Annotated in this window: 35 protein-coding genes (1 of these 35 running past the window's edge); 19 read left to right on the forward strand and 16 right to left on the reverse strand. The window is 58.2% G+C overall.

Annotated elements, in window-relative coordinates; genetic code table 11:
- Window positions 1-167: 167 nt before the first annotated feature.
- From GM668_RS22815 to GM668_RS22850, 8 genes are all read right to left on the reverse strand, one after another.
- Window positions 168-407 carry a hypothetical protein gene (locus tag GM668_RS22815; protein ID WP_155441271.1) on the reverse strand — a complete coding sequence of 80 codons (240 nt, stop codon included), beginning with the start codon at window positions 405-407 and terminating at the stop codon, window positions 168-170.
- Window positions 408-432: 25 nt separating this feature from the next.
- Window positions 433-1,023: a hypothetical protein gene (locus GM668_RS22820; RefSeq protein WP_155441272.1), complete on the reverse strand. Its 591-nt coding sequence runs from the start codon at window positions 1,021-1,023 to the stop codon at window positions 433-435.
- A 1,073-nt stretch (window positions 1,024-2,096) separates the two neighbouring features.
- Window positions 2,097-2,519, reverse strand: a complete 423-nt coding sequence (locus GM668_RS22825; RefSeq protein ID WP_155441273.1) for a hypothetical protein — start codon at window positions 2,517-2,519, stop codon at window positions 2,097-2,099.
- Entirely contained in the window at window positions 2,510-3,127 is a 618-nt protein-coding gene (locus GM668_RS31800) for an RHS repeat-associated core domain-containing protein (protein WP_371868768.1), read from the reverse strand. Before GM668_RS31800 ends, GM668_RS22825 begins: the two co-directional genes overlap by 10 nt.
- 73 nt (window positions 3,128-3,200) lie before the next feature.
- Window positions 3,201-3,596, reverse strand: coding sequence for a DUF7684 family protein (locus tag GM668_RS22835; RefSeq protein WP_155441275.1), 396 nt, complete (start codon window positions 3,594-3,596; stop codon window positions 3,201-3,203).
- Window position 3,597: 1 nt separating this feature from the next.
- On the reverse strand, window positions 3,598-7,032 hold the full coding sequence (locus GM668_RS31630; protein ID WP_170305778.1) for an RHS repeat-associated core domain-containing protein: 3,435 nt from the start codon (window positions 7,030-7,032) through the stop codon (window positions 3,598-3,600).
- A 273-nt stretch (window positions 7,033-7,305) separates the two neighbouring features.
- Window positions 7,306-7,734 (reverse strand): DUF6531 domain-containing protein, encoded by a 429-nt coding sequence (locus GM668_RS22845; RefSeq protein WP_155441277.1) that lies wholly within the window; start codon window positions 7,732-7,734, stop codon window positions 7,306-7,308.
- A gap of 118 nt (window positions 7,735-7,852) precedes the next feature.
- Window positions 7,853-8,578, reverse strand: coding sequence for a 16S rRNA (uracil(1498)-N(3))-methyltransferase (locus GM668_RS22850; RefSeq protein ID WP_155441278.1), 726 nt, complete (start codon window positions 8,576-8,578; stop codon window positions 7,853-7,855).
- Window positions 8,579-8,722: 144 nt separating this feature from the next.
- Between GM668_RS22850 and tkt the strand changes: the two genes are divergently transcribed.
- Window positions 8,723-10,720 (forward strand): transketolase, encoded by a 1,998-nt coding sequence (tkt, locus tag GM668_RS22855; RefSeq protein ID WP_155441279.1) that lies wholly within the window; start codon window positions 8,723-8,725, stop codon window positions 10,718-10,720.
- Window positions 10,721-10,751: 31 nt separating this feature from the next.
- Window positions 10,752-11,762, forward strand: a complete 1,011-nt coding sequence (gap, locus tag GM668_RS22860) for a type I glyceraldehyde-3-phosphate dehydrogenase (protein ID WP_154379776.1) — start codon at window positions 10,752-10,754, stop codon at window positions 11,760-11,762.
- A gap of 83 nt (window positions 11,763-11,845) precedes the next feature.
- Here gap and GM668_RS22865 read toward each other — a convergent pair whose 3' ends face one another.
- The 5 genes from GM668_RS22865 to glnE form a co-directional block, all read right to left on the reverse strand.
- Window positions 11,846-12,301: a cache domain-containing protein gene (locus tag GM668_RS22865; protein ID WP_155441280.1), complete on the reverse strand. Its 456-nt coding sequence runs from the start codon at window positions 12,299-12,301 to the stop codon at window positions 11,846-11,848.
- 370 nt (window positions 12,302-12,671) lie between these two features.
- The gene (locus tag GM668_RS22870; protein ID WP_155441281.1) at window positions 12,672-13,094 is read right to left on the reverse strand and encodes a hypothetical protein; all 423 of its coding nucleotides are present in this window, start codon (window positions 13,092-13,094) and stop codon (window positions 12,672-12,674) included.
- A 10-nt stretch (window positions 13,095-13,104) separates the two neighbouring features.
- Window positions 13,105-17,196: an RHS repeat-associated core domain-containing protein gene (locus GM668_RS22875; protein WP_170305779.1), complete on the reverse strand. Its 4,092-nt coding sequence runs from the start codon at window positions 17,194-17,196 to the stop codon at window positions 13,105-13,107.
- 265 nt (window positions 17,197-17,461) lie between these two features.
- Window positions 17,462-20,401: a TonB-dependent receptor plug domain-containing protein gene (locus GM668_RS22880; RefSeq protein ID WP_155441283.1), complete on the reverse strand. Its 2,940-nt coding sequence runs from the start codon at window positions 20,399-20,401 to the stop codon at window positions 17,462-17,464.
- Between the two features lie 597 nt (window positions 20,402-20,998).
- A complete protein-coding gene (glnE, locus tag GM668_RS22885; RefSeq protein WP_155441284.1) occupies window positions 20,999-23,713 on the reverse strand; it encodes a bifunctional [glutamate--ammonia ligase]-adenylyl-L-tyrosine phosphorylase/[glutamate--ammonia-ligase] adenylyltransferase in 2,715 nt (904 codons plus the stop codon).
- A gap of 240 nt (window positions 23,714-23,953) precedes the next feature.
- Between glnE and GM668_RS22890 the strand changes: the two genes are divergently transcribed.
- The 6 genes from GM668_RS22890 (at window position 23,954) to aroG (ending at window position 35,603) form a co-directional block, all read left to right on the forward strand.
- Window positions 23,954-28,084 (forward strand): YhdP family protein, encoded by a 4,131-nt coding sequence (locus tag GM668_RS22890; RefSeq protein WP_155441285.1) that lies wholly within the window; start codon window positions 23,954-23,956, stop codon window positions 28,082-28,084.
- Complete coding sequence (locus GM668_RS22895) at window positions 28,081-28,878, forward strand: carbon-nitrogen hydrolase family protein (protein WP_155441286.1); 798 nt, start codon at window positions 28,081-28,083, stop codon at window positions 28,876-28,878. Before GM668_RS22890 ends, GM668_RS22895 begins: the two co-directional genes overlap by 4 nt.
- Before the next feature lie 59 nt (window positions 28,879-28,937).
- Window positions 28,938-30,398 (forward strand): metalloprotease TldD, encoded by a 1,461-nt coding sequence (tldD, locus tag GM668_RS22900; protein ID WP_155441287.1) that lies wholly within the window; start codon window positions 28,938-28,940, stop codon window positions 30,396-30,398.
- A gap of 110 nt (window positions 30,399-30,508) precedes the next feature.
- Entirely contained in the window at window positions 30,509-30,949 is a 441-nt protein-coding gene (locus tag GM668_RS22905) for a hypothetical protein (protein WP_155441288.1), read from the forward strand.
- Window positions 30,950-31,381: 432 nt separating this feature from the next.
- Window positions 31,382-34,222 (forward strand): TonB-dependent receptor domain-containing protein, encoded by a 2,841-nt coding sequence (locus GM668_RS22910; protein WP_155441289.1) that lies wholly within the window; start codon window positions 31,382-31,384, stop codon window positions 34,220-34,222.
- Window positions 34,223-34,541: 319 nt separating this feature from the next.
- Entirely contained in the window at window positions 34,542-35,603 is a 1,062-nt protein-coding gene (aroG, locus tag GM668_RS22915) for a 3-deoxy-7-phosphoheptulonate synthase AroG (RefSeq protein ID WP_155441290.1), read from the forward strand.
- 103 nt (window positions 35,604-35,706) lie between these two features.
- Here the strand turns inward: aroG and GM668_RS22920 are convergent, their stop codons facing one another.
- Window positions 35,707-38,493 carry a TonB-dependent receptor gene (locus tag GM668_RS22920; protein WP_155441291.1) on the reverse strand — a complete coding sequence of 929 codons (2,787 nt, stop codon included), beginning with the start codon at window positions 38,491-38,493 and terminating at the stop codon, window positions 35,707-35,709.
- 67 nt (window positions 38,494-38,560) lie between these two features.
- On the opposite strand from GM668_RS22920, the gene GM668_RS22925 reads away from it, so the two are divergent.
- Window positions 38,561-38,836 (forward strand): hypothetical protein, encoded by a 276-nt coding sequence (locus GM668_RS22925; protein ID WP_155441292.1) that lies wholly within the window; start codon window positions 38,561-38,563, stop codon window positions 38,834-38,836.
- 127 nt (window positions 38,837-38,963) lie between these two features.
- Here the strand turns inward: GM668_RS22925 and GM668_RS22930 are convergent, their stop codons facing one another.
- Both GM668_RS22930 and GM668_RS22935 read right to left on the reverse strand, forming a co-directional pair.
- Window positions 38,964-41,630 (reverse strand): TonB-dependent receptor plug domain-containing protein, encoded by a 2,667-nt coding sequence (locus GM668_RS22930; RefSeq protein WP_308506840.1) that lies wholly within the window; start codon window positions 41,628-41,630, stop codon window positions 38,964-38,966.
- Between the two features lie 487 nt (window positions 41,631-42,117).
- The gene (locus GM668_RS22935; RefSeq protein WP_211923441.1) at window positions 42,118-44,859 is read right to left on the reverse strand and encodes a TonB-dependent receptor; all 2,742 of its coding nucleotides are present in this window, start codon (window positions 44,857-44,859) and stop codon (window positions 42,118-42,120) included.
- Between the two features lie 377 nt (window positions 44,860-45,236).
- On the opposite strand from GM668_RS22935, the gene GM668_RS22940 reads away from it, so the two are divergent.
- From GM668_RS22940 to infB, 10 genes are all read left to right on the forward strand, one after another.
- On the forward strand, window positions 45,237-46,175 hold the full coding sequence (locus GM668_RS22940; RefSeq protein ID WP_155441293.1) for an ABC transporter permease: 939 nt from the start codon (window positions 45,237-45,239) through the stop codon (window positions 46,173-46,175).
- A gap of 10 nt (window positions 46,176-46,185) precedes the next feature.
- Window positions 46,186-47,175 (forward strand): ABC transporter permease, encoded by a 990-nt coding sequence (locus GM668_RS22945; RefSeq protein WP_155441294.1) that lies wholly within the window; start codon window positions 46,186-46,188, stop codon window positions 47,173-47,175.
- A gap of 233 nt (window positions 47,176-47,408) precedes the next feature.
- Window positions 47,409-49,082, forward strand: coding sequence for an ABC transporter ATP-binding protein (locus GM668_RS22950; protein WP_155441295.1), 1,674 nt, complete (start codon window positions 47,409-47,411; stop codon window positions 49,080-49,082).
- A gap of 27 nt (window positions 49,083-49,109) precedes the next feature.
- Window positions 49,110-50,087, forward strand: a complete 978-nt coding sequence (locus GM668_RS22955) for a VTT domain-containing protein (RefSeq protein ID WP_155441296.1) — start codon at window positions 49,110-49,112, stop codon at window positions 50,085-50,087.
- 222 nt (window positions 50,088-50,309) lie between these two features.
- Entirely contained in the window at window positions 50,310-51,344 is a 1,035-nt protein-coding gene (locus GM668_RS22960) for a glucokinase (RefSeq protein ID WP_155441297.1), read from the forward strand.
- 201 nt (window positions 51,345-51,545) lie between these two features.
- Window positions 51,546-52,304 carry an SMC-Scp complex subunit ScpB gene (gene scpB / locus GM668_RS22965; RefSeq protein WP_155441298.1) on the forward strand — a complete coding sequence of 253 codons (759 nt, stop codon included), beginning with the start codon at window positions 51,546-51,548 and terminating at the stop codon, window positions 52,302-52,304.
- Window positions 52,291-54,294 carry a pseudouridine synthase gene (locus tag GM668_RS22970; RefSeq protein WP_155441299.1) on the forward strand — a complete coding sequence of 668 codons (2,004 nt, stop codon included), beginning with the start codon at window positions 52,291-52,293 and terminating at the stop codon, window positions 54,292-54,294. The genes scpB and GM668_RS22970 overlap by 14 nt, the downstream gene beginning before the upstream one ends.
- A gap of 308 nt (window positions 54,295-54,602) precedes the next feature.
- The gene (gene rimP / locus GM668_RS22975) at window positions 54,603-55,091 is read left to right on the forward strand and encodes a ribosome maturation factor RimP (protein ID WP_155441300.1); all 489 of its coding nucleotides are present in this window, start codon (window positions 54,603-54,605) and stop codon (window positions 55,089-55,091) included.
- Complete coding sequence (gene nusA / locus GM668_RS22980) at window positions 55,088-56,653, forward strand: transcription termination factor NusA (protein ID WP_155441301.1); 1,566 nt, start codon at window positions 55,088-55,090, stop codon at window positions 56,651-56,653. Before rimP ends, nusA begins: the two co-directional genes overlap by 4 nt.
- Before the next feature lie 46 nt (window positions 56,654-56,699).
- Window positions 56,700-57,671, forward strand: partial view of a translation initiation factor IF-2 gene (gene infB, locus GM668_RS22985; protein WP_155441302.1) — the start only. 1,956 nt of this gene lie beyond the right edge of the window; 972 of the gene's 2,928 nt are visible here — the first part of the coding sequence; its start codon is at window positions 56,700-56,702; its stop codon lies off the right edge, out of view.

Here is a 57,671-nt window from a genome sequence, read left to right on the forward strand (position 1 = left end):
GGGGGACAGCTATCGGTTACGAAGGATGAAGAAAGCGGGATTTCTGGAGAAGCCCGCCAAGGTAGTGGCTCAGAATTCGGCCGCGTAAAGGCCCGCAAAGTGGCTCAGATTTACTCCGCGCTTGACACGGTCCCTCATTAACTCAAGATGACTGTTTCCATTGGACTTCATATCGATACGTTTGCTGCGAGCGCAAGAACCGTGGCACCGTAGACATGAGTAATTACTAGTAGCACCTGCTGCCCTGTAGCGATCCGGTTCATGGCCGATTGAATTACGGGCTCAAATGCAGCGGAATGGGCCTGCACGCCGGAAGCAGCGAGCATCTCGACAGCCCATCGCACATCGCCCTCGCTGTTTATGCTGTCATAAACTTCAACACGTTCAACGGTGTTTTGCTCGCGCATTTCATGAATAAGCCCGGAACATTATTCACGCATCGCTGAACGAAATCCTGAACGGACGATATATCGTGCTTCCTCCGTTTTCCGATGTGCCGCCTCTATTTCCCCGCCTTCTCGCAATAAACCCAGTAGCTGTTCGCACGAACTCATCAAAATTCAATTCCCAAAATGGTCTAAGTGACACTTCGCCAAGCGATACTCCAATTACTGCGAGCTCGGAATATCCCGGTGTTTGCGAACGCTCGTTGTAATGGTCATCCAGGCTCTGCACGATCCTTTCACAAGCCATCACAAGCGATTCGCCCTCCCTCGGCTGAAACGTTGTTACCCCCGATTCGTCGAGCACTCCAGCTTTTCGAATTTTCTCGACAGCGGCCCGATTCTGCGGGCTATCAATAATCCACACAGGCATACGCTCCAGCTGGGTCATACATTCGTTCCCAAACATTGGCTCAAGTACCAAAGCCACCCGGCTTTTTCTTTCATCAATTGACATGATTTGACCGATCCACCAAATCGAAAAAACTATGGCCCCACCCTCGGTGCCAAGGAGAGACAGGAACGCCAGACCCGCGCTTGCCATTATCCCAATTATGGCCTTGCGGAACACCTTGCCCATGATCGTGGTCGTAATCAATATCCCACTCAGGTTGACCATCAGGGCCGTAGTGACGACTCTGCCCACTACCAGGACAGGATATATAGCTTGTAACGGCTTGTCGTGCGGCCGCCCCTGTCCCAACATACATCCTACGAGTACTTGTTCATTCTGTTTGCAGCCCACTCAGGTACAAAAAACTCTCCCCATCGTAAGCGCCAATTAGAACAAATATGGCGGCTTGAATGAGCTCAGCGACAGTGCAAGGATTCTTAGGCGCATCAAGTACAAACGCAAGAAAATGCCAGCTCACTAAGCTATATCGAATTAACTCAGTTACACGGCTTACATCTAAACCGTCCGAAAAGACCAGGTAAATCGCTTCATCAACGCTTTGTACGGGGGGTAAATGCGTCAGCCGCCGGTCTTACGATCTATGAAGTCCCAATGTGGCCCCACTGGATTCGGTCGCGGTGGAACAGGATTTTTCACCTTCACCAGATGGCTTATCTAAGCTGCCCGAATTTCGAGTCGGATTGATCAAACCACACCAAATGGCCCTGGAAGGTTCCAGCCCGAGATGTTGACCGAGCATAACCTGATTGCAGGCCGAGCGAATCAACATAGGAGAGCGGGTTTCCGCCGAATAACCATAGATATTGGTGCCACCGCTAAGGCCCAGCGGATCACTTTGAATGTACCGCCAGCCTGACGGGCTTCTCCGTAAATTTGCTTACTTTCCTACTCTAATCAATCACTTGCAGCAGCTAAATTCAGATGTCGCCCGCGCATTGTGGCAAATTCCCTCACAAAACCATCTCACCCGGCAACGGGTGAGATGGTTTTTTCGATTCGGCTATCCTGCAAGCTCAGTCGGATTGGCAAAAAAGATAATTAATGAATGGGGCGTCAACCTCTTTCAAAAATCCATATTTTAATGAGTAATTAATGCCATACCGTCCTTCAGTTTTCATAAGGACGTGCGCAAGGGGAGATGATCTTTTTTTTGATATTCCCATAAAAATATTCACCTCGCTATCCTTTGCTTCTCTTAAGTTCTATAATTATTTCAATTTTACAAAAAATTCAGTAGGTCATAAATTTTTTACTCCGTCCACCTTGAAATCTCCTAACACGCATGACCATGGTTTCCAATTGCAAAAGAATACAATGATATGCCTTTCCCTAGCCAGGTTTCCGTTTTCTCTATCTAAATCATTGTAGACTTGCAGTTTTGATCCAATCACTAAATTAACCCCATTTCTACTTAAAACTAATGATTTTTTATCGCCCGTAACTCGATCAACTCGACCATAAGAAACGGCATATGATAATAGGAAATTTCCACACGCAACAAATATCATAATTAAGCCAGTAATGAGCATCGCTAATTTAAATATCATGTTTCCATTTTCACTCAAATCTAATGATATGGATATTGCATAAAGGCTAAAAAATAACGACAAGATGCCAAAGGAGAAATATATTTTTGGGCGAAATGAGGCATTCATTTGCATTCACACTTTGTCTGAGGCGGGTTAGATTTTGTTCCAATCGCGCTAGAGGCCATCGATGCGCCTCCTCCAGGGATGCCGGCGATAGCACGCTGCACTACTTGTGTAGCAAACGAACCCGAAAAAGATGTTCCCCAAGCACCAGGTGACATAACTCCGCCTACCGCCCCACCCACAGCAGATCCGGCAACCGATCCCACATTTAAGCCAGGGAAGCAGGGATCGCCAATGTTCTGAGCTTGACCAACGAGATTCCCTATAGAGCCTGCGGCAACTCTAATTGCAACGTTACCTATCACTGAACCTGTGAGCCAAGCTCCGCTTCCTCCAACGAGGGCTCCAGTAGTTGCACCAATGATCGCTCCGCGAAAGACGTTGCCTCCTGTAGCATTGGCGCCAAATGCACCCCCTATACCTCCTATGATCGCACCGGCAACTGCCCCCGGGATTCCAAATTCTCCGGTTGGATCAACCATGCTGAGCGGGTTTCCGTCAACGTATACATAGGTGTTTAAGCCGCTCTTCAGGCCAATCGGATCACTTTGGATATAACGTCCCAGCGATCCATCATAATACCGATGCCAGTTATACCAAAGCCCAGTTCCGTCCACCTCGTGGCGTAAACTGCGCAATTTGCGCTGCTCGGCCTCGATCTCGACCAAGTGGAAGGACCACTTTCGCTACCTAACCGATTAGCCCGCCCAAGCAAGATTCAATCTCAACATGATCCGCCACCATAGCAATTAATGGGAGTTGAGCCCCTGCTGCAGCAAAAAGAAAATATTCGCATGCCTCCACGATCTCGTGATGGTACGTGGTGACGACGTCAAACTTCTCCTGATCTTCAATGAACTCATCAATCCGATCATGAAGTTCTTCGGCGAGAGCACCTACGCAGCAGAATTCAGCACATCCTTTATCCAGAAGGCCGGGAGCTAAAATTTTGCTGGAGAGTAACTCATCGTCGTTACATGCAGGCAACAAAACAACAAATTCCTTGCCAAGTGACAAAGGCAGCTCCCCAACCAAATCCATAATATAGACTTGACGCCCACGGAAGTTATATTTCTTTGAACGCATATCAGTTCCCACCCCGAATCTTATCAATGTTGTCCCTAAATTTTTGAATTTCTGCCTCAAGATGGCGAATTCGTCGTCCTTGTGCGTTTTCAATCACATCTCTCGGAAGATTCTCCATTCCGGGCCGCACAGTTGGGTTTTCCTTAAATGCATTGAGCTTCTCCTCATGCTCACGAATCAGTCGTTCATAAGATTTTATTGATTTCTCGGCTTCAGCAGATAGCTTGCGAGTTGAACCGGGAACGGCATCTGGTTGCCCCTTTCCCTGGCACGCTTTAGCAACCGAATACGCCGCTCGAACGATCGGAATAAATACACATTCGACACATACCGGTTCAAGCCCTGGCTCTTCTGGCGCTAACCCAAATCGGTCAATAATTGAAATTGGGTTTCCACCAACATATGTGTAGGCATTCATTCCACCCGCGAGCCCAATCGGATCACTTTGGATATACCGCCCAAGGGATCCATCGTAATACCGATGCCAGTTATACCAAAGTCCAGTTTCGCCATCATAGTACTGTCCGGGGGATCCAATGTTCAATCCACCAATGGCGTCCGTGCTCACCTTGCGATCAAATGCCGCGTTATCAGCACGCCAGACCGCAGCACCAGTACTGTTGGTCAACGATACCGGTCGCCCCAGCCTGTCATTGTGACTGGCATAGAATTTACCCCCGCGCTCGATACCCAGCAATTCACCGTCCAGCCAAACGTAGTTAGTACGCTGCGTAGCGCCGATTTCGATTAACAGTTCACCATTCGGGCCGTAGACGTATTTGGTTGTATTCCCGCCAGCTTGTTTTTGCACGCGCTGATTGAAAGCATTGTTGCTGTAAATCCCAAGCACAGTGCTTCCATTGCTGACCTTCGATAAGCGATGGAAACTGTCGTACTCATACGTGCGTGTGCCCGCCGTGCCGGTTTCCTGGTAGAGGTTGCCGATCGCATCGTACTGGAACGCGCGCGATTTCCCACTGCCTTGCCAGCCATCGAGCCGGTTGCTGGTCGCAGACGTCGTGAACTGATACTGCACCCCAAGGCGCTGGTGGGTCATCCGGTTGCCGTTATCATCCCACGTATAGTGCTGCGTATCGGCAGCGGGGCCGGAGGTCGCAACCCGGTCTACCGGGTCGTAGGCCAAGGATTCATTCAGCGATGGATAAGCGTAGTCAGTAATGCCGGACGTGGTATCCGTATTGTTGTAGCTGTAGCGCTGGTTCAACGCTGTTTTGCTGGCCAGCCGTTCAATGCGGCCATCCGCATCGAAAATGATCGACCGTGGAATGCCGTTGCCGAAAGTCCAGGCATAACGTACGCCGGTTGCGGGCTGATACAGGAATTGCGAGGCCGCAGTGGGCCATACGCTTGTCCGTACGGTGCTTAATTGGCCGTAAGTATTGTAGTCATACCCAACTGACAGGCCGGAATAACCCATCCCCGTCATGCGTCCGGCAACGTCATAAGCCCAGGTGATCGGATAGGTCACGCCGCCTATCGTGGTGTCTTTGGCCTCCAGTTCTCCAGCCGGGTTATACCTGAGGGCGGTTTTGCCAGTCGCATCAACGATGCTGGTCAAAAAGCCTTTGCCATAAGTGCCTTCGTCATAATTGAACGTCTCGGTCTGGCCGTTGCGTGAGCGGGAACGCATCCGGTCCAGCGCATCGTACGTGTACGTGGTTGCATTGCCGAGTTTGGTTTCGCTGATCAGGCGGCCTGCGCTGTCGTAGTCATACGTGACGGTGCCACCATCCTGGCTGACGATGGTTTTTACTTCGCCCAGGCCCGTGTACGTGTAATCGGTGCGGATATTGCGCGGATCGTAGACGTACTGCAGGCGGCCCTCAGGGTCGTATTCCCAACGTGTGATGCCGCCATCGTAGGCGGTGCGTTTGATAAGCCGGTCCTGTGCGTCATACTCGAAGTAAGTCGTGCGGGACGCGGCGTCCGTCTGGCTGGTCAAATTGCCGTTGTTGTCGTAACGCAGTTCTAAGCGCTGTCCGTTATTGCCAGTGATGGTATAGGGCCGGCCAAGCGAATCAAACTTGGTGGTGCTGACAAACTGGCCTGCCAATGCCGGAGTTGGCACGTCGCCAGTGCCTGGCGAGTAACGGTTGGAACTCCAGCGCATCGTGTTGGTGGCGACATCGTATGCAATGGTCGTGAATTGGTTTGCCGCATCGCCAGTTTTGTTGAGCCGGCCGCTTTCGTTATACCGGTAGCGGTCAATGCGGCCTGAAGCATAGGTAACGTCGGTGACTTGGTGGTTGTTGTTGTAGTCAAATTTCGTTACGCGATTACCGCTGGGCAGGCGCAATGTATGCTGCGTCATATTGCCCTTGGCGTCGTACAGGTAATCCTCGTTGATGCCGTTGAGATTAGTCAGGCGTCCCGGGCGGCCCATGCCATCGTAAAGCGACCAGCTTTCGCTCTGACCCAGGAAATTGGTGTGGGATACCAAGTTGCCGCTGGTGTCGAAAACCATCGTACTTGTCACGTCGCCGGATGGAAGTTTGCGCGTTACGGTACGCGTTGCGAGTGTATTGTTGGGGTGGACGGTATAGCCGTAGAGCCACTGCCGCCTGGCGCCGGTCTTGAGGTCGTCCCAGGTTTCTGATGCCAGTTGCGTACCTTGGTACGTGTACGTAACGCGTTTGTACACGCCACCATATGTCCCGCGGTATTCAGTGGAGCCAATGTTGTCGCCCTGCCATTGGTGCGCTACCGTCAACTCGTCATTGGTGCCTGCCGCTGTGGTATAGGACAGCAGCCTGCCCGCGCTATCGAAGCTGTAATCTGTACGGTTGCCATTCCAGTCTTCTTCAAAATCGATGTAGCCGTTTGCATCGTATGCGGTTTGCGCGCTGGCGGCGCCGCAAGTGGCCGTGGCCTGGCGCGAAACGGACGTTACCTTCAGGGTGCCTTGAACGTTGGCAAACGTGTATTGCGTTGTTTGGCCGCGTGCATCGGTAACATTGGTTGTTAACGTGCCGTAGCTGAACGTTTCGTTTTCTTCTCCACTGGCCAGCCCGCTGGTTTTTACGCGGCGATCCGGATAGTAGCTATAAGTGCTGTAGCGCACGCCATTAATCTTGATTCCCGTTAAAAGCGTGGCGTCGGTGGTTTCATACAGATATTCGCGAATATCGGGGACCGCACCAGGGGAGGTGACTTTCGACAGCATGCCGTTGGCGTTGTAGGCATAGTTCCAAAGGTTTCCTCCGGAGTCACGGACTGTGCTGACCCTCCCATTTGTTCCATACGTGAATTGGACGGTTTTTCCCGTCGGGCTGGTAACGGTGCCGAGTTTTCCATTCACATACGTAAAGCTGGTCGTCGCGTCTAATGGATCGGTAATCGCTTGAAGGTCGCCACCGCCACTGTAGACGTACGTGAAGTTTCCTCGCACCAGTTCCCAATTGGTGCCGGGATTCATGATGATGTATCCCGCGTCGACTGCAGCGTCAGAGCTGCCCCTTACGCTGTAGAGGTAGTAGCTGTGATCGGTGGTTGCAGGGGGCGGCGTCGTGCTTGTATTGGTGCCGGAGGGAGTGGTAACGCCGTCGGCGCCGGCTGTCGGGACCAGTTGATAAACGAAGCGGGCGCCGTCTGGCTGCGTCAATGTGGCCGTACGCGGGACACAGGTCATGTCCGGGTAGCAGTATTGCCCAGAGATAGCCAGCTTAGGGTAGTCGTAGCTGGATAGCCATTACGGTCCAAATAACGTGCCGGACGCGTTCATGCTGCGGTAGTTGCGATTCAAGCCCAGGCCGTAAGTTCCACCGGCCTGGAAATCCACTTCCGGCAGCAGTTTTTCGCCCGTGGCAATGACAACAGGGTGCGACGTGACGGGAGACGCCTTCGTTGCTGAACCGCAGCTGGTGTCGGTATTGCCGCTGGTCGGTGCTGCTGCAACCTGGCCTTTGGCTGGGCCACTGCCGCCGCGGCTTGCCTCCGGTCTGAACGGGGGAAAAGAGAAAGCTGAACTTGGTGAGTGTGCTTCTGGTAGCGGACGCTTGCCGACCAGCTCTTGCGTTACCGGAGATGCAGGATTGAGAACTTGCTCCTCTCCCCAGGCACGCACGGCAGTAACAGATAGCAACGCTGCCAGCGCTGCCATCGAATAAAACGATTTCATCTCACTTCCTCTTTAAAAGCAATATTAAAAAAATACTAACTTTTTAAAGTGAAACAGAAATCGTGCTGTTGGGGCGCATAATTGACTATGCTGCCCCGCAAGTGTCACCGCCCGTGAATTACATCCCGCCCCAGATTGCGTTCAACGCTGACACGGCCGCCAGCGCCGCCGTCTCCGTCCGCAATACCCGCGGCCCGATCGACAACGCCAGCGCGCCATGCGCCAGCGCCGCATTTTCCTCTTCATCGGAAAACCCGCCCTCCGGCCCCACCATGATGGTCAGCGCCTGCGGCGGCTGATGCCGCGCCCAGTCGGCCAGCGATTGCGTGGCGCGGGGGGAGAGCAGCACGCGGCGGTGCAAATCCTGCTGGCTGATCCAGTCGCGGAAATCCGCCACCGGCGCCAGGTGCGCCAGCCGGTTGCGGCCGCACTGCTCGCTGGCGGACACAATGATGCCTTGCCAATGCGATAATTTTTTCTCCGCGCGGTCGCCAGCCAGTTTCACGACACAGCGCCGCGCCGCCAGCGGCTGAACGGCGGACACGCCCAGTTCCACGCCTTTTTCAATGATCCAGTCCATTTTCGACGCTTCCGGCAACGCTTGCGCCAGGGTGATGGAATAGGGCAGTTCCGTGTCCTGCGGCGTGTAGGCTTTGATGGTGGCGCTGGCGCGGCGCTTTTCCACGGCATCCAGTACCGCCGTGTATTCGCCGCCATCGCCATTGAACAAGGTCACCGTATCGCCGGGCGCCAGGCGCACCACGTTGACATGGTGGGCGACCGTGTCGGGCAAGTCGAGATGCAGGCCGATGGCCAGGGCGTCAGGGCAGTAAAAACGGGGCATAGCTTAGCTCGGCATTAACGATTGAACGCGCAATTTTAAGCCTCGGCCCCCGCCTCTGGTAAAATACTTGGTTATTGCCCGCTGGCTTGCAGTTTTAGCCAGACATCGTTGCACAGATTTCCAACCTTCCGCACTCATTCACAAATGACGACTACGCTCCCTACCACTCAGATGGCCAATGCGATCCGCGCACTGGCAATGGACGCTGTACAAAAAGCTAATTCCGGTCACCCAGGCATGCCAATGGGCATGGCTGAAATTGCAGTGGCCCTGTGGAGCGGCCACCACCGTCATAACCCAAGCAATCCAAAGTGGGTCAACCGCGACCGCTTCCTGCTGTCGAACGGCCACGGCTCGATGCTGCACTACGCGCTGCTGCACCTGGCAGGCTACGCCGTGACGATGGATGACATCCGCGACTTCCGCCAGATGCATTCGAAGACCCCGGGCCACCCGGAAGTCGACATCACGCCAGGCGTGGAAACCACGACCGGCCCACTGGGCCAGGGTATTGCGAACGCAGTCGGCATGGCGTTGGCTGAGTGGCTGCTGGCCAATGAATTCAACAAGCCAGGCTTTGACATCGTTGACCACTACACCTACGCATTCCTGGGCGATGGCTGCCTGATGGAAGGTATTTCGCACGAAGTGTGCTCGCTGGCCGGCACGCTGGGCTTGAAAAAACTGATCGCCCTGTACGACGACAACGGCATTTCCATCGACGGCAAAGTTGAAGGCTGGTTCACCGACGACACGCCGAAGCGCTTCGAAGCGTACGGCTGGAACGTGATCCGCGACGTGGACGGCCATGATGTTGCCGCTGTTGACGCTGCCATCGCTGCTGCGAAGAAAGCCGACAAGCCAACCCTGATCTGCTGCAAGACCGTGATCGGCAAAGGCTCGCCGAACCTGCAAGGCGGCGACAAAGTGCACGGCGCCGCGCTGGGCGAAAAAGAAGTCGCCGCTGTCCGTGAATACATCGGCTGGGACGCTGCACCGTTTGAAATCCCTGCCGGCGTGTACGCTGCATGGGACGCGAAAGAAGCGGGCGCCAAGCACGAAGCGGAATGGGTTGCCAAGCTGGAAGCCTACAAAGCGCAATTCCCGAAAGAAGCCGCTGAACTGGCCCGCCGTATGGCAGGCGACCTGCCGGCCAACTTCGATGACGTGCTGAAAGCCGCCATCGCTGCCTGCGTGGAAAAGAAAGAAACCATCGCCACCCGTAAAGCCAGCCAGAACGCCATCCAGGCACTGGCGCCAGTGCTGCCGGAATTCCTCGGCGGTTCCGCTGACCTGACCGGTTCGAACCTGACCAACTGGAAAGAAATCGTGCCAGTGCGCTCCGGCCAGCCAGGCAACCACATCAACTACGGCGTGCGTGAATTCGGCATGTCGGCCATCATGAACGGCGTCGCCCTGCACGGTGGCTACATTCCGTTCGGCGCAACGTTCCTGACCTTCTCGGATTACAGCCGCAACGCACTGCGCATGGCTGCACTGATGAAGCAGCGCGCGCTGTTCGTGTTCACGCACGACTCGATCGGCCTGGGCGAAGACGGTCCGACCCACCAGTCGGTGGAACACGTGTCGTCGCTGCGTTTGATTCCTAACCTGGACAACTGGCGTCCTGCCGACACCGTCGAAACGATGGTGGCATGGGGCGAATCCGTAAAACGCAAGAACGGTCCAAGCACCCTGATTTTCTCGCGCCAGAACTTGCCTTACCTGGAGCGCAGCCAGTCCGTGATCGACAACATCGCACGCGGCGGCTATGTATTGAATGACGTGGCCGATGCAAAAGCCATCCTGATCGCCACCGGTTCCGAAGTGGAACTGGCTGTGAAAGCCGCCAGCGCGCTGGCCGCCGAAGGCATCAATGTGCGTGTCGTATCGATGCCGTCGACGGAAGTATTTGACCGCCAGGACGCCGCTTACAAGGCCAGCGTTCTGACGAAGGGTGTACCGCGCGTTGCCATCGAAGCAGGCGTGACTGATTTCTGGTACAAGTACGTCGGTCTTGAAGGGGCCGTCGTCGGTATCGACACGTTTGGCGAATCGGCGCCTGCAGGCGTGCTGTTCAAGCACTTCGGTTTCACGGTGGACAACGTCGTGGCCAAGGTTAAATCTGTAGTGGTTGCATAACAAAAATTTTTTATTCAATCAGGAGCTAAGTATGACGATCAAAGTAGCAATCAATGGCTACGGCCGTATCGGCCGTAATGTACTGCGCGCTTTCTACGAAGGCGGCAAGAAGCATGACATCCAGATCGTTGCGATCAACGACCTGGGCGACGCCAAAGCGAATGCGCACCTGACCCGTTATGACACCGCACACGGCAAATTCCCTGGCACCGTGACCGTCGAAGGCGACAACATGATCGTCAACGGCGACAAGATCCGCGTGTTCGCGCAGCGTAACCCTGCTGAAATTCCATGGGGCGAGCTGGGCGTGGACGTGGTGCTGGAGTGCACCGGTTTCTTCACCACCAAGGAAAAAGCGTCGGCCCACCTGAAAGGCGGCGCCAAGAAAGTCATCATTTCCGCACCAGGCGGCAAGGACGTGGACGCAACCGTCGTGTACGGCGTGAACCACAACGTGCTGAAGGCTTCGGACACCGTGATCTCGAACGCATCGTGCACCACCAACTGCCTGGCCCCGCTGGTCAAGCCGCTGCATGACGCAATCGGCGTGGAAACCGGCCTGATGACCACTGTGCACGCTTACACCAACGACCAGGTTCTGTCGGACGTGATGCACGAAGACCTGCGCCGCGCGCGTTCCGCGACCCAGTCGATGATCCCGACCAAGACCGGTGCTGCTGCCGCTGTTGGCCTGGTGCTGCCAGAACTGAACGGCAAGCTGGACGGCTTCGCGATCCGCGTTCCAACCATCAACGTGTCGCTGGTTGACCTGTCGTTCATCGCTTCGCGCGACACCACCGTGGACGAAGTCAACGCGCTGATGAAAGCCGCTGCTGAAGGCGAGCTGAAAGAAGTGCTGACCTACCAGACCGAGCCGCTGGTTTCCGTGGACTTCAACCACAACCCGGCATCGTCGAACTTCGATTCGACGCTGACCAAAGTGTCGGGCCGCCTGGTGAAGGTTTCGTCGTGGTACGACAATGAGTGGGGCTTCTCGAACCGCATGCTGGACACCACCGTTGCACTGATGAACGCCAAGTAATCGGCATTCGCAGCAACAAAAAACCCGCTTCAGTGAAGCGGGTTTTTTTTTCGTTTGCTGCCAGGCACCAAGCGGATTTGCAATTATTTGTAGACGCCGGATCCGATGAAGATATCGCCCACCCGCTCCACGTAGCCGGACTTGGCTTCCACTGCCTTGGTGACGGGATTGGGGAATTTATAGTCGACCCAGCCGCTGCCTTTTTCTTTGACCAGCTTGACCATTTCCTGAATCATCGGCTTGCCTTCGACATCGCGCATGTCCAGCACGGTCTTGCCCACCATCTTCGGATTGGTGCCATGCGCCAGCGACAGGCCGTTCAAATCATATACGTACACATATAAGTCGCGGTCGTGGAAATCCTTGTTGGCGGGATCGCCAATGGCGGCAAAAGTCTTGTCCTTGCCATCGGTTTTCAACATGGCAATGGCTTTTTTCACCATGGCCACGGCTTCATTCGGGGTAGCTTTATCGGCCGCGTGCGCGGGCAAGGTGAGCGCGCCCAGCATGAGGGCGAGTCCGCCGAGGAATGCTTTCATATCTGTCTCCTTATATGTTGCTCTGAGACACAATATGCCAGAGACACCGGCGCGGCACCAAGCTTTTCAGCTACGTACGTGATTACGCTGAAGCAAGAATGCGACAGTTGATAAAAATACAAAGCACTGAGTCGCGATACCCGTAGGGTATTCTCTTCATTACTTTGGCTATTGATGTCTTCGAGTTGGCCGGTGCACATTGGCTAGTGCATACGGCTAGACAACTCTTCCTTACTGCTCTCTTGCGTTTACAGCATGGCTTTCCCGGCAATTCGTGAAGAACAATAAAAAAGCCCTGGTCATTGCTGACCAGGGCATAGTCCTTTAGAAAATTTATTTTATATACCGTCTATGACCTCTCCAACAGCGTTCAATGGGACTGTCTTCCTTGTAGCCATTCAATAGTAGAGACACTATCTTGCGTCGTTCCTGAATTCCCGCATCCGTCTACAAATCCTCGTTTCCCGTTTTGCTGGACAAATACCAGGTATTCCACACCAGGGTCAAATACCATGCGGCTGGAAGTGTTATCAATCCACACCGAAAATTTTCGGCGCTTGCCTTTAAAAAGGGTCCGGGTTGCAAAGTCGTAACGAATGGCCTCGATGCCTTCTGGGTCGTCACGGGCTACGATCGGGGATTGGTGCGTCACAATTGCCGTCGCGACCAAGCGGCTCTGTTTAAACTCTTGATCCAGCGGGAGTTTTCCAGAAAGACAGAGAGCTTCAGCATGGCTTCCAAAAGTCGCACATGCCAATGCAGTCATGAAAAGCTTAACGGTTCGGTTCATCATTTAAGCCTTATTATTTGGTCCCCTGTGGGCAACTATATCCATCGGGCATGTTAATGGTTACGTCTTGCACGCCAAGATCTTTGCTTGCCCCTGGCAACTCCAGCATCAAGACTGGATTCCCATTTACAGATTCCCGTTCAATCAAGTGCTGTTGAAATTGCGAAGTAGTCATGTTGAGCTGCCTGCGTGCGCCTGCATCATCCATGATATCGCGGACCCGGCCAAAAGTTGTGCCATCGCCTAGCGTTCCATTGATCTGATTGATGATAGGGCGCATCTGGGATTTTGATAGGCCGAATTGGGCTGGAATAACAGCGGTTGAGTCTGCCGTAATCGCATAGTTACCCGGATTGGAAGGATTGGTATCGAAGCCGCCACTTCTTCCAATCAGCCTCGCGTTACCCAAGAATACTCGGGCTTTCCCTTTACATTCACATAAGCCGAATGGATCAATTGCGGAAAGTGGGTTTCCACTGACATACGCATAGGTATTGATCCCACCCTTCAAACCAATCGGATCGCTATGCAAATACCGCCCCAGCGAAGCGTCATAGTAGCGGTTCCAGTTTTGCCATAAACCGCTTTCATTGTCATAGTACTGGCCCGGGAAGCCCAGGTTCAGGTTGCCCACGGTGTCGGTTGCCACGCGGCGGTCAAATGGCGCATTTTCTGCACGCCATGCGACTGCACCGGTGCTGCTGCTGAGCACCTCGGGGCGGCCCAGGTGGTCATTGTGGCTGGCATAGAATTGTCCATTGCGGTGGATGCCCAGCAATTGCCCGTCGATCCAGACATAGCTGGTGTTGCTGGCGCCGGATTCGGCCATCAATTCGCCATTCGGGCCATACACTTGCGCCAGTGCGCTGGGCACAGCTTTGTAGACACGCTGGTTGAGTGCATTGTTGTGGTACTGGCCCACCAGTGCCCCGTTGGTGAAGACCCGGGTCACGCGGTCGAACAAGTCGTAGTCGTAAATACGGCTACCGTCGTTCCTGGCTTCGTTGAGCACGCCGCCGGTGGCGCTGTACGAGAAATTGCGGTATTGGCCGCCACCACTCCAGCTGGCCAGGCGGTTGCTCTGGCTGTCCGTGCCATAGCCATAGCTGGCGCCCTTGCGGGTTTCTGCAGTGCGGTTGCCGACCGTATCCCACGACAGGTTTTGCACGTCGCTGCTCTTGGAGACCGATGCCAGGCGGCCGACCGGGTCGTAGCCAAAGCGGACAATTTCCGCCGCGTTGTATACCTTGTCGTGCAGGGCGCTCACCAGGCCGGTGTTGTCATAGGCCAGCGCAACGTTGTGGGCACTGCCATCGACCAGCTGCGTGGGGCGCCCATCGTTGTCCAGTGTCACCAGGCGGGAAATGCCGTTACCGAATTTCCACGCATAGCGCGCGCCGCTAACCGGCTGGTACAGGAAGGTGTCGGCCAGCGTGGCCCACACGCCGCCAGCGTTGCTGCCGATCCGGGAAACCCGGCCATAGCCGTCATAGCTGTAAGTCAGGGCGAAACCGCTGGGGTAGGTGGTGCCGGTCAGGCGGCCTGCCGTGTCATAGCTCCAGCTCAACGGGTAATTGTAGCCAAAGATATTGGCGTTCTTGCTGGTCAGTTCACCGGCAGAGTTGTAGGTAAAGGAGGTCTGGCCGGTCACATCGGTGAAGCGGCTCAGGCGGCCCTTGCCATACGTGCCTTCGTCATAGATAAACGCTTCGGTCACGCCGCCGGTGCTGCGCCCGGTCCGGCGGCCCAGCTTGTCCCATGTGTACGTGATGACCTTGCCATCGGCACGGGTTTCGCTGACCAGACGGCCGATCGCATCGTAGCCGAAGGTGGTGGTGCCGGTATCCGGGCTGGTGCGGCTGGTGACGCTGCCAAAGCCGTTGTACGTGTATGACGTGCGCAGGCCGCGTGGGTCTTGCACGTACTGCAGGTTGCCGTCGTTATCGTATTCCATCTGCGTCACGCCGCCATCGGGCGCCGTGATGGTGCTGAGGCGGTTGCGGGCGTCATAGTCGTAGCGGGTCACATGGTTGGCCGTGTCGGTCTGCGTTTTGACGTTGCCGTTGCCGTCATAGGTGTAATCCATGCGCTGCGAACGGTCGCTGTTGAAGACGGTCTTGGGGCGGCCCAGTGAATCGCGTTCCGTGATCGTGCTGAACGTGCCGGACACGACGGCGACCGGCGTGTTGCCACTGCCGGGAATGTTGCGCTCGACGCTGGTGGTGACGGTGTTGGCCGCCACATTGATATCGGTCGTCGCAAATTTGCCCTGTGCGTCGCCCGTCTGTATCTGGCGGCCGGCATCGTTGTAGCGGAAGCGCTCGACGCGCCCGTTGGCGTAAGTGATGTCGGTGACCTGATGGTTATTGTCATAGGCCATCCGTGTAACGCGGTCGCCGCTGGCCAGGTGCTGGGTGATGGTGGTCAGGTTGCCCTTAGGATCGTAGGCGTAATCGGTGGCGACACCGTTGACGTCGACATAGCGGCCTGGCTGGCCCATGCCGTTGTACGCGGACCAGGTTTCCACGTGATTCAAGGCATTGGTCTTCGAAGTGATGTTGCCTTGCGCATCGTACGTGATGGTTTCCGTGGCAGGGCCTTCGGGCATGGCCGTAGTGGTGGTGACGGCGGACAGGGTGGGCGTGCCGGTGTAGCTGTACGAAATCTGGCGCTGCGCTCCGCCTTTCAAGTCACTCCACGTTTCCGTCAATATCCGGCCATTCGCATCGTAGGTGTAATTGGCCCTGGCATAGGCGACGTTGTTCGCACCCTTGAACTCGGTCTGGGTAATGTCTTTGCCATCCCAGACGTGCGTAATAATCGACGCGTCCGGCCCGGAAGCCGCCTGCGCTGCCAGCAGGCGGCCTTTGCTGTCATAGCCGTAGCTGGTGAAGACGCCATTCCAGTCCTGTTTCAGCGATACATAGCCGTTGGCGTCGTAAGTGGTTGACGCGCTGGTGGCCGGGCAGCTGGAACTGGCCGCACGGGAGACCGACGTGAGCTTCAATTCACCGAGCACCGAAGTAAAGCCGTAGACCGTGGTCTGGCCCATCGCATCGGTGACCGTGGTTTGTCCGGGCGCATAGACAAACGTATCTTTTTCTTCATTGCCGGCCAGTGCGCTCGATTGCACTTTGCGGTCCGGGTAATAGGCGTAGGTGCTGTAGCGCCTGCCATTGATGACGATGCCGGTCAGCAGCGTCGGATCACTGTTTTCATATAAATACTCGCGGATATCGGGCGAGGCGCCAGGAGAAGTGACCTTGGTCAGCATGCGGTTGGCGTTATATGTATAGGTCCAGATATTGCCGCCGGGGTCGCGCGCTGTCGACACCAGGCCATTTGCGCCATAGGTCAGCTCGATATACTGGCCACCCGAGTTGGTGATTTTGGTGAGGAAGCCGCCCGTGTAGGTATATACCAGGGTTTGGCCGGTTCGCGCGTCCGAAATGCGCTGCAATTGCCCGGTTCCGTTATAAATATACGTGACCTGATCCTGCGTCAAACTCCATCTGACACCATAGTAATACTCCAGTTCACCCGTCTGTATCGCGCCACGGCTGACATAGGAAAAATTATTGCCCTCGGACGTGATCTTGGAATAGACGTATTTTGATCCGGTGGGCGAGGTGAATGTCACGCTGTTCGGGGCGCAAGCGACACCAGGAGAACAGGTTGGGCTAGTCCATTCCAGCTTCGGGCCGTCAAAAGTGGACAGCCAGTGAGAGCCGAAAAACATGCCGCCGCTTTGCATGCTGCGGTAGGTACGTTGCAATGCCATCGGGAAGATCCCGCCGGTCTTGAAGTCCAGCTCATCTTTGTATTTTTCGCCGGTCGACAGGATGACAGGGTTTTGCGTGGAGTTTTCACACTCTTCCTTGTCGGAATTGTCTTTGGCCGGCGGTTTATGCGCATTGGCTTTGCCATGCGTTGACCCTCCGCCACTGCCGCCGAAATGGCCGCCTGAGGTGGAGATGGCTCGAATTTGTAGGGTGTCATCCTTTGGTTTGGGAGGGCGAGTCCCTTTAATGACGACCACGTCATCAGCGTATGCAACGCCGGGCAAAACCAGCGGTACAGCGAGTAATAAGAGGTATTTTTTCATATCTATACATTTTATTGCGGGACTTTCATGATACCTGCATAAGTTATTAAAAAATTCACACATTCTAACCGTGACATTAAATGTCAGAGATTGGATGGAATTGAAGGGGAAGTGTGGATGCGATTAAATAAAAATTATCTAATGGAATTAGTTTCGGCAAATAAATAGCGATATCACTACGCACAGGTGAGCCGTGATGAGCCAAAAAAAAAAGCCCCTGCCATTGCTGACAGAGGCTTGGGGTTCCTTCAGGATGCGGCGGCGGTTACAGGCTCACGCGTACACCGAAGTAGTAGCGGCGGCCAATTGGATCGTAGACCGATGCATCGGTTTCGGTGCCGGTGACATTGCCTGGCAAACCGCTGATGATGGGCGGCGGTTTGACGTCAAACGCATTGTCGACACCCAGGTACAGTTCGGTCGACTTTTTCAGCGCATACGTCAGCTGGAAGTCGTTGTAGGTCTTGGAACCGATCCCGATGGAACGTGGGGGTAATTCGAAGCCTTTGAGGAACTGGTCGTCCAGCGACACCTTGCCGTTGTAGGTGGTCGTGGTGCTGATGCCCCAGTCGCCCCATTTGTATGCCAGGTTCAGCACGGCCTTGTGTTTTGGCGTTGAGCTGCCGATGAATTCGCTGACTTCGCCGACGTTTTCATCGACGTCGGCGTCCGGCATCGGCTTGTTCCACAGGGTTTTCACGTAAGTGTAGGCCAGGTGGGCGTTCAGGCGGCCGGGACCGACGCGGTCAGACCACGATGCCGTCAAGTCCACGCCCTTGGTGCCCAGGCCGCCGCTGTTCAGCTGTGTCGTATCGACGTAGCGGATGGCGCCAGCGCTGGTATTGCCGGCGGCCGTAGCCCAGCGCGTGATGTACGAGCAAAACGCCGGATTGGTGCCGCTGTAGCATTGGTCGATCGAATACTGGCGAGGAGTGCCGAAAATCGCGTCTTCGATATTGATCTTGAAGTAGTCCGCCGTGAAGGTGAACTTGCTCAGCACGGGAATCGAACGCGGGGTCAGGATCACGCCGACCGTCGTCGATTTGCCTTTTTCTGCTTTCAGGTTTGGATTGCCGCGGTCGTAACCGCTGACGCCCTGGATGTCCGCCTGTGTCAGCGTGAACTCGCCATTGGCGGCAATATTGGCTGCCACGCCCGGAGCGGCGCGGCAGGCTGCATCGTATTTGCCGGTTGACGTGGCCGTCACGCCTTCGCACGGATCGTTAACGCTTGGGAAGTTCTGGCTGGGCGGCTGATACAGTTCACTGATGTTCGGCGCGCGTGTCGACACTGCCTTGGTGCCACGGAATTTGATGTCATTGGTCGGCGCCCATTCGAAGCCGGCGTTCCAGCTATTGGTGCCGCCCACGCTGGAATAGTTTCCGTGGCGGTAAGCCGTCAGCAGGCTCAATTGCTTGGCAAACGGCGCATCCTTCAACAGCGGGACGCGGGCTTCCACATACGCTTCGCGCACGTCGTATTTGCCGAACGTCGGCGGGATGGCGTTACCCGCGTTCAGCCCGGACTGCGTCAGCGGGTCCGCAATCGACGACGATTCTTCCCTGCGGTATTCCCAGCCCAGCGCCACAGACAGGGCGCCGGCCGGCAACTGGTACAAGTCGCCGTTGATCGAGGCGCCGGCCAGTTTCTGGACGATGGAATTGTCCAGCGATCCCGGTGCGGTGACGTATTTCAGCGCTTCCGGCGAAATCGTGTCGCGACCGAATACGTTGATCGGGACGCACCCCTGGGCGCGGGCATTGGCATCGCGGCACTGGATGCCATTGATGCCGCCGGGGATCGCTTCCAGCGCATTGCGGAAGTTCATGACGTTGACCTGGCCGGTCGATACCTGCGATTCCTTGGTTTTGCCATAGGAAATGAAGGCTTCATAGTTCCAGTTGCTGACCGTGCCTTTCAGGCCCGTGGCCAGGCGGAACGTGCCGCGGTCGGCGTCCGAGTGGCGCGAACCGACTTCGGCCAGGCGGCGGGTAAAGCTGTAATCGCGCGCACCGTCACCGTCGGTGTCCTTGATGCGGTCGTACAGGTATTGCGGTACCAGCGGGTTGCGTACCATGGCGCCGTTCACCAGGAATTCGGCAGGCACCTGGCCGCTGGATGCTTTATAGATATCGAGTGAATTCAGCGCAAAAGGCTCGATATTGGTGGAATTGCGGGTTTGCGCATAGGTACCCTCGAAGAATGCCGAGTGGTCCTGGTTAAATGCGAAGTTGCCGGTGGTGGCGAACAGGTAACGTTCGGTCGGCACCGCGATAGAGCGGAAGTCGGACCGGTTATAGCCGGTTGGCGCCTGGGTGGCGGAACCATTCGTGCTGACCGGAATGATATTGCCGTTGCGGTCATAGGTAAACCTGTCAGCGCCGCGCGTGCCGTAAATAAACGTCCCTTGCGGTGTGAAGCTGGAATAGAACGGACGGATCGGCACGAACGCGTCGGCAGCTTCCCCCGTGTCGCCAGCCATTTTCGAAAATTGGTCAACCGCGGAAAAATCGCGGTCCTTTGACATGACGGCGCCCTGCTTGGTGTAGCCAAAGTGGGCCATGATATTGCTGTTGCCATCGGCCGACGTCGTGCCCCAGGTCAGGCCCAGCTTGCGTTTTTCATCGTCGTGCCGTGAACTGCGGCCGCCTTGCGCATCGATGGTCATGCCGTTGAAATTGCGCTTCAAAATGATATTGATCACGCCGGCCACCGCGTCCGAACCATAGGTAGCGGAGGCGCCGCCTGTCAGCAATTCAACACGCTCGATAAAGTCGGTCGGAATGGTGTTCAAGTCGACGGCCGTATCGCCGGCCACGCCGGATACAAAGCGCCGGCCATTGACCAGGACCAGCGTACGGGAGTCACCCATATTGCGCAGGTTGACGGTGGTAATGCCGCCGCCCGACGTCTGGAAGTTGGAATTGGTACGGCTGCTGGTTGGCGTACCCATGGTTGGATTCTTTTGCAGCAAATCCTGCAAATTGGTTGCGCCAGATGCCGCAATATCGGCTGCGTTCAGGATTTGCAGCGGCGATGGCGAATCGGCGTTAGGCGACCTGATGCGTGAACCTGTCACCTGGACAGTCTGGATCGCGTCTGGGGTGGCAGGAGCCTCTTGTGCGAACGCGGTGTGCACGGTCAGGGCAAACCCGCTCAGGCACAGCAGGCGTATGGAATTCGATAAAACCCGTTCTCTCATCATTGCTTTCCTTCTCGGTATTGATTGACGATAAAGCAAGCCAATGTAGTCACGGGCATATAACAGAGTCAACTCTGCGCACTCTACGATTTGTATTAACTTGTTACAAATCAATGTATTACGAACATTTTCTAAAAGAATTTCTATTGCTCTTTTGAATTAAAAGGTAAAACTGGCAACTTGCATTTTTGAAGATATTCAATTGCTTCTAAGTTAAATATTGATATTTTGTTCAGATTGCTTAATTTTTATTCGATGGAAATTTTGAAAAATAAGGTATTCCCGTATGTTTGTATTTGTTGGTGCTTGCAAATAACGGGGGGATTACCTGGCTTGTCTGCCGATGAAGCAATATTTCGTATGTAACAACCGCAACAATTCTTCCCAAGAAGAATCCTGTATTTTGTGGTTATATAACAACGAAACGTCGGGCGAATGCGCATCTTTCCTTGAAAGTCACGCCTATCTCGGTGGAAATTTTTATATGCTGCGTTGCAATGTTTTGACCGCCTCATCCGTGCGCAGAATGCGGGGCAAAGAGGCTGGATGGAAAACACGGATGCACGACAGGTGTGCATACGTGTTTCCGCTATGGGTGGTTTAATGGAATAAGGTGTTCCATAGTGCAATAACATGCTGTGCATGCATGCTCACGCGATCCGGATCGACCCGCGCATTTTCCTGCCCTTGCAGCCGCAACTGGTGCTGCAGCTTGCGGTAAGCGCGGTAGGCATTGGCGGCGTGGGCGGCCAGTTCTTCATCGATCAAGCCCAGCTCGCCGCACATTTTGAGCAGGGCAATATTACCGACATTACCAGTCAACTGCGAATAGGTGGACGCATGCTGCAGCACCAGGTATTGCACGATGAATTCAATGTCGATCATGCCGCCCGCATCTTGTTTTAAATCGAACAGGTCAGAGCGGTTCGGCTTGGCGTCCGCCATGCGTTTGCGCATATTTAATACTTCCGGCTTGAGCGGGCCGTCGGCCGGGCGCTCCTTGCGCAGCACTTTGCAGCGGATTTGTTCGAATTGTTCACCTATGGCGGCGTCGCCGGCGCAGAAGCGGGCCCGCGTCAGCGCCTGGTGTTCCCAAATCCACGCGGAACTGTCCTGGTAGCGTTCAAACGCTTGCACGGACGATACCAGCATGCCGCTGGCGCCGTCAGGACGCAGCGCGATATCAATGTCGAACAGGATGCCGGCCGACGTGTGCGACGTCATCCACGTAATAAAGCGCTGCGCCAGTTTCGCGTACTGGGCCGGTGCATCCTGGTCGTCATCGTCGAACAGGAAAATCACGTCGAGATCCGATACATAGCCCAGTTCCTTGCCGCCCAGCTTGCCATACGCAATGACGGCAAAGCGGGGCACGTCGCGGTGGCGCGTGGCCACGGTTTGCCATACGGCCTGGATGGTGGCAGCCACGATGACGTCGGCCAGCGCCGATAAATGGTCGGCCAGCTTTTCCACCGTCAAGTCACCCGCCAGGTCTTGCGCCAGCAAGTGGAACAGTTGCGCGTGGTGCACTTCGCGCAAAATATCCATTTGCCGTTCCGTGTCGCCGGCCGCCAGGCGCAATTGTTCATCCAGTTCCGCCGCCAGGGTGACAGGGTTGAACACGGCATTGTGGATGCGGTCATCCAGCAATTCATCGAGCAAGATCGGGTGGCGCGTGAGGAATTTTGCGGCCCAGCCACTGGCATGCATCATGCGGATCACCCGTTCCAGCGTGTGCGGGTATTCCGTCAGCAGCGATAAATATGCGGAGCGGCGCGCGATGGCTTCCAAAAAGTCCAGCAAACAGCCCAGTGTCACCAGCTGGCTGCCAATCGATGACTGTTCTGCCGTGGTGGCAATCAGCGGCAGCGCCATATTCACCAGCGACACCAGGCGCTGGCGCGATGCTTCCGGCAACGATTGCAATTTCGGTGCTTGCCACGTAGCAATCAGACGCTGCGCGGCGCTGGCCGGGTCGTCATAGCCCAGCGCGGCAAACCGGGCTTCAATGGCTTCGCGGTTGTCCGGATCCGTGCACTCCACATTGGTTTCCGCATCGGCTTCGCCTTCGCTCTTGTCGGCAAAGATCGCATCGAATTGCGCAGCCACGAACGCGCGGTGGCGGGCCAGTTCGGCCAGCAATTCCGGCACGTCCGGCATGCCCATCCAACGCGCCACGACGTCGCGGTCCGCATCGCTGGGCGGCAGCGTGTGGGTCTGGCCATCGTCGATGTATTGCAGCCGGTGTTCCAGGTTGCGCAGGAACGTGTACGAATCCAGCAATTGTTCAACGATGTCGGCAGACAACAAGCCTTTTTCCGGCAACAGGCGCAAGGTGGCGCGCGTCGAGCGGTCGCGCAACGTGCTGTCGCGGCCGCCTCGGATCAGCTGGAATACTTGCGCGAGGAATTCAATTTCGCGGATACCACCCCGGCCCAGTTTGACATTGTTGCTGCGGTCCGGGTGCAGCCGTTCCTGGCGGTTTACTTCCGCGCGGATTTGCGCGTGCATGTTGCGGATCGCATCGATGACCCCGAAGTCCAGGTAACGGCGGAAAACGAACGGCCGTACGATCGCTTCCAGCGCCGCGATATCGGCGGGTTTGCCCGTGACGGCGCGCGCCTTGACCCACGCATAGCGTTCCCACTCGCGGCCTTGCACGATCAGGTATTGTTCGACCATGCCCAGGCTGGCGGCCAGCGGGCCGGAATTGCCATTCGGGCGCAGCGCCATGTCGACACGGAATGTAAAGCCGTCTTCCGTGATTTCCGCCAGCGCGGCAATCAGCTTTTTTCCCATGCGGATAAAGAATTCATGGTTCGACAGGCTGCGCTGGCCGGGACCGGCCTGGGTTTCGCCATCGTCCGGGTACACAAAGATCAAATCGATGTCGGACGACACATTCAATTCCGCGCCGCCGTGCTTGCCCATGGCCAGCACCATCAATTCCTGCGTGTCGCCGGTTTCTGCTGAGACCGGCACGCCGTGGGCGGCCGTCATTTCCCCGTACACATCGGCGCAGTGCGCCTGCACGGCGAAATCCGCGAAGCGCGTCATGGCGGTCACGACTTCATGCAAGTCTGCCTGGCCATCCAGGTCGCGCCGGATAATTGTGCATACCAGCAGATTGCGCAGGCGGCGCATGGCGCGGCCAAGCGGCAGCGGCTGGCCGCTGGCGTCCGTCTCGGCTGCCAGGCAGGCGGCGAAATCCAGCTCGTGCAGCGGGGACTGGGCGAGGGCGGCGACCTTGGCGGGGCGGGTGGAATCGGCGCTGGTCCAGCGCTGGTAATAACGGGAGGCGTCGGTAAGGGACATGAAGTGTAAAGGGCAGGTAACGTAGTGTAATCGGAGCAGGGCGGGGGCCTGCCATCGGTTAAAATGGCAACTTCAGGATGCATTCCGCAGCAGACATGTAGGGCGGATTAACGGGCAAAGCCCGCGTAATCCGCCTATGCGTGCAATGCGGGCGCCGGATTACGGCGCGTTGCGCCTAATCCGGCCTACGACGATTCTATAGATTTCCATTACAACCGGGCCTGAATTATTAGCGTATCCATGCAAAAAACGTCGCAGTTGTCCGAGACCGGCAGCACGCCCCTGGCTGTGCGCTGGCAACGGCTGCGTGCGGCCTACCGGGTCGCCAATCTGGCTACCCACCACGTGCTGGGCTTCACGCTGAAGCTGGTGCTGGCGCTGTATTTTGCATTTGGCCTGCTGTTCCTCGTGCTGCGCTACCTGGTGCTGCCCAATATCGATCATTACAAGCCGGATATAGAAAAGTCGGCCAGCCAGGCGCTCGGCAATCCCGTCACCATCGACAGGATTTATGCGTCGTGGACGGGTTTATACCCCACGTTATTCCTTGGCGACGTGCATTTGCGCGACAAAGCCGGCAACCAGGTACTGTCGCTGCCCAGCGTGTCGGCCACCTTGTCGTGGTGGAGCGTGGCGGCGCTGGATGTCCGGTTCCGCTCGCTGGAACTGATCCGCCCCAACCTCGACGTGCGGCGCGAGCTTGACGGCAAATTGTATGCAGCCGGCGTGTATATCGACCTGGACCGCAAAGGCGATGGCAAGGGCGCGGACTGGCTGCTGATGCAGCAGGAAATCGTCATCCGCGAAGGCCGGCTGGACTGGACCGACCAGCTGCGCGCCAAGCCCACTTTGTCGTTGGCGAACTTGAATGTCGTGCTGCGCAACCAGTGGCGGCGCCACCGGCTGGCGCTGCAGGCGACGCCGGCGCAGGAACTGGGCGGCCCGGTCGATGTGCGGGCCGATTTTGTCCATCCGACGTTTGCCCAGCGTCCGTCCGACGTGCGCCTGTGGCAGGGTGAAATCTACGCGGATGTACAAAAAGCCGACCTGGCGGCATGGAAAAACCACATTGATTACCCGCTCGATGTGCAGTCGGCCATGGGTTCCGTGCGTGCCTGGGTGCGGCTCGATCACTTGAAACTGGCGGCCTTTACTGCCGACGTGGGCTTGCAAGATGTGACGGCGCGGCTGGCGCCGGACTTGCCTGCGCTGGACCTGGAGCAAGTGCAGGGCCGCATTTCCGCCCGCGAAGAAATTCCCGCTGCGTTGCAAAGCAGCCAGCCGGCATTTGGCGCACTGGGCCATTCAATCACGCTGACGAACTTTTCGCTGAAGACGCGCGACGGCCTCGTCATGGCGCCGACGAATTTGTCGGAGCGCTTTGCCGCTGCCACGAAAAAATCGCCGGAACGCATGGAAGTGTCGGCCAGTGTACTGGACTTGCAAGCGCTGGCCGCGCTGGCTGCGCATTTACCCTTGTCGGCGCAGCAGCGCCAGGTATTGGCCGACGTCGACCCGACCGGCAAGCTGGTGGACGTGACGGCCACATGGTATGGCACGTATCCGGCGCTGAATGCTTACCTGGTCAAAGGCCGCCTCGACCATTTGGGCATGAAGCCGCGCGCCGCGCGCCTGCCGGTGCCCAAGACTGCCCATACGCCTGGCGTGCGCGGCATGCCGGCGCTGCCTGGGTTTGACGGTTTGTCCGGCACGCTGGAAGCCAGCGAAAAGGGCGGCAAATTTACGCTGGACGCGGACCAGTCCGTGCTGCGCATGCCTGATTATTTCGCGGAAGGCGATATGCCGTTTGACCGCCTCAACGGCAAATTCAGCTGGACGTTTGACGGCAATGAACGGTTGAAGGTCGACGTCGATAACCTGGTCTTTGCACAAGAGGGTTTGACGGGCTCGCTGACCGGCACGCACGTGGTGCCGCTCGATGGCAAGAGTGCCGGCGTGGCGGATTTTGTCGGCAAGCTGGACGGTTTTGACGTGAAGAAAATCGGCCGCTACCTGCCCGTGCATACGCCGGAACATTTGCGCCAATGGCTGACGGGCGCACTGGAAGAGGGCCGTGCGGATGACGTGCATTTGCGCTTGCGGGGCGACTTGGCGCATTTCCCTTTTGCCGACAAGAGCAAGGGGGAATTCAAGATCGGCGGCCGCATCCACAATGGCCGCTTGAATTACGATCCCGGTTATTACGCCAAGGATGGCAAGTCGCCCGAATGGCCGGTGGCGGACAAGATCAAAGGCAGTTTCCTGTTTGAAGGCGTGCGCATGGAAATCCGCGGCGATACAGCCGTGACGGGCAATGTCGCACTGTCGAACGTCAAGGCTGTCATTCCCGACCTCAGCATCCACGACAGCATGCTGGAAATCGATGGCAATGCCGTGGGCGCCATGCAGGATTACGTGAATTACGTGGCCGCCAGCCCGGTGCTGGAATGGATCGGCCACTTCACGGATGAAACCACATCGACCGGCAATGCCAAGCTGGGCTTGAGCTTGCGGCTGCCGCTGGCCAACCTGCATGACTCGAAAGTGCAGGGCGTGCTGCAATTACTGGGCAATGACGTGGTGTTGTGGCATGACATGCCGCCCGTGCTGGGCGCGACCGGCAAAATTGAATTCAATGAAAAAGGCGTCAACTTGAATGGCTTGTCGGGCGCATTTGTCGGCGGCCCGGTGGCGGTGTCGGGTGGGACGCAGCGCGACGGTTCGATCCAGGTCAAGCTGGCAGGCGCCGTGACCACGGATGGCTTGCGCAAAACGTGGCCCGTGCCGGAAGTGGCGCGGCTGGCCGCGCACTTTAGTGGCAGCGCCCGCTATAGCGGCCTCGTGATGGCGCGCGACCACCGTTATTCCGTTACCGTGGATTCCAACCTGGCCGGGCTGGGCCTGGACTTCCCCGCGCCGCTGATCAAGAACGCAGCGGACGTGTTGCCGTTGCGGGTCGTGCTGACCGGCGATGCGGCCACCATCGTCAATGGCTCCGCTGTCATGCACGATGATTTGCGCATTGCACTGGGTTCCGGCCTGTCGGCAGCGTACCAGCGCCAGCGCGTGGGCAAAGGGCCGTGGAAAATGGTGCGGGGCGGGATCGGCGTCAATACGCCGGCGCCGGAGCCGGACAGCGGCCTGGCGCTGAATGCCAACTTGAAGTCGCTGAATGTCGACCACTGGATCGACCTGGCAGACCATATTGCCGGCAAGCCCGACCCGAATGCGCCGCCTGCCAATCCGAATGGTTCCGATATTGCGCAATATGTGACGATCGATGCGATGGCGGCGCGCGCCAGCGAATTGGTGCTGGGCGAACGCAAACTTGATAACGTGGTGGCCGGTGTCACCAACCAGAAAGGCATCTGGCAAGCCAATGTGGAATCGCCGCAAGCTGCCGGTTATGTGACCTGGAACACCAGCGCGGCGGGGCAGGGCATCGGCAAAGTCACGGCGCGGCTGTCGTCGCTGATTATCCCGTCGTCGTCCGCCAATGAAGTCAAGGATTTGCTGGAAAATAAAGGTTCGCAAGCCGCCATTCCCGCGCTCGATATCGTGGCCGAGCGCTTTGAATTGTTCAACAAGCCGCTGGGCCGCCTGGAATTGCAGGCTTATAACGCGCCGGCTTCGCGCGAATGGAAAGTGTCGAAACTTACATTGGCCAATGCCGACGGCGAACTGAAAGGCACGGGCCGCTGGGTCGTGGGCAAGGATGGCCAGCACCACAGCAGCCTGAACTTCGACCTGGATATTATTAACGCGGGCAAGTTGCTGGACCGCTTTGGCTTTACCGACACGTTGCGCAATGGTAAAGGCACGCTGAGCGGCGATATCGCGTGGACGGGTTTGCCGTATGCGTTCGATATCCCCAGCCTATCCGGCCAGTTAAAGATGGATGTGGCCAAAGGCCAGTTCCTCAAGCAAGACCCGGGCGCGGCGAAATTGCTGGGCGTGCTGAGCTTGCAGGCGCTGCCCCGCTTGCTGAAACTGGATTTTCACGACGTGTTTTCCGAGGGCTTGGCATTTGACGGCATTACCGCCAATGCCGCCATCAACCATGGCATCGTGCGCACGGAAAACTTGAAAATGCATGGTGTGGCCGCCACAGTGCTGATGGCAGGCTCGGCGGACATCGCAAATGAAACAACGAATTTGCATGTGGTGGTGATGCCGGAAGTGAATTTCGGCACGGCGCCACTGATGTATGCGCTGGCTGTGAATCCCGTCGTGGGCCTGGGCAGTTTCCTGACGCAACTGTTCCTGAGCCAGCCGCTGTCGAAAGCTTTAACGTATGAAATGCAAGTGACGGGGCCTTGGAAGGCGCCCGTCATCACCAAGATCGACTCTCGCAAGGAAGCCAAGCAATGAATATTGTCGCTGCTGTCCAGATGGTCTCCACGCCATCCGTTGAAGAAAACATCGCCACCGCGCGCCGCCTGATTGAACAGGCTGCCGCGACGGGGGCGAAGCTGGTGCTGTTGCCGGAATATTGGGCCATCATGGGCTTGTCCGACACGGACAAGGTGGCCGTGGCGGAACCGCTGGGCAGCGGGCCGATCCAGGATTTCATGTCATCGATGGCGCGCCAGCACGGTATCTGGCTGCTGGGCGGCACGTTGCCGCTGGCGTCCGATGACCCTGCCAAAGTCATCAACACCACCTTGGTGTATGACAGCGAAGGCCGGCACGTGGGCCGCTATGACAAGATCCACTTGTTTGGCTTTACCAAGGGCACGGAATCGTACGACGAATCGCGCACCATTGTGCCGGGCCGCAACGTTGGAGTGGTGGAAACGCCGGTCGGTAAAGTCGGCATGTCGGTCTGCTATGACTTGCGGTTCCCTGAACTGTTCCGCGCGATGGGCCCGCTGTCGCTGATTGTCGTGCCGGCCGCCTTTACGTATACGACGGGCCGCGCCCATTGGGAAGTGTTGCTGCGCGCCCGCGCCATTGAAAACCAGTGCTATGTGCTGGCGGCGGCGCAGGGCGGCGAACACAAGAATGGCCGCCGCACGTGGGGCCACAGCATGCTGATTGACCCGTGGGGCGAAGTCAAAACCGTGATCGCGGAAGGCGAAGGCGTCGTCCATGGCGAAGTCGATCCCATCTTTATGGCGTCCGTGCGGGAAAGTTTGCCTGCGTTAAAGCATCGGACCATGTGACGGCCAGCGGCCATACGCAATACAATGGCGTCAATATATTGAAAAAGGCATTATTTACTATGACTCCATTCGAACCCAACCTGTCCTCGCTGGCGGTCGCGCGTGAATTGTTGCTGACGCCATTCGGACTGGATGAAGGCAAGCTGCTCAAAGCATTGGGCAGCATGTTTACGCACAAAGTCGATTACGCGGACTTGTATTTCCAGTTCACGAAAAACGAAGGCTGGAGCCTGGAAGAAGGCATCGTCAAAACCGGCAGCTTCTCGATCGACCAGGGTGTCGGTGTGCGCGCCGTCTCCGGCGAGAAAACCGCGTTTTCGTATTCCGATGAAATTTCCGAGCGCGCGCTGCTCGATGCGGCGGCGGCAACCCGCACCATTGCCCGCGCCGGTTCCGGCAAGGTCAAGGTGGCGGGGCAGACATTCCACCAGGGCGGCCGTTCGCTGTACTTGCCGCATGACCCGCTGGCGTCGCTCGATGCGACCGCCAAAGTCAAATTGCTGGAGCGCGTGGAAAAAATGGCGCGCGCGAAAGATCCCCGCGTCGTACAAGTGATGGCCAGCCTGGCCGGCGAATACGACGTGGTGCTGGTGGTGCGCAGCGATGGCGTGCTGGCGGCCGATATCCGTCCGCTGGTGCGCGTATCGCTGACCGTCATTGCTGAACAGAATGGCCGCCGCGAAGTGGGGTCGTCCGGCGGCGGTGGCCGTTACGATTACGCTTATTTCACGGATGACGTGCTGGATAGCTATGCGGAAGATGCGGTGAAATCCGCCACCGTGAACCTCGATGCGCGTCCAGCGCCGGCTGGTCCGATGACCGTCGTGCTGGGTCCGGGCTGGCCGGGCATCTTGCTGCACGAAGCCATTGGCCACGGTCTGGAGGGCGACTTCAACCGTAAAGGTTCGTCCACGTTCTCCGGCCGTATCGGCGAACGCGTGGCCGCCAAGGGCGTGACCGTGGTTGATGACGGCACGCTGGCGGACCGCCGCGGTTCGCTGAATATCGACGATGAAGGCAACCCGACCCAGTGCACCACGTTGATTGAAGACGGTATTTTGAAGGGCTATATCCAGGACACGATGAATGCGCGCCTGATGAAAATGCCGGTGACGGGCAACGCGCGCCGCGAATCGTTTGCCCACTTGCCGATGCCGCGCATGACCAATACCTACATGCTGGGCGGCGACAAGGATCCGCAGGAAATCATCGCTTCCGTGAAAAACGGCTTGTATGCGGTGAACTTTGGCGGCGGCCAGGTGGACATTACCAATGGCAAGTTCGTGTTCTCGGCCAGCGAAGCGTACATGATTGAAGATGGCAAGATCACGTACCCGGTGAAAGGCGCGACCCTGATCGGCAATGGACCGGATGTGCTGAACCGCGTGTCCATGATCGGCAACGACATGAAGCTGGACTCCGGTGTCGGTGTGTGCGGCAAGGAAGGCCAAAGCGTGCCGGTCGGCGTGGGGCAGCCGACGTTGCGGCTGGATGGCGTGACGGTTGGCGGTACGGCTTAATTCCTTTTCCCTAGGCCAACATGGCCGTTGAACGCCGCCATGCCTGTGCTTGGCGGCGTTTTAACTTGTTAACCTAAAACAACGCCCGGCAGCGCGTCCGGACGTCGCTGTTGGCTAAAAAAAGCAGCTTTTGCCAACAAAAGCATCTATTTAGTGACCGACCTCAACATCGTCCAGCGACAATTTTTTGGGCTCATTCCATTCCCTGTTGTTGGGCCACAACGCACAGCGCGGCCTCGCATGCAGCGGTCAAAGGCTTTCATTTTGATGACCAAGAGTGGTTGAAATTTGATAACTATTGCCAAATTACTCCCCAACTTGATCGCTTGTCCTGGCAACCCGGACATTCCGACATCGGCAGAATTGATGCGCTGCGTCACTATGAAGTTGTAAATATAATCCGACAACTTCTGGCATTTTCTGCCTATCCTTTTGCAACCTTCGAATTTTGTATTTTTATTGATACAGCTGGCCGCAGCAAGAGCGGGAGGGTGCATCACGTTCACAATTCTTGTAAAAAAATGATGTGTCTGTCCCAAGTTTGTCTGTGACTATTAGTTTCTTTTTTGTTGCTAATTTAGTCAAGAGTGTGGATTTTTTTAAATCTGTATTGACACTTCATCGCTAAAAATGCGCTAAATAGCGCTCAAGCTAAAATGGAATAATATTCTGCAATTTTTAAAATTGCTAAATTAAGTTCTGAAAATTAAGTGAATTAGATGCTAATTTATATTTCTTGTCGTATTTCGTTGTAATAATGCACAGTGCGTTTGACTAGGTTTCATCGCCTATGTTTCCATTACGCCTTCTTTGGCTGCGGTTACAAAATGGCTGCTTGGCCGAGGGAATGCCAGTTCGTCGTGCACAGCACTGCGTGCGGCTGTATGGGAGGTGAATAGAAATGTGGCTGCCAGCACATGACCGGTCCGGATCTGTTCAAAGTTAAAAGAAATCAACTAGAAATGAAGCAAGGAATAACGATAATGATGAAAGAAACCGTTTTATCGCGGTCAGTGCGCCTGATGTTCTCGGGCTCGCTGGTAGCTGCAGGTTTGCTGTCTGCGCCGGCAATGGCACAACAGGGTGACCAGCAGATTCAACGCGTGGAAATCACCGGCTCCGCTATCAAGCGTATCGCTGCAGAAGGCGCGCTGCCTGTGCAATCGCTGTCCAAGGCGCAAATCGAACAAACCGGCGCGACCACGGTGGCCGACCTGGTTGCCACCTTGCCATCCATGCAAGGTTTCGTTACTTCCTCGGCTTCCGTTAACGGCAGCGGCGGCGGTGTGCAAACTGCCTCTGTGCACGCGATCGGCACCAGCTACACCCTGGTTCTGCTGAATGGCCGCCGCATCGCGCCATACTCGTCCGGTTCCGCAGTCAACCTGGCCTCGATCCCGCTGTCGGCTGTTGAGCGCGTGGAAATCCTGACTGACGGTGCTTCCGCACTGTACGGCTCTGACGCGATTGCCGGCGTAGTCAACTTCATCCTGAAGAAAAACTCGCAAGACGCCAACATCGAGCTGACCTACAACCGTCCAAGCAAGGGCAGCGCTGGCGCCACCTCGAACGTCGCCATTTCCAAAGGCTTCGGCGATTACGAAGCCAACGGTTTCAACGTGATGCTGTCCTACAGCCACGACACCCAGTCCGAGCTGAACGCGTCGGATCGTCCATTCAGCGCGCCAGGTGGCGTGCACCCTTACTCCGAAGGCGGCAAGAATTACTCGCTGTACATGCTGTCGTCGAACTCGATTCCAGGCAACGTGGCCGTCAAGGATGGCAGCAAAACCCTGGCCTCGTTCAACCCTGGCCTGATCAACTCCGGCTCGTGCGGCGCACCAAACACCTTCAAGGTCGGCAACCGCTGCCTGTTCAACTACGGCGCGACCGTGGAACTGTTGCCAGAACTGAAGCGTGACGGTTTCTTCGTCAATGCCAACGTCAAGATCAACGACAACCTGAAGTTCTTCGCTGAAGGTCTGTACTCCAAGTTCACCAGCACCGCGCGTTACGCGCCTCCGGCACAGCCGCTGAGCCTGGACATCAACTCGGCGCTGTTCAAAGCCAACGTGGTGCCGGCACTGGTGAAACTGGGCGTGGACCCAGCCAAAGTCAAAACCGCCACCATGAACCTGCGTCTGGTTGACGCGGGCGGCCGTACCGACGGCTGGGAAACCAACGCCAAGCACCTGGCGCTGGGCCTGGAAGGCACCCACTTCGGCTGGGACTGGACCACTGCCTACGTTCACTCGGAAAACAAAGCCATCGACAATGCGGTAGCCGGCTATACCTCCGGCGACAAGCTGGACGCGCTGATGAAAGCGGGCACCTACAACCCATTCATCGTACCGACCGCGGAAACCAAGGCAGCCCTGGCTTCGGCCGTGCTGCACCAGGAACTGGACGTCACCACGTCCAAGATCGACGTGCTGAACCTGCGTGGTTCGCGTGAAATCTTCCAGGCCGGTGGCGGCGCCGCCATGCTGGCGTTGGGCGCCGACATGTCGACCCAGAAGTACATCGACGAACCAGCCCCAATCGCCATGGGCCCGAACAGCCTGCAGCCTAACTGGACCGACACCAACGTCGGTGGCGGTACCGGCTCGCTGCCAGTCGATTCGTCCCGCAAGAACTGGGGTGCGTTTGCTGAACTGGTTGTGCCAGTGATGAAAGGTCTGGAAGTCACCGGCGACTTGCGCTATGACAGCTACGACGCCGTCAAGAACAAGAAAAACTTCGACTCCGCTGGCAACCTGATCGCTCCTGCGACCCAAGGTGACTCGGCATCGAAAGCCACCTACAAGCTGTCCGCCGCATGGCGTCCAGTTGACAACCTGCTGGTGCGCGCATCGTATGGTACCGGCTTCAAGGCGCCGATCCTGACCGACGTGACCAAACCTGTGGTCAATGGCGGTTCGTCCGGCTTCCACCCATGCCCGATCACTTCCGGCCCGCTGCTGAAGCTGTGCAACGGCAATGCTGAATACGGTCTGCTGGATGGCGGTAACGCACTGTCCGGCGCCGGCGGCCTGAAGCCTGAGACGTCGAAGCAAGCCACCATTGGCTTCCGCGTCGAGCCAGTGAAGAACGTGTCGATCGGCTTCGACCTGTGGGACGTGAAGATCAACGACCAGATCCGCAAGCTGCCTGAGAACGAAGTGTTCAACAACCCAGCGAAGTACATGGGCCTGTTCTCGTCGTACTACGATCCGATCCAGAAGGAAAATGTGCTGGTCGCGTCGTTGACCCCGTTCAACCTGGCCAGCTCGCACTACCAGGGTATCGACTGGGATCACACCTTTGGCCTGAACACCGGCATGGGCAAGTTCACGTTCAACTGGACCGGTACCTACATGCTGAAGGCGAACCAGCAAGCGCTGGCGACCGATCCGGTGGAAGGTTCCGTGGGCCGCTTTGACTCGTACAACGACGTGGTGTTCCGCCTGATCACCAAAGGTACGGTGACCTGGAAGCAGTCCGACGCCCTGACGCACTCGCTGACCGCCGTGTACAAGTCGGGCTACCATGACATGCCGCTGACCGAAGACGACGGCGCCATCGTTGCGCTGAACTCCGACGGTTCGATTGGCGACTACGTGGGCCTGAAGCGCGACGTGAAGTCGTACACCGTGTGGGATTGGCAGACGCGCTGGAAGTTCAACAAGAACTTCACCATCACTGGCGGCATCAAGAACCTGTTCAACACCGAGCCTCCATTCTCCCAGCGTATCGCTGGCGGCGGCAACCAGCTGGGCTACGATGGCCGTTACACCGACCCACTGGGCCGTCAGTTCTATCTGGTGGGCAGCTACAAGTTCTAAGTCCTGACCGTTTAAACTGCTAACTTTGGCCGTTCAGCGCAAGCTGAACGGCTTTTTTCTTACTTTTATTTGGTTTTTCTTGCCAGATGGCGCAAATTGTTGTTATAGTCGTTTGACATTCAGGAACTCGCAATGACCAAATTCTCCTTTACCGGCTATTTTTACTTTAGCAATTCCAACCCAAAGGCGGTGGAGTAGCGGCCGGTTCACGTAGAAACGAGATCCCAGCAAACCCAAACGAAACCGCCAGCAGTGGCGGTTTTTTTTTTACCCCGAATTTTTGATCAGACCTACACATCCATAACTCAGGAGAAACGACATGCAACGCACCGACGACTTGCGCATCCGCGAAATGAAGGAACTGGTACCCCCATCCCATTTGATCCGCGAGTTCCCGTGCACTGACGCCGCCAGCCAGACGGCGGCAGACGCGCGCATTGCACTGCACCGCATCCTGCACGGCCAGGATGACCGCCTGATGGTAGTGATTGGCCCTTGCTCGATTCACGACCCGAAAGCTGCGATGGAATATGCAAACCGCCTGGCGCCGCTGCGTGAAAAGCTGAAGGGCGACCTGGAAATCGTCATGCGCGTGTACTTCGAAAAGCCGCGCACCACCGTGGGCTGGAAGGGCATGATCAACGACCCGTACATGGATAACAGCTTCCGTATCAATGATGGCCTGCGCATGGCGCGTGAATTGCTGCGCAACATCAATGAACTGGGCTTGCCTGCCGGTACCGAATACCTGGACGTGATCAGCCCACAATACATTGCCGACTTGATCAGCTGGGGCGCGATCGGCGCCCGTACGACGGAATCGCAGGTGCACCGTGAACTGGCGTCCGGCTTGTCGTGCCCGGTAGGCTTTAAGAATGGCACGGACGGTAACGTGAAAATCGCAGTGGAAGCCATCAAGGCTGCGTCGCAGCCGCACCACTTCCTGTCTGTCACCAAAGGCGGCCACTCGGCCATTGTATCGACAGCCGGCAATGAGGATTGCCACATTATTTTGCGTGGCGGCAAGGCGCCGAACTATGACGCGGCCAGCGTCGAGGAAGCGTGCAAAGCCATTGGCGGCTATGGCCTGGCGGCGCGCTTGATGATCGATGCATCGCACGCAAACAGTTCGAAAAAGCCGGAAAACCAGGTGCCAGTGTGCGCAGATATCGCCAATCAAGTGGCTGCCGGCGACCAGCGCATTGTTGGCGTCATGGTGGAATCGCACCTGGTGGCAGGCCGCCAGGATCTGGTGCCGGGCAAGGAATTGACCTATGGCCAGTCGATTACGGATGGCTGCATTGACTGGGACGCCAGTGTGCAAGTACTGGAAAACCTGGCGGCGGCAGTGCGCCAGCGCCGCCTGAAAAACGAAGACTGACCAGTAGCGCCGCAAATGAAAAAAGCCCCGATGCCGGAAGCCGGCATCGGGGCTTTTTATTTCGCGGCAATGCCCGCCGGTCAGGCGGGCAGCAGTTCAGGTATTACTTGAACGTGTATGCAGCGTTGACGTACACAAAGCGGCCGCGTGGGTCGTATTGCGTGATGTCATAGCCAGCTTGGAACTGGTTGCTCACAGGAACGAAGATGCTAGGCTGCTTGTCGAACATGTTGCGCAGACCGCCGCTCAGCGTCAGGTTTTTGATGCCTTTCCAGGTCACGTTCATGTCGTAGGTAGCTTGCGCGCCCACGAAGTTTTGCACGTCATCCTGCTGGCGGTGGCCGGTTTCGTAACGCGACGAATAGTTCTGCGTCAGCGTGACGGACAGCGGGCCTTGGGTCCAGGTGCCGCTCAGAGCGTGTTTCCAGCGCAGCACCACACCGCCATTGTCGGCGCCCAGTACCGGGTTGCCATCCTTGTCCACCAGGGTGCCAACTTTGCGGGAAATATCGCCGCCTGGGCTGGTCTGGTCGAACTGGTCCATGTAAGTACCGTTCAGGCCAATGTCAAAGCGGCCCACGCTGGTGTTCTGGCGATATTGCGCGAATACGTCCAGACCTTTCACCTTGGCATTGCCGGTGTTAGCCAGCGTGGTGTAGATCAGGTCAACATCGTTGCCAGCCAGGCGCACCAGGTTTTTGTACGATGGGTCACCCTTGCGGAAGCCGGACACCACTTCCTGCGCCGAAGGCGTTGCCAGGATGTCGCTGACCTTGATCGAGAACCAGTCCAGGCCCACGGTCAGGCTGTTGAACGGCGACAGCACCAGGCCGACCGAGCGCTGCTGCGATTTTTCCGGCTGCAGGTTAGGATTGCCGCCCGATACCGCGTTCACCTGCAGGTTGTTCTGGTGGGTTGCAGGGTCGTTGAACGCTGCCGAGCTGCCGGTGCTTTGTGGCTGCCACAGGTCGGTCAGGGTCGGTGCGCGGAAGCCCGAACCAGCCGATGCGCGCAGCAGTACCGACTTCACTGGCTGCCAACGGGCATTGACCTTGTAGTTGGTGCTGGAGCCAAAGTCGCTGTAATGGTCGCGGCGCAGGGCGGCGCCCAGGTCCAGCGTCTTCATGATAGGGAAGTTGGTTTCAGCGAAGGCCGAATTAATGGTGCGGCCCTTGTCCACCGGCGGGGTAGCGCCGCCCAGGCCAGCGATGTCACCGGATTCCAGTGCCGCGCTTGGGTGGGTGACGTAGGTGTCATGACGCACCTGATAGCCTGCCGCGTACTGGCCGGTGATGCCGGCGAAGGAAGGCAGGTCGCCGGAAATCTTGCCGTCGAAGCTGTCGCTCTTCGACTTGCCGACCAGGGTGTCGCCGGTGTATTGCGCGGACTTCAGCTTGTCAGCCAATGCGCCGGTCTGCACGCCGCCTGGCGCCCATGGGTTCCAGTTGTTGGCTGGGTCGTTGATGATCTTGGCGTAGGCCACCTGCGAGAAGTAACCGGTCGGTACGGTGCCGTGGATCTTGCTTTCGTTGGTTGTCAGAGCAACTTCGTAGTCCTGGCCAACGATGGTGCCTTTGGCGCCAATAACCAGACGCGACTGTTTCGCGGTGTCTTCGCTGGAGCGGCCGCCGAAGTCAAACACGCGGCTGGTGATGGCCAGCGGCTTGCCGATCAGGCCGGTGTAGCCTTGCTTGGTCAGGTAAGGAACCGCGATCGACTGGTACACCGGGTTGCTTGGGTACAGGATCAGCGAAGGATCGACGCCTTGCTTAGCGAACTGGTCGTCGGTTTCCATGAAGCTGCGGCGCAGCGGGGAAGCCTGGAAGTTCTGGTTGACCGTGCTTTCCGAATACAGCGCATCGGCGAACAGCTGGTGATCATTGTTGATCTTGAACGTGCCGTTGGCGGTCAGGTTTTTCAGTTCGCGGTCAGGAATCAGGCCCACGTATGGCGCGCTGTCGAATGCGCAGTATGGTGCGCCCTTGGTCGAGTTGGTCGAGTTCTTGAACATCTGGATCGATTCGCACTGGCCGGAAGCGGCCAGTGGATTGCCGTAGCCGCTGCCTGGGCTGGTGCCGAACAGGCCAGGTTCGCGGTCGTTCGGGTATTTGCCCGGACGCACGGCGCCTTCGATGTTGCCCTGGCCGGTCGCGCCAGCCGAGTAGTATGGCAGTTTGTTGCCGGTGGCCGAGTACGCACGGTCAGCCGCGCGCAGCAGCTTTTCTTTTTCGTACGAAGCCGACAGCACCACGGAGAAGCCCTGGTTGTCCAGGTCGCCAAAGCCGGCGGTTACCGATGCTTTTCGGTTCTGGCCGCCACCGTGTTCGGTTGGGGTGCCGTAGCCGCCGGCTACTTCCACGCCCTGGAAGCTCTTCGACAGAATGAAGTTGACCACGCCGGCCACCGCGTCGGAGCCGTACACACCGGATGCGCCGTCTTTCAGCACTTCGACACGCTCAATCGCGGCCAGTGGAATGACGTTAACGTTGACTTTGGCGCCGCCACCGCCAGCGAAGGCAGCCAAGCGGCGGCCGTTGACCAGCACCAGGGTGCGTTCTTCGCCCAGGCCGCGCAGCGAGATGGTTGACAGACCGTAGGTCGAGCTGCCGGCGCCGGTAGCGTTGGAGGTGGAACCTGCGGAAGACAGTGCGGAGACACTGGCCAGCAGTTCCTGGGTACTGGTGGCGCCCGTGCGTGCAATTTCAGCCTTGCTCATCACTTGCACTGGCAGTGCGGTCTCGGCATCGACGCGCTTCAGCGACGAACCGGTAATTTCCACGCGCTGGATAGGCTGGTTATCCGATTGCGCCATGGCGGCGTGCATACCGAAAACCATGCCGCCAGCGCACAGCAGGCGAATAGAACGGGGCAGTGCTTTTTCCAACATCATATAAAAACTCCCAATGGTAAAGCTGCTAACGAATACGCTGAGTGGCTGATCGCCAAGCGTTGAATTCTTGTTATCGAAGGCCTATGAGTCGGCCATTGAAAAAACGGCAAAAGTTTTTCCAGGGCTTATGAAATCATCCGGGCAATTTGGTGTCAATCTGGAAAATTCAACGTTTTCCACGGTTGGACCAAAGTTTCAGATAGTTGCTGGCAGTAGTAGATTGTTGCCAGATATGCGTACTAGCAGCAAAAAAACGAGGAATATCGGTGAATTTGCAGCATTTGAATCTTATTGGCATTTGCGAAAGGTTGGCGCGGCGTTTGCTGGCAAACCCATGCCCTAATTTGTAAATAATGTATCAGGGCCAAGTTTATGTCACTTTTTCGCAACAGGTGCGGCAAATTGTGTCATATGTGCACTTTGCATAAAAAAACCGCCGGACGGAGCCGGCGGTTTTGCTAAGGCTCGCCTTAGAAAGCGTAGCTGCCGCGCAGGTACAGCGTACGGCCCAGCGGGTCGGTATAACGCGGATCGTAGCCTTTCTGGAACAGCGTGCCCTGATTCGAGAATGGCGGCTGCTTGTCCAGCAGGTTCTTGATGCCGGCCATCAGCGTCAGGCCCTTGATACCGGTATAGGTGCCGGTCAGGTTCCACAGGCTGTACGAAGGCACGTGGTTGAAGAACTGCGGATCGATGTCCAGGTTCTGGTCGGTGTAGCCAGTCTTGAACGACTGCGCCAGGTTCACGCTCCAGACGCCCGAGCGCCAGCCGATGGTGGCATTGTGCTTCCAGCGGAAGACCGGGTTGTTGGCGCGGTATACGCCCACCTTGTCGAAGAACGGGCCGTCGCGCTCATCCTGGTATTCATATTTGTGCACGTAGGTGCCGTCCAGGTTGAACGTGAAGTTGCCATACTGCGTGGCGCCCGAGCGCAGGCTCAGGGACACGTCCACCCCGTCCGTGTTGACCTTGCCCAGGTTTTCCTTCAAGTCCAGGATGGCGAATGGCGAACCGTCGGGATTGCGCAGGAAGCGGTCCTTGTATTTCGCATAGTCGCCGTAGATGGCTTCTTCCGGCACGGCATCGATCTTGTCCTTCAGCTTGATGTTCCAGTAGTCGACTGCCAGCGTGGCTTGCGGCACTGGCTCGACCACGATACCGACCGAGAAGGTTTTCGATTTTTCCGGGTTCAGGTTCGGGTTGCCGCCTTGCAGCTTGAACTGTTGCAAGTCGCAGTCGCGCAATGGGTTGGCGATAGGGTTGCTGGACAATGTGCCGCCAGGGCACAGGATCGGGTCGTTGTACGAGTTGTTGGTGTCGTTCTTCGACTTCGGTGCGTTTTTCTCGAACAGGGTTGGCGCGCGGAAGCCCGTCGATGCCGAACCGCGCAGCAGCACTTGCTTGCTCGGCGTATAGCTCAGGCCCAGTTTCGGGTTGACGGTATTGCCGGCATCGCTGTAATCGTCGACGCGGGTGGCGAACTGGACTTCCAGGTCTTTCGCCGGATGCAAGTCGATTTCAGCGAACAGTGCCTTGATGGTGCGCGCACCGCTGGTCGATTGCGAGCCTGACAGGCCGGAGCTGGCTGCCTGGCCGGCGATGTCGCGGTTCACGATGAAGTCGGCTTCTTCGCGGCGCAGTTCGCCGCCCAGCGCCAGGCCGGTCTTGCCGCCGGCCATCTCCCACAGGTCGGCATTGGAAATCTTGAAGTCGATGCCGGTATTGCGGGTGGTGCCGTTCTGTACTTTGCCGCGCAGGGCAGTGCTGTCCAGGTAGGCTTTGCCGGCCGTATCCTGCAGGCCGAACGGATTCAGGATGCCGTTTTTGACGCCGGCAGCGAAGGCGTCGTCGCGCACATAGCCACCGGTGAACCATTCGGCCGAACGGCTCTCCGAGATGGTGAAGCCGGTTTTGTAATCCCAGCCGCGCACCAAGCCTTCGGCCCCGATGCTCAGGCGGTCGGCCGCGCCCAGCGAATTGATTTCACGCTGGCCGGCTTCCACCGGACGCCAGTTGACCGACAACGGCTGGCCGGACAAGCCAGGCATGGCGGGCACGCCGCCTGCATTGCCAGGGTAGTACTTGCTGGTCTTGGGCAGTTCCAGCCCGGTCTGCGGCGGCGGCGCCGTGTGCGACAGCACGTCGTTTTCCGCGTGCAAGTATTCAATGGTGGCAGTGTGGTCGCCGTTGAGCTTGAAGCTGGCCTTGCCGAAGAAAGCTTTTTGTTCTTGAGCAGGCAAATCGTCGATCAGGCGGGTGTAATCCTGGCGACAAGTGCCGTTGGAAGCGCGCGGTACGGAGAAGGGCGGGTTGCAACCGGATTTAAAGCCAGGGTTGCCTGCCACGCTGGAGCCTGGATCGAAGAAGTTGCCCGGGAAGGTGGTGCCGGACGTCAGGTTCAGGCCGCGCTCGGGAATGATGCCGGTCTTGGAAAATTCGCGCTGCTGCGACGTCAGGATGTCCATCTTGTGCCAGTCGAACACGCCCCAGACGTTGAAGCCATCCTTGTCCAGGTCGCCGAAGCCGGTCGACACATTGATGCGTTTTTCATCGCCGCCATCGCGGCGCGGCAGCAGCGCTTCTGCCGTAATGGTGGTGGTGGTCACCGAGCGGCGCGTGATGAAGTTGATCACCCCGCCAATGGCATCGGTACCGTAAATCGCGGAAGCGCCGTCGCGCAGCACTTCCACGCGTTCCAGTGCCGACACGGGAATCATGTTCAGGTCGACAGACGCGCCGTCGTAAGGGTGGTTAGCCAGGCGGCGGCCGTTCAGCAGCACCAGGGTCTTGTCGCCGCCCAGGCCGCGCAGGTCTGCGACGGACTGGCCGCCGGTCGGCAGGCCGGAACTGTTGCCGCCCACGGTGTTACCGGAACCAAAGCTGGAGCTGTTCGAAGGGATGCGGTCCAGCACTTCCTGGGCCGTGGTCAACCCTTGCTTGACGAATTCTTCGGCTTTCACCACGGTCAGCGGGTTAGCCGTTTCGGAGACGATACGTTTGATCGACGAGCCGGTGATCTCGATGCGCTGCATTTGTTGCTCTTGCGCCATGGCGGATTGCGCCAGGAGGCCGAGGCCCAGCAAGCCGCCTGCACATACCAGGCGAACTGAGCGCGACATTACAGTTTCTTTCATCATTACCAACACTCCTACAAGGAATAAGTAAACATGATTTGCTAAAGTCTCATAGTTCCTGGAAGTAATTTTTCTCCAGAACTTGTCGATGTAACCATTCCGCCGGTATCAATGTCAATAATGTAAAGTTGTCTGTAAGCGAAAAACAACGAACGGTGAAATCCAGCTTTCGCGATATCTCATATTGTGTATATGCATTGATTGTTAAATTTCATGCGTGTGACTTACATGGAAGATAACTGAACGTACGCGTAAGTTGGTGGCAGTAATTGCGTATTAGCGATGTTTTCGCGGAAATCCCGACAACGTTGAATCGTCGGCGGTGTCGCGAACGGGCGTGCATTTTGGCCGCGCGGCGCACGTTGACGCCGGCGCCAAGCTTGTCTAGGCGAATTGCTGGTCGTTGGGCCGTTATCGCGTTGGCAGCGGCAATAGAAAAAGGGCCGGTCAGCGAACTGACCGGCCCCCTAAAGCGTTCTCAATCAGGCGATTAGAACTTGTACGTCACGCTGCCCTTGAAGTAGCGGCCGATGGCGCCGGAAGCGTCCATTGGGTTGTAGCTCATGCCGCCGTAGGTCAGTGGATCCAGCGGCGCCACTTTGTCGAACAAGTTGGCGATCGAGCCTTGCAGCGACAGCTGCTTGGTGACGTTGTAGCGGGCCGAGAGGTCGAACGTGGAGAACGACGCCAGGCGGCAGCCGAACGGCGCCGGGGTGCCGTCTGCGAACGTGTTGGCGCAAGACGTATCCGACGCTTCGCCCACGTTCTTCATGTGGGCGCGGTAGTTCAGCGTACCGGTCACGTTCCAGTCGCCTTTATCCCACGACGCGGTCATGTTGACCTTGTCTTTAGGCGTACCAGCGCAGTTCGACGTATCGCAGTTGCCGTGGGTGCCGGCGTACTGGAACGAACGGGTGGAATCCACACGCAGCCACGAGCTGATATGGGTCCAGGTCAGGCCCAAGGTCGCACGGCCCATGTCGCCCAGCTGGAAGCGCTGTTTGATGTCCGTATCCACACCCTTGATTTCCGTGTAGTTCGCGTTGCGGTATGGCGCGTTGATCACCAGCAGCGTGCCGGAGTTCGGAACGGTCACGCCGTTTTGTACCAGGTTGTTGTCCGAACGGACTGCGCCTGGCAGGGCGGCCGCTTCAGCAAACGCCACCTGGTTGATCTCGTTGCTGCGCTTCAGTTTGAAAGCGTCGATCGTCAGCGACGTGCCGTTGAACGGATCCCACACCATGCCCAGCGTGTAGCCTTTCGACTTTTCAGGCTGCAGGTTAGGGTTACCCACTTTCACGCCTGCCACGGTGATCGAGCAGTCCGCGGTGGTGGCGCCGCCGGCCGCTGGCTTGCCGCCAGGGCAACGGATTGGGTCAGACACTGGCGCGGAACCAGCCGATTGCGACAGCGGGCTGTTTTCAGCAGGGCCAGGAGCGCGGAAACCTTCCGAGTACGTGCCGCGCAGTGCGAACGTCTTGGTCGGGGTCCACTTCACGCCCAGTTTCGGCGTGGTCGAGTTGAAGTTGTCGTATTTGTCGTAACGGACGGCGGCATTGATTTCCACGCCCTTCATGACTGGCGCAGCCAATTCAGCAAAGATCGCGTCGACTTTGCTGTTGCCAAAGGTCGACACGTACGATGCATTGATGGTGCCGTCTTCGGTGCCGGACAGCGATGGGTTGCTGACCTTCTCGTGGCGGTGTTCCACACCCCATGCCAGGCCCAGCTTGCCGCCTGGCAGGTCCATCAGTTCACGCGACGCCTTGAAGTCGATGGTGGCCAGCGACGTGGTCGAGTGCGAACGCGCTGTGTAGCGGATCGCGTCGTACAGGCTTTGCGGGTTCTTCGATGCCTGCGCGCCGATGTAGTACGGGAACAGCGGGCTGGCCGGGTTGTTCAGCGCCTGCTGCAAGTTCTTCATGTTCAGCATGTTGGTGTACGTCAGATCCAGTGCGGAATCCGAGTACGTGATGCCGGTGTCATAGTCCCAGCCGGCGATCGTGCCTTTGGCGCCAAGCACGAAGCGCTTGAACTCGTTGTTGGCGTAGCGGGTCGATGCGCCCACGTCAAATGCGGAGTAGCGGATACGTGCGGCTGCGCCGAACGGGTTTTGCGGGTGGGTCGCGCCGATCGTCATGATCGTGCCCCACGACGTCACGGTGGTTGGCGACACCACGGTCGGGGTCACCGATGGCGGGATCAGCGTGAAGTGCGTATCGCGCTTGGAGTAGCCGGCTTCCGCATAGATCTGGTGGTCGTCGTTCACATTGAACGTGCCGCGGGCGTACAGGTTGTGGCCTTTGATTTCAGGCTGCATCGAGCGGAACTGGTCCTGGCCCCATACGCAACCATTGTTGGCGACTTGCACCGACGGCGTCAGCGACGAGCAGCCCGGCAGGTAAGTGTACGCCAGGGTTTTCGGATCGCGGATCGCGCCGACCGGGTTGGCGCCAGCCACGCCGCCGCGGATGTCGCCGGCCAGGAATTGCGAACCGGTCAGCGAGTAGCCATATGGACGCAGGTCGGCAGCGCCGATCCACGCACGGTTGTTGCGGTCTTTGTTCAGCAGTTCATTGTTGTTGTAGAACTCGGCGTTCAACAGCACGTTGAAGCGGTCGGAATCCAGCGAACCGGTACCCCAGGTCACCGATGCCTTGCCTTGTTCATTGTCGGAATATTTCGACGCGCCGTAGGTGCCCTTGACGATGCCGCCCACCAGGTCTTTACGCAGGATCACGTTGACCACGCCGGCCACGGCGTCCGCGCCGTAGGTCGACGATGCGCCGTCTTTCAGCACTTCAATGCGTTCCACGGCTTCCATCGGAATGGTGGACAAGTCGGTGAAGGTCTTGGTGCCGTCATCGGCGCGGGCAAATGGCGCCATGCGGCGGCCGTTCAACAGCACCAGGGTGGAGGTGGCGCCCAGGCCACGCAGCGAAATCGCGGTGGAACCGGCGGCGAAGCCGTTACCAAAGCCGGTTGGCAGCGAACCCGCGCCGTCCGACGTCAGGGTTTGCAGATATTCGGAAACCGTGCCCTTGCCCGATTTCGCCAAGTCTTCGCGGCTGATCACTTGCACTGGCGAAGCGGTTTCGGCCGATGCGCGCTTGATGCTCGAACCGGTAATTTCAACGCGCTGGATCGATTGATCCTGCGCCATTGCCGGCGTGGCCAGCATACTTGCCGCTACCGCGCCGCCGGCAAAGACCAGGCGTACGGAACGGGACATAACTGTTTCCATCATCATGCTTAAAAACCTCCAACTGGGGTGGGAATCTATGGATTGGAGCAACTTTGCCGTTTGCTCAATGCTTCGCAGTAGGCATCTGCACGCCAGTTGGTGTCAAGGTAAGGAATTCCCGTATCGCGCGCTGAAAATGTTGATATCAGCACAAAGATATCCCGCAATTTCCCTAAATGTGCTTTATTTCCCGTCTATCTACACGAAATATCGATTTGTTGAGAAGTGTAACAATATGCCGAAGAGCGTTACTTTTTGGCCACAGCTGTGCTGGACAGCCGGTTGTCTTGCGGCACTGCTTGCCCGTGGCGGCGGGCTGCGTGCATGATGGGGCCTCCGGATAACAGCAAGAGGGCTCGCGAAGGATGGCTGCATTTATAGTACGGCGTTTGTGGCAAATGGCGCCGACCATGCTGGGCGTGATCTTGCTGGTATTTGTGCTGTTTAACTGGGTGGGCGGCGATCCCGCCTACATCCTGGCAGGCAAGATGGCCGATGCGGACGCCATTGCCAATATCCGCCGCCAGCTTGGCGTCGACCAGCCATATTACGTCCAGCTGGGCATCTTTATCCGGCAAGTGGCGGCGTTCGACTTCGGCCACAGTTGGGCCACTGGCGAAGCTGTCTCGTCCATCATTACTTCGCGGCTGGGCCCGTCGCTGACGGTGCTGGTGCCGCTGACAGTACTTGAAACCGTGCTGGGCATTGCGCTGGCGCTGGCTGTGGCGTTCGTGCGCGGCAGCCTGACGGACCGTGCCGTGATGCTGGCCTGTACGGTGGCCATGTCCATCAGCATTTTGGTTTACATCATTGTGTTCCAGTACGGGCTGGCGTACCGCCTGGGCTGGTTCCCTGTGCAGGGCTGGGGCGGCAGCTTGCCTGAGAACCTGCTGCGCTATGCGGCGCTGCCCGTGCTGATTGGCCTGGCCGTATCGATGGCGCCCACGTTGCGGCTGTACCGCAGCTTCGTGCTGGATGAAGCGCGCCATGATTACGTGCGCACGGCGCGCGCCAAAGGGTTGCCGGAGCGGCGCGTCATGTGGGTGCACGTGCTGCGCAATGCCGCCATTCCTATCGTGACGCACGTGATGGCAGGCTTGCCGGCGCTGCTGATCGGCGCGTTTTTGCTGGAGCGGTTCTTTGGCATTCCCGGCATCGGCCGCGAAGTGATCCTGGCCGTGGAGCGCAGCGATTTCCCCGTCATCAAAGCGGTGACTGTGTGCGTGGCCGCTGCCACCATGGTCTTTAATTTGCTGGCCGATCTGCTGTACCAGGCGCTCGATCCGCGCGTGCGGCTGCAATGAGGATGCGCTGATGAAGGCGTTATGGCTCATGGCGTGGCGCCGCTTGCGCGCTGACCGGGTAGGGATGGCGGCATTGGCTGTCGTCGCGGGCTTTATGGTGCTGGCGGTGTTGTCCGCTTGCGGGCTGGTGGCGGCAGACTGGGAACAGGAAGTGGCTGTGAACTATGCGCCGCCGCAGTTTATGGCGGGTCCCGTGGCGGTAACGGCTTCCACGGCGGCGCCCGTTGCCGTGCCGCCCAATGAATTTGATCCGCTGGCCGCCGAGATTGCTGCATTGCGGCCCGATGCCGTTGCTGGGCAAGGGCGCATGCGCAAGCCTGCATTGCTGTTTGGTGCAGACAAATGGGGGCACGACGTCATCAAGAAAACCATCAAAGGGGCGCAAACGTCTGTCGCGGTGGGATTGGCAAGCGCGTTGCTGGCCGTTGCGCTGGGCACCCTGAGCGGCGCGCTGTCCGGATTTTATGGCGGCTGGATCGATGACTGTTTCAACTGGTTTTACAGCGTGTTCACGGCCATTCCATCGATCCTGATGATCCTTGCGGTGGCGGCCGTGCTGCAGCAAAAAGGCGCCGCGACCATTGTGCTGATCCTGGGACTGACGGGATGGACTGGGCCATACCGCCTGATGCGCGCGGAATACCTGAAGCACAAGACACGTGACTATGTGCTGGCGGCGCAAGCCATCGGCGCATCCAATGGGCGGCGCATGTTCGTGCATATTTTTCCCAACGTCAGCCATGTGGCGCTGGTGCAGCTGGCCATTCTTGCCGTCGGCTTTATCAAGGCGGAAGTGATCTTGTCTTTCCTGGGCTTTGGCGTGCCGGTCGGCGACGTCAGTTGGGGTTCGATGCTCAATGAAGCGCAGCAGGAACTATTGCTGGGCAAGTGGTGGCAACTGGCCGCGGCCAGCGGCGCGATGGCGTTATTGGTGACGGCGCTGTCGCTGCTGACCGATGCGATGCGCGATGCGCTCGACCCGAAAGTGACGCGCTCATGAGTGGGAAATTATTGATGGCAGCGCTGTCGCTGCTGACCGATGAGGTGACAATCCGCGATGCGCTCGACCCGAAAGTGACGCGCTCATGAGTGGGAAATTATTGATGGCAGCGCTGTCGCTGCTGACCGATGAGGTGACAATCCGCGATGCGCTTGACCCGAAAGTGACGCGCTCATGAGTGGGACATTATTGATGGCAGCGCTGTCGCTGCTGACCGATGAGGTGAGGTTGCCATGAGCACGGCGCCATTGCTGGAAGTCTGCGATTTGCAGGTGGCGTTCCGCAGCGGACGCCATGCATTGGCGCCGGCCGTGAAAGGCGTGTCGTTCACGGTGCCGCGCAACCGCACGGTGGCGCTGGTCGGCGAATCAGGCAGCGGTAAATCCGTCACGGCGCTGGCGGCCATGGGCTTGCTGGCGGCTGATGCGGCGGTGATCGCTCCGGCCAGCCGCATCGTGTTTGACGGCGTCGATGTGCTGGCGCTGGATGCGGGCCGGCGGCGCGCGCTGTGCGGCAAGGATATCGCGATGATTTTCCAGGAACCCATGTCGTCGCTGAATCCCGTGCTGACGGTTGGCTACCAGATCGCCGAAGTGCTGGTGCGGCATCTGCGGTTGCGGGGCAGGGCGGTGCGCGAGCGCGTGCTGGCACTGCTGGAAGAGGTGGGGATTCCTGAACCGGCACGCCGCATCGATGCCTATCCACACGAGCTGTCTGGCGGGCAGCAGCAGCGCGTGATGATCGCCATGGCCATTGCGTGCGCACCGCGCCTGCTGATTGCGGACGAGCCGACGACAGCGCTGGACGTCACGGTGCAAAAACAAATCATGGAATTGATCAAGCGGCTGCAGCACGCGCATGGCATGGCGGTGCTGTTCATTACGCACGACCTGGCGCTGGTGGCGGACATTGCGGACGACGTCATCGTCATGCGCGATGGCGTGGTGCGCGAAGCCGGGCCGGCGCGCGACGTATTGACGCAGCCACGCGATCCCTACACGCGGGCGCTGCTGCAATGCCGCCCGCCCATCGATGCGCGGCCGCTGCGCTTGCCGGTGATTGCTGATGTAATGGAAGGCCGGGCTCCCGTCACGGTGCAACGTCCGGCGCGCACGCCGACCGGCGGTATTGTGCTGCGCGCTGACCAGCTCAGTAAAAGTTTTACTGTACGTGACGGCTGGTTCCGCAAGCGGGAATTTCCGGCAGTAAGCAACGTGTCTTTCGCGCTGGAGCGCGGCACGACGCTGGGCGTGGTGGGGGAATCCGGCTGTGGCAAAAGCACGCTGGGACTGACGTTGATGCAGCTGCATCGGGCCACGGGTGGAACCGTCCTGTTTGACGGGCGCGATGTGCGGCAGGTGCCGCTGCAGGAATTCCGCAGGCGTATGCAAATCGTGTTCCAGAACCCCTACGCGTCATTGAACCCGCGCTTTACTGTCGAGCAGATTTTGCTGGAGCCAATGCAATTGCATGGTATCGGCGCAAACGATGCGGAGCGTACGCGGATGGCGCAAGCGTTGCTGGAGAAAGTCGGCTTGCCGCGCGCGGCGCTGCAGCGCTGGCCCCACGAATTTTCCGGCGGCCAGCGGCAGCGCATTGCCATTGCCCGCTGCCTGGCGCTGCAGCCGGATGTGCTGGTGTGTGATGAATCCGTGTCGGCGCTGGACGTATCCGTGCAGGCGCAAGTATTGAATCTGCTGCTTGACCTTCAGCAGGAATACGGCCTGTCTTACATTTTTATTTCGCACGACTTGTCCGTGGTGCGCTACATGGCGGACCACGTGATGGTGATGCGGCGCGGCGAAGTGGTGGAGCAGGGCGAAGCGGAGACGCTGTACCGTCGCCCGGAGCACCCGTACACGCAGGCGCTGCTGGCTGCCGTTCCTGGAGCGGCGCCTGCCGGCTGAGGCGATTTCGTTTACCATTGCGGAATCATGGCGAGCTTACTGACACTGTTGCGGGAATATGGCGTACTGATTGTGTTCGCTGTCGTCCTGGTCGAACAGATGGGATTACCAATCCCCGCATTTCCCCTGCTGATCGTTGCCGGCGCCCTCGTGGCCGGAAATGAATTGCACTGGGCGGCTGTACTGGCCGCTGCCTTGCTGGCATGTTCCGTCAGCGACTTCTTTTGGTTCCGCGCCGGCCGCCGCTATGGCAAGCGCATCTTGAAACTGTTGTGCCGGATTTCCCTGTCACCTGACTACTGCGTCAGCCAGACCGAAGATAATTTCCGCCGCTGGGGCCCGAAATCGCTGCTGGTAGCGAAATTCGTCCCCGGTTTCAATACCATTGCGCCGCCGATGTCTGGCGCCATGGGCACCAGTTACGCCCGCTTCCTGGGCTTTTCCGTGCCGGGCGGCTTGCTGTGGAGCGGCAGCGGGATTGCCATAGGCGCGTATTTCAGTACCAGTATCGAGCAAGTGCTCGACACCTTGTCCACCATGGGAACCACAGCGCTGGCCGTGCTGGGCACGTTGCTGGCCTTGTTTGTGCTGTACAAATACGTGGAGCGCAAACGTTTCCAGCAAACTGTGCAAATGGAGCGCATCACGGTGGACGAGTTGAAGCAATTGCTGCTCGATGGCCACGAGCCGATACTCGTGGATGCCCGCAGCGCCACGGCGCAATCGCTGGAACCGGCCGTGCCGGGCGCCGTGCTGGTCAATGGCGACTTGTCCAATGTGCTGCAAGCGCTGCCCAAGGACCGCCACATCATCGTGTATTGCAGCTGCCCGAATGACGTGACGGCAGCGCACGTTGCGAAGCAAATGTTTGCACAAGGTTATGCCTATGCGCGTCCGCTGCATGGCGGCCTCGACGCCTGGAACTCTGCCTTTGCCCACGAATTGCGCCGTCCCCGCGATGGCGAAAACGCAGCGCCTGTCCCCACCGCCGTTCCCCACGGCTGATTCCCTTCGTTCCAGCGTCGCGGCACGTGCAAACCGTGCGGCTACGCTGCGTCTTGTCTATACCAATCACCCCTAAAATCGGTAGTCATACTACGCATCGAATATTGCAAAACGTAACTTTTTACACTGTTATGCTTTAAATTTGTACTAAAACTACAAAGAATGCTTGCGCGTGTAGTCATAAATACGTAAGCTTAAGCCTCAACTTTTTCCAGTGCGATCATGACTTTCGAGCCTATTTCTACTTCGCGTATCCCTGCGCCGGGCGCTCCATTTCAAGGCGGTCCCCGCCTGCTGGCGGATGTCGGCGGTACGAATGCACGCTTCGCGCTGGAAACGGCTCCCGGCCAGATCGCCCATATCAATGTGCTGGCGTGCGCTGCCTATGCGTCGCTGGCCGATGCGCTGCGCGCTTACCTGGCATTGCCGGAAGTGGCGGCCGTATCGGGCAGCGGCATCCGCCACGGCGCCATTGCCATTGCCAACCCTGTCAATGGCGACCTGGTGCGGATGACCAACCATCACTGGCAATTCTCGATTGAAGCGCTGCGGACCGAATGCGGCTTTGACGTGCTGGAAGTGGTCAACGATTTCACGGCGCTGGCCAGTTCGCTGCCTTTCCTGTCGGATGCGCAAAAGCGGCAAGTGGGCGGTGGCGAAGCACAGGCGGGCGCACCAATCGGTTTGATTGGCGCCGGCACGGGCCTGGGCGTATCCGGCCTGATTCCTGGCAAGGATGGGCGCTGGACTGCGCTGCTCAGCGAGGGTGGCCATGTCAGCTTTTCGCCGGTCAATGCACTGGAAGTCGCCGTCCTTGAACATGCGTGGACGGAATTTGACCACGTGTCGGCCGAGCGTTTCATGTCCGGCGTCGGCATTGAATTGATTTACCGTGGTTTGTGCAAATACCGTGGCGTCCAGGCAGAAAAGATCGCCGTGCCAGTCATTGTCAGCCGCGCGCTGGCCGATGAGTGCGCGCTGTGCGCGGAAACCGTGGAAGCCTTTTGCTGCATGCTGGGTACGGTGGCGGGCAACCTGGGCGTGACGCTCGGAGCGCTGGGCGGTATTTATATAGGCGGTGGCATCGTGCCGCGCCTGGGCAACCGTTTCGACACGTCAGGCTTCCGCGCCCGCTTCGAGCAAAAAGGCCGCTTTTCCAGCTACCTGTCGCGGATTCCGACCTACGTGATTACCGCAGAGTACCCGGCCTTTGTGGGCGTTGCCGCCATCCTGGCTGAAAAACTTGCATCAAAGTAAATTCGTACGGTAGTGTCGCCCGTCAGCCGTTTTATCAGGTACAATTGTGACTGTTGGATGAAACGGCTTCCCCAGACACGCAAAATCAGTCGCGGTAATATCTGCCCGTTTTCGCCCGAAAACAAACTTCTCCACTTGTAGTGCTCCTGCCTTGCGCGCTTCGGCCCGGGCTTTTCTTCTTGCATTTGTTTGCAACCACATATGGAAATAGCTGAGGCGAAGCAAGTCCTCGAAACCGCTTTGCTATGCGCGCAAGAGCCTTTGTCCGTGCATAGCCTGAAAAAGCTCTTTATCGAGCTCGACAGCCAAGAGCGGCCACAGAATGATGGTTACAGCTCGGAGCAAATCAAGGGCATGCTGGCGGAGTTGCAGCAAGAATGGACAGGCCGGGGCGTCGAGCTGGTGTGCCTGGCAAGCGGGTGGCGGTTTCAAAGCCGCCCGGAAATGAAACAGTACCTGGAACGTCTGAACCCGGAAAAGCCGCCGAAATATACGCGCGCTACGCTGGAAACGCTGGCAATCATCGCGTACCGGCAACCCGTGACCCGTGGCGATATTGAAGAAATCCGCGGCGTGACCGTGAATTCGCAGACGATCAAGATGCTGGAAGACCGGGGCTGGATCGATGTGGTCGGCCACCGTGACGTGGTCGGACGCCCGGCGTTGCTGGGAACGACCAGGCAGTTCCTGGATGATTTGGGATTGAGTTCGCTGGCCCAGCTGCCTCCGTTGCAGCAAATCAGTGAACCGCAGGGCGGGCCGCCGGATATGGCGGCGCTGGAAGCGGCCCTGCAAGAGAATTTTGAGAAGGCGGCGCAGGCCGCTTCACATGCTGGTACTGGCGGTCAGGATGACAGCCAGGTTGTTCGCCTCGATGATGAGGCGCCGGCTCGCGCCCCACTACTGGAAGCACCGGTTGACGCAGAGCCCAACCAAGAAATGAATAATGAACAACACTGATACCCAAGAGACTGTCGCCGGCGCCCCTGCCGCCGACGTGGCCGCGAAACCCAAGCGCCGCACCAAGGCTCAAATCGAAGCGGATAAAGCTGCTGCACTGGCAGCGGGCGAACAGCCGAAACCTAAACGCAAGAGCAAGGCTGCGGCCGCAGCTGAAGCAGGCGATGCCGTTGCTGCCGAGGCGGCTGGCGACGCCGCGCCGGCGAAAAAGCCGCGCGCCCGGGCAGTGAAGAAAGAAGTGGCGGCGCAAGAAGCTGCTGCGCCGGCGGCGGAAGCGGCGCCGAAAGCGCCGCGCACCCGCAAAGCCAAGCCTGCCGCTGAGGCTGCCGCCCCTGCGGCGGCAGCTGCGCCGGTCAAGGCTGACGCTGCGGAAGCGCCGGTCGCGGAGGCTGCGCCCGCTGAAGGCAAGCCGTCCCGCGATGGCCAGCGCCAGGGCAATAGCCGTCCGCGCGGTCCGCGCCAGATGCGCGAACAGCGCGCCAGCCGTGAGGTGCTGCATCCGAAGCCGATCGCTGTTGCCGCCGCCGCTGTTGCGGATGGCGCGACCAGCCTGCCGCCGGAAGGTGAGGCGGCGCCGGAAGGCCAGGAACGCACCCAGGGCCAGCGCCACAACAAGCGCGGCAAGGGGAAAGGCAAGGGCGTCAACGTCAGCAACGCAGGCAAACCGCAAGGCACGCCAGGCGCCTTCGGCAACAAGATGAAGCGCAAGGCCAATGACGCCGACGCCGTGTTCTCGTTTGTTACGTCGGATGCGTTCGATAGCGACGAAGCGGGCAAGGGCCGCCAGCAGCAAAAACAAGTGCGGCGCGACCTGACGTCGGACGACGATGCGCCGAAGCTGCACAAAGTGCTGGCGGAAGCGGGCCTGGGTTCGCGCCGCGACATGGAAGAACTGATCATTGCGGGCCGCGTGTCCGTCAATGGCGAGCCGGCCCACATCGGCCAGCGCATCTTGCCGACCGATGCCGTGCGTATCAACGGCAAGCTGATCCAGCGTAAAGTCAGCAAGCGCCCGCCGCGCGTGCTGGTGTACCACAAACCGGCCGGCGAAATCGTCAGCCATGACGATCCGGATGGCCGCCCATCGGTATTTGACCGCCTGCCGACCATGAAGGCTGGCAAATGGCTGGCCATCGGCCGCCTGGACTTCAATACCGAAGGCTTGTTGCTGTTCACCACGTCCGGTGACCTGGCCAACCGCCTGATGCACCCGCGCTACGGCATCGACCGCGAATACGCGGTGCGTACGCTGGGTACGCTGGAAGAGGGCATGCGCCAGAAATTGCTGTCCGGCGTTGAGCTGGAAGACGGCATGGCGCAATTCTCGAAAATCGCCGATGGCGGTGGCGAGGGGATTAACAAGTGGTACCGTGTGGTGATCGGCGAAGGCCGTAACCGCGAAGTGCGCCGTATGTTCGAGGCGATCGGCTTGACGGTATCGCGCCTGATCCGTACCCGTTACGGCGCCATGACTTTGCCGAGCGACTTGAAGCGCGGCCGCTGGGAAGAACTGGAAGAAAACCAGGTACGTGATTTGATGGCGGTGTACAGCCCTGAGAAAAAACAGGGCGGTGGCGATGGCCAGCAAAAACGCCAGGGCGGCCAGCCGGGCCAGCCGGGCCAGCAGCAAGGCCAGGGCCGCCAGCGCCGCGAGCGTGAGCGTGACCGCGAGCCCAATGGCAACCGCATGGATGTCAGCAACAAGAATGCTGATCCATTCCCGCAGCAGCGCGGCCAGCGCCGTGGCGGTGGCCAGCAGGGCGCCTACTTTGGCGCCGGTGGCGGCGGTTTGCCGGAATTCGGCCGTCCAAGCGGCCGTCCGCAAGGCGGCGCCCAGGGTAAAGGCAAGGGCGGCAGCCGTCCGCGCCAGCCGGATCCGCTGCAGACCACGTTCGGCTTTGCCGGCGCCGGTGGCGGCCAGCAGCGCCGCGGCGGCCAGCCGCGCGGCGGCGCCATGGACCATGGCATGCCGCGCCGCCGTAAAGGCTGAGGTATTAAGGGTTTTAACGGGTGTCCAGCCCGTTAAAACGCCTGTATTTCGTGCCGCGATGGCCGAATTTGAAGTGTTGTAAGCCCCGCCATTCCGCGATGCGGCATTGCAGCGAAATCAAGTTGCGGTTATAATGGCCATCCAATGGAAACGTGATTCGCAGAATGCACAGTGATCTGTGTGCTTGCTGAGACTGCTTTCATCTGGGTAGGAAATACAAAAGATGGGCAATAGCCCATTTTTTTTTTGGTGAACGTTTTTAGCGGCCTAACGCACAGTCGAAAAGGGCCGCGATCTGGAGAATTTCTTTGCAACTGCCGGAGTTAATTGAAACGACCGTCACGGGTCTGGGCTATGAGCTGGTTGATTTTGAACGGGCCGAGCGTGGATTGCTGCGCGTGTATATCGATTTCACCGCGGAAGATGCAGCGGAAAAAGGTCCGATCACCGTGGAAGATTGCGCGAAGGTCAGCCATCAGCTGAGCCACGTGCTGACTGTGGAAAACGTCAACTATGAACGGCTTGAAATTTCCTCGCCTGGCCTGGACCGTCCGCTGCGCAAACTGTCCGACTTCGTCCGTTTCGCAGGCTGCGAAGCGATCGTCAAGTTGAAGATTGCCATGCCGGGCACTTCCAACCGGAAGTCGTACCAGGGCATTTTGCATGAGCCGAACGGCGAAACGCTGGCGTTGGAATTTGAAGGTAAAGAAGGGCCAGCGTTGTTGGAATTTACGCTGGCCGATATGGACAAGGCACGTTTGGTGCCGCAGGTGGATTTTAAGGGACGCAAAGCATGAGTCGCGAAGTTTTATTATTGGTTGACGCGCTGGCGCGTGAAAAGAACGTCGATAAAGACGTGGTCTTTGGCGCGCTGGAATTCGCACTGGCGCAAGCCACGAAGAAGCGCTACGAAGGCGAAGTCGATATTCGCGTCTCGATCGATCGCGATTCCGGCGAGTTCGAATCCTTCCGCCGCTGGCACGTGGTGCCGGACGAAGCCGGCCTGCAGCTGCCAGACCAGGAAGTGCTGCTGTTCGAAGCCAAGGAACAGATTCCTGACATCGAAGTCGACGAATACATTGAAGAGCCGATTGAATCCGTGGAATTCGGCCGCCGCTTTGCGCAAGACACCAAGCAAGTCGTGCTGCAGCGCGTGCGCGATGCCGAGCGCGAACAGATCCTGGCTGACTTCCTGGAGCGCGGCGACGCGCTGGTGACTGGCACCATCAAGCGCATGGAGCGCGGTGACGCCATCGTTGAATCGGGCAAGATCGAAGCGCGCCTGCCGCGCGACCAGATGATCCCGAAGGAAAACCTGCGTATCGGCGACCGCGTGCGCGCTTTCATCCTGCGCGTGGACCGCAATATGCGTGGCCCGCAAGTGATCCTGTCGCGTACCGCGCCAGAATTCATCATGAAGCTGTTCGAACTGGAAGTGCCGGAAATCGAACAGGGCATGCTGGAAATTAAATCCGCTGCACGCGACGCCGGCGTACGCGCCAAGATCGCCGTGCACACCAACGACAAGCGTATCGATCCGATCGGCACCTGCGTCGGCATGCGCGGTTCGCGCGTGCAGGCCGTGACCGGTGAGCTGGGCGGCGAGCGCGTGGACATCGTACTGTGGTCGGAAGATCCGGCCCAGTTCGTGATTGGCGCGCTGGCCCCTGCCAACGTGTCGTCGATCATGGTCGATGAAGAAAAGCACGCGATGGACGTCGTGGTGGACGAAGAAAACCTGGCCATCGCGATCGGCCGCTCGGGCCAGAACGTGCGCCTGGCGTCGGACCTGACCGGCTGGAAGATCAACATCATGACGGCTGAGGAATCAGCCGACAAAGCTGCCCAGGAAACCGCCGCTACCCGCGCGCTGTTCATGGAAAAGCTGGACGTCGACCAGGAAGTGGCCGACATCCTGGTGGAAGAAGGCTTCGCCAGCCTGGAAGAAATCGCTTACGTGCCGATTTCCGAAATGCTGGAAATCGAAGCGTTCGACGAAGACACCGTCAACGAATTGCGTACCCGCGCCCGCGACGCGCTGGTGACGGAAGCCATTGCTTCGGAAGAGGGCCTGGAAGGCATGGAAGAAGCGCTGGTTGGACTGGAAGGCATGGACCGCATCACTGCGGGCAAACTGGGCCTGGCCGGTATCAAGACGGTTGAAGCATTTGCCGCACTGGCTTACGACGAATTTGGCGCCATCCTGGCCCTGTCCGCCGACCGTGCCCGTGCATTGATAGCCAATGAATTTGAAGATGTGACCGACGACGAGATGAAGTTGGTTGACTCGAAGTACGACGACCGCGCCAAGGCCCTGCAAGCCAAGGCATGGGCGTTGGCCGAATCCGTAAAGGCTTAATTTGAGTATCTTTATCATCTCCGCGACACATAGAAAAGAGGACTGAATGGCGAGTAACAACGTAGCCCAATTTGCCACCGAACTGAAGATGCCTGCAGATTTGCTGCTGACGCAGCTGCGTTCTGCTGGCGTCGAAAAGAGTTCGACGTCAGACCCATTGTCGAAAGATGATAAGGACAAGTTGCTGGAACACCTGCGCCGCACCCACGGCGCAGCTGCGGAAACGGAAAAGAAAAAGATCACGCTGACCCGCAAGGAAACCACCGAGATCAAGCAAGCCGACGCTTCCGGAAAATCCCGCACCATCCAGGTCGCGGTGAAAAAAGTGCGCACCTTCGTGCAGCGCGACGATCCAGCGCCGGCCGCATCAGCTGCATCGGCTGCGGCGAAGATCGATCCAGCGGAACAGGCGCGCCGTGAAGAAGAAGCACGCCGCCAGCAAGAGCTGACCGCGCGCCAGGAAGCGGAACTGAAAGAAAAGCAGGAACGCCTGGCCAAGCTGGAACAGGAAAAGGCTGCGCAAGCCAAAGCCGCTGCGGAAGCGGAAGCCAAGCGCGTCGCCGACGAGCAGGCGCGCCAGGCTGCGGAAGCCAAAGCCGCCGCTGAAAAGCAGGCTGCTGCCGCCGCCGCGAAGACTGCCCAGCAGTCCGACGCTGCCGCGGAAGCGAAGAAAGCTGCCGCCGACGCCGCTGCTGAAGCGAAAAAAGCTGCTGCGGAAGCGGAAGCCAAGAAAGCCAACGAGCAAGCTGTCAAGGAAGCTGCCGAACGTGCTGCCGCCACCGAGCGCGCACGCCAGGCCGTGGCCGACGAAGTGGCCCAGATCAAGGCCATGATGAGCCAGCCGCGCCGCGTGATGAAAGCACCGGAGCCTACCGCTGCACCAGCACCGGCCAAGCCGAAGCTGGCCGAAGGCACGCTGCACAAACCGGCAGACAAGAAACCGGCCGCTGGCGCCAACGCCAATGCCGCCGCGCCTGCCGCAGGCGACAAGGACAAAAAAGGCGACAAGAAGTCGATC

Origin of the sequence: Pseudoduganella ginsengisoli (assembly GCF_009720865.1) — a bacterium.
GTDB classification, from domain to species: Bacteria; Pseudomonadota; Gammaproteobacteria; order Burkholderiales; family Burkholderiaceae_D; genus Rugamonas; species Rugamonas ginsengisoli.

What these genes read in the sequence shown, in the direction of transcription:
- GM668_RS22815 (WP_155441271.1), bottom strand. Translation starts at nt 407, where the DNA reads ATGCGCGAGCAAAACACCGTTGAACGTGTTGAAGTTTATGACAGCATA.
- GM668_RS22820 (WP_155441272.1), bottom strand. Translation starts at nt 1,023, where the DNA reads ATGGGCAAGGTGTTCCGCAAGGCCATAATTGGGATAATGGCAAGCGCG.
- GM668_RS22825 (WP_155441273.1), bottom strand. Translation starts at nt 2,519, where the DNA reads ATGCAAATGAATGCCTCATTTCGCCCAAAAATATATTTCTCCTTTGGC.
- GM668_RS22835 (WP_155441275.1), bottom strand. Translation starts at nt 3,596, where the DNA reads ATGCGTTCAAAGAAATATAACTTCCGTGGGCGTCAAGTCTATATTATG.
- GM668_RS31630 (WP_170305778.1), bottom strand. Translation starts at nt 7,032, where the DNA reads ATGAATCCCGGCACCAATTGGGAACTGGTGCGAGGAAACTTCACGTAC.
- GM668_RS22845 (WP_155441277.1), bottom strand. Translation starts at nt 7,734, where the DNA reads ATGAAATCGTTTTATTCGATGGCAGCGCTGGCAGCGTTGCTATCTGTT.
- GM668_RS22850 (WP_155441278.1), bottom strand. Translation starts at nt 8,578, where the DNA reads ATGCCCCGTTTTTACTGCCCTGACGCCCTGGCCATCGGCCTGCATCTC.
- tkt (WP_155441279.1), top strand. Translation starts at nt 8,723, where the DNA reads ATGACGACTACGCTCCCTACCACTCAGATGGCCAATGCGATCCGCGCA.
- gap (WP_154379776.1), top strand. Translation starts at nt 10,752, where the DNA reads ATGACGATCAAAGTAGCAATCAATGGCTACGGCCGTATCGGCCGTAAT.
- GM668_RS22865 (WP_155441280.1), bottom strand. Translation starts at nt 12,301, where the DNA reads ATGAAAGCATTCCTCGGCGGACTCGCCCTCATGCTGGGCGCGCTCACC.
- GM668_RS22870 (WP_155441281.1), bottom strand. Translation starts at nt 13,094, where the DNA reads ATGATGAACCGAACCGTTAAGCTTTTCATGACTGCATTGGCATGTGCG.
- GM668_RS22875 (WP_170305779.1), bottom strand. Translation starts at nt 17,196, where the DNA reads ATGAAAAAATACCTCTTATTACTCGCTGTACCGCTGGTTTTGCCCGGC.
- GM668_RS22880 (WP_155441283.1), bottom strand. Translation starts at nt 20,401, where the DNA reads ATGATGAGAGAACGGGTTTTATCGAATTCCATACGCCTGCTGTGCCTG.
- glnE (WP_155441284.1), bottom strand. Translation starts at nt 23,713, where the DNA reads ATGTCCCTTACCGACGCCTCCCGTTATTACCAGCGCTGGACCAGCGCC.
- GM668_RS22890 (WP_155441285.1), top strand. Translation starts at nt 23,954, where the DNA reads ATGCAAAAAACGTCGCAGTTGTCCGAGACCGGCAGCACGCCCCTGGCT.
- GM668_RS22895 (WP_155441286.1), top strand. Translation starts at nt 28,081, where the DNA reads ATGAATATTGTCGCTGCTGTCCAGATGGTCTCCACGCCATCCGTTGAA.
- tldD (WP_155441287.1), top strand. Translation starts at nt 28,938, where the DNA reads ATGACTCCATTCGAACCCAACCTGTCCTCGCTGGCGGTCGCGCGTGAA.
- GM668_RS22910 (WP_155441289.1), top strand. Translation starts at nt 31,382, where the DNA reads ATGATGAAAGAAACCGTTTTATCGCGGTCAGTGCGCCTGATGTTCTCG.
- aroG (WP_155441290.1), top strand. Translation starts at nt 34,542, where the DNA reads ATGCAACGCACCGACGACTTGCGCATCCGCGAAATGAAGGAACTGGTA.
- GM668_RS22920 (WP_155441291.1), bottom strand. Translation starts at nt 38,493, where the DNA reads ATGATGTTGGAAAAAGCACTGCCCCGTTCTATTCGCCTGCTGTGCGCT.
- GM668_RS22930 (WP_308506840.1), bottom strand. Translation starts at nt 41,630, where the DNA reads ATGATGAAAGAAACTGTAATGTCGCGCTCAGTTCGCCTGGTATGTGCA.
- GM668_RS22935 (WP_211923441.1), bottom strand. Translation starts at nt 44,859, where the DNA reads ATGTCCCGTTCCGTACGCCTGGTCTTTGCCGGCGGCGCGGTAGCGGCA.
- GM668_RS22940 (WP_155441293.1), top strand. Translation starts at nt 45,237, where the DNA reads ATGGCTGCATTTATAGTACGGCGTTTGTGGCAAATGGCGCCGACCATG.
- GM668_RS22945 (WP_155441294.1), top strand. Translation starts at nt 46,186, where the DNA reads ATGAAGGCGTTATGGCTCATGGCGTGGCGCCGCTTGCGCGCTGACCGG.
- GM668_RS22950 (WP_155441295.1), top strand. Translation starts at nt 47,409, where the DNA reads ATGAGCACGGCGCCATTGCTGGAAGTCTGCGATTTGCAGGTGGCGTTC.
- GM668_RS22955 (WP_155441296.1), top strand. Translation starts at nt 49,110, where the DNA reads ATGGCGAGCTTACTGACACTGTTGCGGGAATATGGCGTACTGATTGTG.
- GM668_RS22960 (WP_155441297.1), top strand. Translation starts at nt 50,310, where the DNA reads ATGACTTTCGAGCCTATTTCTACTTCGCGTATCCCTGCGCCGGGCGCT.
- scpB (WP_155441298.1), top strand. Translation starts at nt 51,546, where the DNA reads ATGGAAATAGCTGAGGCGAAGCAAGTCCTCGAAACCGCTTTGCTATGC.
- GM668_RS22970 (WP_155441299.1), top strand. Translation starts at nt 52,291, where the DNA reads ATGAACAACACTGATACCCAAGAGACTGTCGCCGGCGCCCCTGCCGCC.
- nusA (WP_155441301.1), top strand. Translation starts at nt 55,088, where the DNA reads ATGAGTCGCGAAGTTTTATTATTGGTTGACGCGCTGGCGCGTGAAAAG.